The sequence below is a fragment of the Burkholderia sp. BCC1638 genome (genome assembly GCF_902833195.1).
GTDB classification, from domain to species: domain Bacteria; phylum Pseudomonadota; class Gammaproteobacteria; order Burkholderiales; family Burkholderiaceae; genus Burkholderia; species Burkholderia diffusa.
The window spans coordinates 1-57,208 of the sequence record NZ_CADFEC010000029.1 but is presented as its reverse complement, the minus strand read 5'-3'; the positions used below and the strand labels follow the sequence as shown (position 1 = coordinate 57,208).

50 protein-coding genes and 2 pseudogenes are annotated in these 57,208 nt (G+C 66.2%); 34 read left to right on the top strand and 18 right to left on the bottom strand.

What is annotated here, in order from left to right; translation table 11 throughout:
- Positions 1-113 precede the first annotated feature (113 nt).
- The 7 genes from HWX22_RS25800 to HWX22_RS25770 form a co-directional block, all read right to left on the bottom strand.
- On the bottom strand, positions 114-704 hold the full coding sequence (locus tag HWX22_RS25800; RefSeq protein WP_175911999.1) for a nitrogen fixation protein NifQ: 591 nt from the start codon (positions 702-704) through the stop codon (positions 114-116).
- 16 nt (positions 705-720) lie between these two features.
- On the bottom strand, positions 721-1,146 hold the full coding sequence (locus HWX22_RS25795; protein WP_175911998.1) for a TOBE domain-containing protein: 426 nt from the start codon (positions 1,144-1,146) through the stop codon (positions 721-723).
- A gap of 179 nt (positions 1,147-1,325) precedes the next feature.
- Positions 1,326-2,825, bottom strand: coding sequence for an efflux transporter outer membrane subunit (locus tag HWX22_RS25790; protein WP_175911996.1), 1,500 nt, complete (start codon positions 2,823-2,825; stop codon positions 1,326-1,328).
- Positions 2,822-3,775 (bottom strand): HlyD family secretion protein, encoded by a 954-nt coding sequence (locus tag HWX22_RS25785; RefSeq protein ID WP_175911994.1) that lies wholly within the window; start codon positions 3,773-3,775, stop codon positions 2,822-2,824. The genes HWX22_RS25790 and HWX22_RS25785 overlap by 4 nt, the downstream gene beginning before the upstream one ends.
- Before the next feature lie 2 nt (positions 3,776-3,777).
- Entirely contained in the window at positions 3,778-3,990 is a 213-nt protein-coding gene (locus tag HWX22_RS25780; protein WP_044849171.1) for a DUF1656 domain-containing protein, read from the bottom strand.
- Between the two features lie 34 nt (positions 3,991-4,024).
- A complete protein-coding gene (locus HWX22_RS25775) occupies positions 4,025-6,175 on the bottom strand; it encodes an FUSC family protein (protein WP_175911993.1) in 2,151 nt (716 codons plus the stop codon).
- Positions 6,172-6,651: a MarR family transcriptional regulator gene (locus tag HWX22_RS25770; RefSeq protein WP_175911992.1), complete on the bottom strand. Its 480-nt coding sequence runs from the start codon at positions 6,649-6,651 to the stop codon at positions 6,172-6,174. Before HWX22_RS25770 ends, HWX22_RS25775 begins: the two co-directional genes overlap by 4 nt.
- A 401-nt stretch (positions 6,652-7,052) precedes the next feature.
- Between HWX22_RS25770 and HWX22_RS25765 the strand changes: the two genes are divergently transcribed.
- The 8 genes from HWX22_RS25765 (at position 7,053) to HWX22_RS25730 (ending at position 16,313) form a co-directional block, all read left to right on the top strand.
- Positions 7,053-8,465, top strand: coding sequence for a PLP-dependent aminotransferase family protein (locus tag HWX22_RS25765; RefSeq protein ID WP_059530787.1), 1,413 nt, complete (start codon positions 7,053-7,055; stop codon positions 8,463-8,465).
- Between the two features lie 108 nt (positions 8,466-8,573).
- On the top strand, positions 8,574-9,545 hold the full coding sequence (eutB, locus tag HWX22_RS25760) for a hydroxyectoine utilization dehydratase EutB (RefSeq protein WP_175911991.1): 972 nt from the start codon (positions 8,574-8,576) through the stop codon (positions 9,543-9,545).
- A gap of 1 nt (position 9,546) precedes the next feature.
- Positions 9,547-10,551 carry a cyclodeaminase gene (locus HWX22_RS25755; protein ID WP_175911989.1) on the top strand — a complete coding sequence of 335 codons (1,005 nt, stop codon included), beginning with the start codon at positions 9,547-9,549 and terminating at the stop codon, positions 10,549-10,551.
- A gap of 10 nt (positions 10,552-10,561) precedes the next feature.
- The gene (gene doeA, locus HWX22_RS25750; protein WP_175911987.1) at positions 10,562-11,770 is read left to right on the top strand and encodes an ectoine hydrolase DoeA; all 1,209 of its coding nucleotides are present in this window, start codon (positions 10,562-10,564) and stop codon (positions 11,768-11,770) included.
- Positions 11,771-11,774: 4 nt separating this feature from the next.
- Complete coding sequence (gene doeB / locus HWX22_RS25745) at positions 11,775-12,812, top strand: N(2)-acetyl-L-2,4-diaminobutanoate deacetylase DoeB (RefSeq protein WP_175911985.1); 1,038 nt, start codon at positions 11,775-11,777, stop codon at positions 12,810-12,812.
- 13 nt (positions 12,813-12,825) lie between these two features.
- Complete coding sequence (locus HWX22_RS25740; protein WP_175911983.1) at positions 12,826-13,296, top strand: Lrp/AsnC family transcriptional regulator; 471 nt, start codon at positions 12,826-12,828, stop codon at positions 13,294-13,296.
- Between the two features lie 123 nt (positions 13,297-13,419).
- Entirely contained in the window at positions 13,420-14,898 is a 1,479-nt protein-coding gene (locus HWX22_RS25735; protein ID WP_175911981.1) for an NAD-dependent succinate-semialdehyde dehydrogenase, read from the top strand.
- Between the two features lie 20 nt (positions 14,899-14,918).
- The gene (locus HWX22_RS25730; RefSeq protein ID WP_175911979.1) at positions 14,919-16,313 is read left to right on the top strand and encodes an aspartate aminotransferase family protein; all 1,395 of its coding nucleotides are present in this window, start codon (positions 14,919-14,921) and stop codon (positions 16,311-16,313) included.
- 203 nt (positions 16,314-16,516) lie between these two features.
- Here the strand turns inward: HWX22_RS25730 and HWX22_RS25725 are convergent, their stop codons facing one another.
- The 3 genes from HWX22_RS25725 to HWX22_RS25715 all read right to left on the bottom strand — a co-directional run bounded on the left by HWX22_RS25725 (position 16,517) and on the right by HWX22_RS25715 (position 20,973).
- A complete protein-coding gene (locus HWX22_RS25725; RefSeq protein WP_175911977.1) occupies positions 16,517-17,449 on the bottom strand; it encodes an MBL fold metallo-hydrolase in 933 nt (310 codons plus the stop codon).
- A gap of 296 nt (positions 17,450-17,745) precedes the next feature.
- The gene (locus tag HWX22_RS25720; RefSeq protein WP_059530762.1) at positions 17,746-19,134 is read right to left on the bottom strand and encodes an MFS transporter; all 1,389 of its coding nucleotides are present in this window, start codon (positions 19,132-19,134) and stop codon (positions 17,746-17,748) included.
- Positions 19,135-19,263: 129 nt separating this feature from the next.
- Positions 19,264-20,973 carry a dihydroxyacetone kinase family protein gene (locus HWX22_RS25715; RefSeq protein WP_175911974.1) on the bottom strand — a complete coding sequence of 570 codons (1,710 nt, stop codon included), beginning with the start codon at positions 20,971-20,973 and terminating at the stop codon, positions 19,264-19,266.
- Between the two features lie 341 nt (positions 20,974-21,314).
- On the opposite strand from HWX22_RS25715, the gene HWX22_RS25710 reads away from it, so the two are divergent.
- Positions 21,315-22,511 (top strand): collagen-like triple helix repeat-containing protein, encoded by a 1,197-nt coding sequence (locus tag HWX22_RS25710; RefSeq protein WP_175911972.1) that lies wholly within the window; start codon positions 21,315-21,317, stop codon positions 22,509-22,511.
- A 163-nt stretch (positions 22,512-22,674) separates the two neighbouring features.
- Here the strand turns inward: HWX22_RS25710 and HWX22_RS25705 are convergent, their stop codons facing one another.
- A complete protein-coding gene (locus HWX22_RS25705) occupies positions 22,675-23,751 on the bottom strand; it encodes a sigma 54-interacting transcriptional regulator (protein WP_175911970.1) in 1,077 nt (358 codons plus the stop codon).
- Positions 23,752-23,839: 88 nt separating this feature from the next.
- Between HWX22_RS25705 and HWX22_RS25700 the strand changes: the two genes are divergently transcribed.
- Both HWX22_RS25700 and sfnG read left to right on the top strand, forming a co-directional pair.
- Positions 23,840-24,217 (top strand): hypothetical protein, encoded by a 378-nt coding sequence (locus HWX22_RS25700; protein WP_175911968.1) that lies wholly within the window; start codon positions 23,840-23,842, stop codon positions 24,215-24,217.
- Positions 24,218-24,286: 69 nt separating this feature from the next.
- A complete protein-coding gene (gene sfnG / locus HWX22_RS25695; RefSeq protein WP_175911966.1) occupies positions 24,287-25,390 on the top strand; it encodes a dimethylsulfone monooxygenase SfnG in 1,104 nt (367 codons plus the stop codon).
- Between the two features lie 141 nt (positions 25,391-25,531).
- On the opposite strand, the gene HWX22_RS25690 is transcribed toward sfnG, so the two are convergent.
- Positions 25,532-26,179, bottom strand: coding sequence for a LysE family translocator (locus tag HWX22_RS25690; protein ID WP_175911965.1), 648 nt, complete (start codon positions 26,177-26,179; stop codon positions 25,532-25,534).
- A gap of 106 nt (positions 26,180-26,285) precedes the next feature.
- Between HWX22_RS25690 and HWX22_RS25685 the strand changes: the two genes are divergently transcribed.
- Positions 26,286-27,137, top strand: a complete 852-nt coding sequence (locus HWX22_RS25685; protein ID WP_175911963.1) for a LysR substrate-binding domain-containing protein — start codon at positions 26,286-26,288, stop codon at positions 27,135-27,137.
- Positions 27,138-27,161: 24 nt separating this feature from the next.
- Here HWX22_RS25685 and HWX22_RS25680 read toward each other — a convergent pair whose 3' ends face one another.
- Complete coding sequence (locus tag HWX22_RS25680) at positions 27,162-28,055, bottom strand: LysR substrate-binding domain-containing protein (protein ID WP_059530738.1); 894 nt, start codon at positions 28,053-28,055, stop codon at positions 27,162-27,164.
- Positions 28,056-28,207: 152 nt separating this feature from the next.
- Between HWX22_RS25680 and HWX22_RS25675 the strand changes: the two genes are divergently transcribed.
- Entirely contained in the window at positions 28,208-31,267 is a 3,060-nt protein-coding gene (locus HWX22_RS25675) for an FAD-binding and (Fe-S)-binding domain-containing protein (RefSeq protein ID WP_175916650.1), read from the top strand.
- 82 nt (positions 31,268-31,349) lie between these two features.
- Here HWX22_RS25675 and HWX22_RS25670 read toward each other — a convergent pair whose 3' ends face one another.
- The 3 genes from HWX22_RS25670 to HWX22_RS25660 all read right to left on the bottom strand — a co-directional run bounded on the left by HWX22_RS25670 (position 31,350) and on the right by HWX22_RS25660 (position 34,360).
- Positions 31,350-31,652: a hypothetical protein gene (locus tag HWX22_RS25670; RefSeq protein WP_059820767.1), complete on the bottom strand. Its 303-nt coding sequence runs from the start codon at positions 31,650-31,652 to the stop codon at positions 31,350-31,352.
- Positions 31,653-31,740: 88 nt separating this feature from the next.
- A complete protein-coding gene (locus HWX22_RS25665; RefSeq protein ID WP_175911960.1) occupies positions 31,741-32,895 on the bottom strand; it encodes a branched-chain amino acid ABC transporter substrate-binding protein in 1,155 nt (384 codons plus the stop codon).
- 562 nt (positions 32,896-33,457) lie between these two features.
- Complete coding sequence (locus HWX22_RS25660) at positions 33,458-34,360, bottom strand: EamA family transporter (protein ID WP_175916649.1); 903 nt, start codon at positions 34,358-34,360, stop codon at positions 33,458-33,460.
- A 57-nt stretch (positions 34,361-34,417) separates the two neighbouring features.
- On the opposite strand from HWX22_RS25660, the gene HWX22_RS25655 reads away from it, so the two are divergent.
- The 4 genes from HWX22_RS25655 (at position 34,418) to HWX22_RS25640 (ending at position 37,331) form a co-directional block, all read left to right on the top strand.
- Positions 34,418-35,374, top strand: coding sequence for a LysR substrate-binding domain-containing protein (locus HWX22_RS25655; RefSeq protein WP_175911958.1), 957 nt, complete (start codon positions 34,418-34,420; stop codon positions 35,372-35,374).
- Between the two features lie 167 nt (positions 35,375-35,541).
- A complete protein-coding gene (locus HWX22_RS25650) occupies positions 35,542-36,201 on the top strand; it encodes a hypothetical protein (protein WP_059530720.1) in 660 nt (219 codons plus the stop codon).
- Positions 36,202-36,235: 34 nt separating this feature from the next.
- Positions 36,236-36,703: a sodium:proline symporter gene (locus tag HWX22_RS25645; protein ID WP_175911957.1), complete on the top strand. Its 468-nt coding sequence runs from the start codon at positions 36,236-36,238 to the stop codon at positions 36,701-36,703.
- Between the two features lie 154 nt (positions 36,704-36,857).
- The gene (locus HWX22_RS25640; protein WP_175916652.1) at positions 36,858-37,331 is read left to right on the top strand and encodes a hypothetical protein; all 474 of its coding nucleotides are present in this window, start codon (positions 36,858-36,860) and stop codon (positions 37,329-37,331) included.
- A gap of 168 nt (positions 37,332-37,499) precedes the next feature.
- Here the strand turns inward: HWX22_RS25640 and HWX22_RS25635 are convergent.
- A pseudogene (locus HWX22_RS25635) lies at positions 37,500-37,741 on the bottom strand (porin); the annotation flags it as partial.
- Between the two features lie 729 nt (positions 37,742-38,470).
- Here HWX22_RS25635 and HWX22_RS25630 point away from each other — a divergent pair.
- Positions 38,471-38,995: a hypothetical protein gene (locus tag HWX22_RS25630; RefSeq protein ID WP_175911956.1), complete on the top strand. Its 525-nt coding sequence runs from the start codon at positions 38,471-38,473 to the stop codon at positions 38,993-38,995.
- A 248-nt stretch (positions 38,996-39,243) separates the two neighbouring features.
- Here HWX22_RS25630 and HWX22_RS25625 read toward each other — a convergent pair whose 3' ends face one another.
- The gene (locus tag HWX22_RS25625) at positions 39,244-40,005 is read right to left on the bottom strand and encodes an A24 family peptidase (RefSeq protein WP_059820772.1); all 762 of its coding nucleotides are present in this window, start codon (positions 40,003-40,005) and stop codon (positions 39,244-39,246) included.
- A 591-nt stretch (positions 40,006-40,596) separates the two neighbouring features.
- Between HWX22_RS25625 and HWX22_RS25620 the strand changes: the two genes are divergently transcribed.
- The 16 genes and pseudogenes from HWX22_RS25620 to HWX22_RS25550 form a co-directional block, all read left to right on the top strand.
- Positions 40,597-40,905: a pilus assembly protein gene (locus tag HWX22_RS25620; RefSeq protein ID WP_236873290.1), complete on the top strand. Its 309-nt coding sequence runs from the start codon at positions 40,597-40,599 to the stop codon at positions 40,903-40,905.
- Positions 40,906-40,927: 22 nt separating this feature from the next.
- A complete protein-coding gene (locus HWX22_RS25615; protein ID WP_175911955.1) occupies positions 40,928-42,523 on the top strand; it encodes a Tad domain-containing protein in 1,596 nt (531 codons plus the stop codon).
- Between the two features lie 23 nt (positions 42,524-42,546).
- Positions 42,547-43,398 (top strand): hypothetical protein, encoded by an 852-nt coding sequence (locus HWX22_RS25610; RefSeq protein ID WP_175911954.1) that lies wholly within the window; start codon positions 42,547-42,549, stop codon positions 43,396-43,398.
- 83 nt (positions 43,399-43,481) lie between these two features.
- Positions 43,482-44,099 carry a hypothetical protein gene (locus HWX22_RS25605; protein WP_236872432.1) on the top strand — a complete coding sequence of 206 codons (618 nt, stop codon included), beginning with the start codon at positions 43,482-43,484 and terminating at the stop codon, positions 44,097-44,099.
- Between the two features lies 1 nt (position 44,100).
- Positions 44,101-44,283: a hypothetical protein gene (locus HWX22_RS25600; RefSeq protein ID WP_059820777.1), complete on the top strand. Its 183-nt coding sequence runs from the start codon at positions 44,101-44,103 to the stop codon at positions 44,281-44,283.
- Between the two features lie 18 nt (positions 44,284-44,301).
- The gene (cpaB, locus tag HWX22_RS25595; RefSeq protein ID WP_175911953.1) at positions 44,302-45,363 is read left to right on the top strand and encodes a Flp pilus assembly protein CpaB; all 1,062 of its coding nucleotides are present in this window, start codon (positions 44,302-44,304) and stop codon (positions 45,361-45,363) included.
- 27 nt (positions 45,364-45,390) lie between these two features.
- Positions 45,391-47,079: a pilus assembly protein N-terminal domain-containing protein gene (locus tag HWX22_RS25590; RefSeq protein WP_175912005.1), complete on the top strand. Its 1,689-nt coding sequence runs from the start codon at positions 45,391-45,393 to the stop codon at positions 47,077-47,079.
- Positions 47,080-47,104: 25 nt separating this feature from the next.
- Positions 47,105-48,910, top strand: coding sequence for an ATPase, T2SS/T4P/T4SS family (locus HWX22_RS25585; protein ID WP_175911952.1), 1,806 nt, complete (start codon positions 47,105-47,107; stop codon positions 48,908-48,910).
- Positions 48,907-49,755 (top strand): type II secretion system F family protein, encoded by an 849-nt coding sequence (locus HWX22_RS25580; RefSeq protein WP_175911949.1) that lies wholly within the window; start codon positions 48,907-48,909, stop codon positions 49,753-49,755. The genes HWX22_RS25585 and HWX22_RS25580 overlap by 4 nt, the downstream gene beginning before the upstream one ends.
- A gap of 36 nt (positions 49,756-49,791) precedes the next feature.
- Positions 49,792-50,673, top strand: coding sequence for a type II secretion system F family protein (locus tag HWX22_RS25575; RefSeq protein WP_175911947.1), 882 nt, complete (start codon positions 49,792-49,794; stop codon positions 50,671-50,673).
- Positions 50,670-51,014 (top strand): DUF192 domain-containing protein, encoded by a 345-nt coding sequence (locus HWX22_RS25570; protein ID WP_175911945.1) that lies wholly within the window; start codon positions 50,670-50,672, stop codon positions 51,012-51,014. Before HWX22_RS25575 ends, HWX22_RS25570 begins: the two co-directional genes overlap by 4 nt.
- A pseudogene (locus HWX22_RS32385) lies at positions 50,974-51,168 on the top strand (TadE family protein); the annotation flags it as partial. The gene HWX22_RS25570 and the pseudogene HWX22_RS32385, both read left to right, overlap by 41 nt.
- 45 nt (positions 51,169-51,213) lie before the next feature.
- The gene (locus HWX22_RS25565; protein ID WP_347879268.1) at positions 51,214-51,786 is read left to right on the top strand and encodes a pilus assembly protein; all 573 of its coding nucleotides are present in this window, start codon (positions 51,214-51,216) and stop codon (positions 51,784-51,786) included.
- 86 nt (positions 51,787-51,872) lie between these two features.
- On the top strand, positions 51,873-52,475 hold the full coding sequence (locus HWX22_RS25560) for a lytic transglycosylase domain-containing protein (protein WP_175911942.1): 603 nt from the start codon (positions 51,873-51,875) through the stop codon (positions 52,473-52,475).
- 191 nt (positions 52,476-52,666) lie between these two features.
- On the top strand, positions 52,667-53,902 hold the full coding sequence (locus tag HWX22_RS25555) for a tetratricopeptide repeat protein (RefSeq protein ID WP_244135288.1): 1,236 nt from the start codon (positions 52,667-52,669) through the stop codon (positions 53,900-53,902).
- 428 nt (positions 53,903-54,330) lie between these two features.
- The coding region (locus HWX22_RS25550; RefSeq protein ID WP_175916648.1) for an Ig-like domain-containing protein at positions 54,331-57,208 on the top strand (2,878 nt) is incomplete at its 3' end.

Sequence of the window (57,208 nt, the reverse complement as noted above, 5' to 3'; positions counted from 1 at the left end):
TTCTCCAGTGAGCGTTGCGGTCGAACGAACGCGCGGGAAAACGCGCGGACGGGATGTCGCGCATCATCGGTCAAACGATGCGCACCGACAAGCTGCGCATGCCGCCGTCGCGATTATCGCCCCGGGGGGAAGCAGAATCCGAAATCCTCGCAGCCCGGGCATCCGGGCGCGGGCCCGGGCGGCCGGCCGAGCGATGCGGCCACTTCCTGCGCGAGGAATTTCTTCCAGCGCAGCTGCGCGACATTGCGTGCGGCAAGCGCGGGGAAATAGCGATCGAGCATCGCGGTTACCGCGTCGCGTCCGTCAAGGCCAAGATCGCGCCACAGGTGATCGGGGCGCAGGCACGCATGCGCGATGATTGCAGCGACGCAGTCGGCGTCGTCGTGCGCGACGGCGGGATATGCATCCCGCATCAGCAGCGCGTGCAGCGTCTCGACGAATTGCGCGTGCGCGGCCGGCAGCGGTGCGACGGTGGCCGTCGGCGCGAGCGCCGACGCATCGGCGGAACTTAGGCGCGGAAACTGGCGGGCAAGCAGGCCGTTCAACCGGGCGGGAGACAGGCCGAGCAGCGCGAGCTCGTTGCGGCATGCGCGTGCCGCAATGAGTTCACCGAACAGACGTGCATCCGGAGAATCGGTATCGGCCGCGCCGGACAGCAGCGCTTGCAATATGCGTCGATGCGCATGCTCGAGCGCGGACGTCATTGCAATCACCGGAGGATCACTCGACCCCGACGATCACGCTCGACGCCTTGAAGATCGCGGACGCGGCCTTGCCGCTTGCGAGGCCGAGACGATCGACGCTGTCGTTGGTGACGATCGCGACGATCTCGGCGCCGCCTGCCGCCTTGATCACGACTTCCGAATTGACCGCGCCCTTCGCGATCGATGACACGGTGCCCGCGACGCAGTTGCGCGCCGACACCTTGCTGCCGTCGACGTCGACCATCACGATCACCGACGATGCCTTGACGAGCGCGAAGGCCTTCGCGCCGGCCGCGAGGCCGAGCGATGCGACGCTGCCGTGCGTGATCACGGCGACGATGTCGAGGCCGTCCTGGGTACGCAGCGTGATTTCGTCGTTGACGGCACCGGGCTTGACGGCGCTGATCTGGCCGGCGAATTGATTACGGGCGCTGGTGCGCATGATGACTCTCCAGGAAAGGGGCCGCCCGGCGGGCGGCGAGCGAACGGCGGAAACTGCGGACGAGTTTACCGGCATTGCAGGTGAAGCGCGACGTCGGCATCGACATACCGGACATGCGAAACGGCGCACGATGCTGCGCGACAGCAGGTGTCTCGTGCACGCCGTGCCGCCCCGCGCGCTTACTTCGCAGCGGCCGACGCAGCAGCCGGCGCGCCCGCCGCCGACGTCTGCCGCACCGCCGCGGCCGTTATATCGCCTTCCCAACCGCCGCCGAGCGCAAGGAACAACTTCACCTGGTCGGCGGCGACCTGACCTTCGGCCGCGGCGACCTGCGCGCGCACGCTCGTCAGCGTGCGCGTCGCATCGAGATCCGAAATGAACGACTCGCGGCCGGCCGTATACAGCCGGTGCGTTTCGTCGGCGGAACTGCGCGCCGATTCGTAGGCCGTGCGAAGCGCATCGGTGCGCTGCACGTCGGCCGCGTAGGTCGCGAGGCTCGACTGCGTTTCACGCAGCGCATTCAGTACGACACCGTCGAAGTGAGCGAGCGCGCCGCCGGTCGCCGCCTCGGCTTCGCGCACGCGCGCGCGCTGGCCGTTGACCGGGAACGACCAGCTGATCAGCGGTCCGAACGACCAGCGATTCGTGGTGGACGAGAACAGATCGGCGGCGACGCCGACCGAACCGGCGGACGCGCCGATGCTGATCGACGGATACAGCGCGGCGGTCGCGACGCCGATCCGTGCGGTCGAGGCGGCGAGCTGACGCTCGGCTTCGCGAACGTCGGGACGGCGACGCAGCAGCGCTGCGCCGTCGCCGATCGGAATCGGCTGGCGCAGCTTCGGCAGGCGCTCGCATTCGGCGACCGCCTTCGGCAGGTCCGCGGGCGAACGCGCGAGCAGCGCGGCGAGCTGGTATTGCGCGATCTTGCGGCGGCCTTCGAAGCGCGGGATGTCGGCCGCGAGCGTGCGTACCTGCGTGACGCCGCGCGTGACGTCGGTCTGGTTGCCGCGTCCCGCGTCGCGCAGGCGTTGCGACAGCTTCACGCGCTGCTGCTGCAGCGCGAGCGACTGCTTCGCGATCGCGAGATCGTCACCGGCGGAGCACGATTCGACGTATGCACGCACGACGTCCGCGACGACGGTGATGCGCGCGAGGTCGGCGGCCGCTTGCACGGCTTCGCTGTCCGCGCGCGCGGCCTCGACGCCGCGCCGCAGCTTGCCGAACAGATCGAGCTCGTATGACACGCTGATGCCGACCGCGCCTTCGTTCACGACCGGCAACTTGTTTTCGAGCAGATATTGCTCGGCCGATTCCTGCGCGCGCTGCACGGCTGCTTCCGCGCTCCCGGAGAAGCCGCCCTGTTCGTTCGCGACTTCCAGCGCCGCGCGCGAACGTGCGAGGTTGGCCGCGGCGACGCGCAGGTCGGTGTTCGATTTCAGCGCACTGCGCACGAGTTCGTCGAGCACGGGATCGTCGTACAGCTGCCACCAGTTGCCGGGCACTGCGTCGCGCGACACGAGCGCGCCGTTCGCGTCGTCGAGCGCATGATTTGCGAGCGGTGCATTCACGTATGCCTGCTGCGGCAGCTTGTAGTCGGGGCCGACGGATTTGCACGCGCCGAGTGCGAGCGCGAGCGGCGCGAGTGCCGCCGCGAGGCGCAGGCCGTGCCGCTTCATTGCGATGCTCCCGTCGCGCTGACGGCCGCGGGTGCGGATGCCGCGGACGCGCCTGCGGCCGACTTCGCATTGTCATCGCGGCGCGTGTCGGTTCGCACCGCGACGGTCGCGGTGCGGCCGGCGATCATCCGGAAGTCGTCGGGCACCTCGTCGAGCACGACGCGCACCGGCACGCGCTGCGCGAGCCGCACCCAGCTGAATGCGGGGTTCACGTTCGGCAGCAGGTTCGCGCCCTGCGTGCGGTCGCGATCCTCGATTGCGGCGACGATGCTCTGTACGTGGCCGCGCAGCGGATGCGGCTCGCCCATCACGACGATGTCGACCGGCTGGCCGATACCGATGCCGCGCAGCTTGGTTTCCTCGAAGTAGCCGTCGACGCGGAACGAATTGCGATCGACGACTGACAGCACCGCGCGGCCGGCCGGCACGTATTCGCCGACGCGCGGCGCGCGATCGTTCAGGTAGCCGTCGACGGGGCTCACGATCGTCGTGCGCTGCAAATTGAGCTTTGCGGTGTCGAGCGACACCTGTGCATCGGCGGCGGCAGCTTCGCCCTGTTCGACGCGCGTGCGGCTTTCCTCGACCTGCTCGCTGGCGACCAGGTTGCCGAGCTGCAGGTTGCGCGCATATTCGCGCTTCGCCTGAGCGAGCGTCGCGCGGCGCTGCGCGAGCGTCGCTTCGGCCAGCCGCTCCGCGAGCGTGTAGCGGGCCTGGTCGATCACGAACAGCACCTGGCCGCGCTTCACCTCCTGGTTGTCGGCGACCTGCACCGCGGTGATGAGCCCCGACACGTCGGGCGCGACCTGAATCACGTCGGCGCGCACATGGCCGTCGCGTGTCCACGGCGAGAACATGTAGTAGTTGATGATCCGCCACAGTACGAGGGCGGCCACGACGACGACGATCAGGGTGAGCAGGATCTGCCCTGCCGAGAGCCAGGTTTTTTTCACGGTTAGCTAGCCACGAGATGGTGAGACACGATGACGACTGCGGCAAGCACGAACACGTATATGCCGAGGTCGAAGATCGAACGGTGCCAGACGAGGCGGTAAAAGCCGACGCGTTCGAGCAGCGCGCGCACGACGATGTTGATCAGATAGGCGATCAGCATCAGCACGAGCGGAGCCGGCACGAATACGCCGAAGATGTCGATTTCGCCGATCATGGTCGCGGTCGGAAAGACAGGTTGGAAAGCGGGATCATGCGGGCGCTCCGTCCGGTGCGGCACGCGGCGGCTGCGCGGACGCGGCCGGGTACAGCGACAGGCGCAGGCCGACGAGCGCGTGCAGCGTGTCGCGCAACCGGCGGTGTGTCGCGGGCGTGGTCGGCGCTGCGGGAGCGGCGTGCGTCGTGCCGTCGCCCGCCGATGCGGCGGCCGTGCCGGGCAGGTTGCGGCCGGCCACGCGCTGCAGCGCGTCGTCGATCGATGCGAGCAGCGCCGGCGGTGCAGGCTGTCGCGCATTCGCGGCCGCGCAGCGCGCGTAGTGATCGGTGACGCCGGCCAGCACGCGGTCGATCGCGTCGGGCACGTCGCCCGTCAGCTTGCGGCGCGAGCGGCGCAGGTCGAGCGCGTTCAGCGCGATGCGCAGGTCGCGGAAGCTCTCGATCGACGGATGGCGGTGATCGTCCGACGCGCCGAGGCGCGGCAGCAGTTGCGTGACGCGATCGAGCATGCGCGATGCGTGGTTGCGCTGGTCGTCGAGCGGCTGCGTGGATGCGGAGCGTGCGACGTCCTCCCAGCCCGAACGCAGCAGGCGCCGCACCGCGAGTTCCGCGCCGAACGGACGCGTCGCGCGCGTCCAGACGTACGCGAACAGCAGCCCGGCGACGCCCGCGAGGTTGCTGTTCAGGAACACGAAGAAATCGGCGTCGTACGCGCTCTGGATGCTGATGAAGGTGGCGGTGTTCACCGCGACGAGCATCGTCACCATGTTGAACTGCGGGCGCGGCAGCAGCGTGCCGATCAGGATGAACGGCCCTGCGAACATCAGTACGAGCATCGGGAAGTCGTGCACGTGCGGCAGCACGACGAACAGGTACAGCCCGGCGAACACGACGCTCGCGGCCGTCGACAGGAAGAACTTGAACACCAGCGGTGCCGGTTCGTCGAGCGCGGCGAAGAAGCTGCACGACACGGCCACGAGCGTGACGGCCGCGGCGCCGTCGTGCCAGCCTGACGAGATCCACAGCGAGCATGCGACCACGATTGCGAGCACGACGGTGAGCGTGGAGAACAGCATCATCCCGCGATCGAAGAAGCGTTCGGTGCCGCCGAGCCGCCAGTGTCGGAAACGCGGCTGCCAGACGCCCGACTCGTTCGCGATCAGCGCGCGCAGCGAGCGGCAGTCCTGCCAGATGTCGATGACCTGATGCAGCCGCCACAGCGCGTTCGACAGCAGTGCGCCGTCCCAGCTCGCGAGCGCGTTGTCGGACGGCTGCATCGACGCGATGCGCTCGCGCAGATTGTCCGCGACCGGATCGTGGGCCACGTCGCCGTCGGTGCCGGTCTTCACGGCCGGCAGCGGCGCGTCGAACCACTTTGCCGCGTCGGCGAGCAGCGCGTCGAGTGCCGGTGGCCGCACGTGCAGGTCGCGCATCAGCGCGATCAGCGGATCGGCGAGCGACGACATCAGCGGCAGGAACAGCTGCATGCGGCCCGCGAGCGCCTGCGCACGAGCGAGCACGCGCGGGTGCGCATGGTCGTAGCTCAACTGGCTCAGCAGGAATTCGAGGCCGGTGATGGTCGCGGCGAGGCGTTGCCGGCACGCCGACAGCGCCTTGCCCGCGATGTGCCCCGACAGCGTCTCGCGACCGTAGAACGCCGCGTCCTTGAACCATGCGTCGGTGCGCTCGATCAGCGTCGGCGCGAGGCGGTTCGGGAACACGGCGCTGCCGACCACGCTTGCGCACACGATGCCGAGCACGATTTCCTCGGTCCGCGCGATCGCGACGTCGAAGATCGTCGACGGATCGGTCACCGTCGGCAGCGCGACCAGCGGCATCGTGTAGCCGGCGAGCATGAACACGTAGCTGCGCGCGGTGCGGTCGGAGATCGCGAGGTAGAGCAGCGTGCCGCACCACGTCGCGACGATGATGCTGAACAGGAACGGCGTCTCGACGAACGGCGGCACGAACAGGATCGCGGCGGCCGCGCCGAGCGCGGTGCCGAGCGCGCGATACAGCGCTTTCGAGCGCGTCGCGCCGACGAACGGGTTCGACACGATATAGACGCTCGCCATTGCCCAGTAAGGGCGCGGCAGCTGGAAATACAGGCCGAGGTACAACGCCAGCATCGACGCGGCGAACGTCTTGCCCGAGAACAGCCAGTCGCGAAGGCTCGGATAGGTCATGGCGCGGAATCGGCGGGGTGAGACGGACGCGACGCCGGATGCTGCACGTCAGCCGCGTTGAACGCGTTCAACACGCGCAGCGTCGCTTCGAGATCGGCACGGGTGACGCCCTTGAGCACCTGGGCGCGCAGCACGCGCAGGTCTTCCTCCATCTTCGCGGTGACCGCGCGGCCGGCAGCCGTCAGCGAGATCGTCTTCGCGCGGCGGTCGTGCGGATCCTCGTCGCGGCGAGCGAGGCCGGCCGCGCACAGCTGGTCGAGCAGGCGCACGAGCGACGGCCCCTCGATGCCGACGTGTTCGGCGAGCGTGCCCTGGCGCACGCCTTCGCCGAGGCGGCCGGCAATCAGCAACGGCGTCGCGCAGGCTTCGGACACGTTGTACGCGGTCAGCACGGTGTCGCTCGTGCGGCGCCATTTGCGCGCGGTGAGCACCAGCAGGCTGCTGACGGCGAGGCGGAGGTCGTGCAGATTGGTCATGGGCGAGATGATAGGGGCAAAAACATTCGATAGCAAACTATCGTTTTTGTCACTCACATGTCATGCCGCACGCCCGGGCGCCGACCTGCAACGAGCAATTTAGGCGGTCGGTCCGGCGCCGGTCAAGCTGTCAAATTGCAAGCGAGCGGCGGATCCTTACGTGTCGCGTGCAATCCGGATCGAACGCGGCGATCGCACGTGGCGGGTCGGCGGTCAGGCGTGGGTTGTAGGGGCGTTGTAAGAAAGATGCGATTCGGATGATCGCGTACCGGCCGTGCCGACCGACCGGGATCGCGCGATGCGCGTCGTACCGTCCTGGCTCCGCACGCGATTGCACTAGGACAATAATCTCCGGGTGTCTTTCTGAGCGACCATGCGGAAGCAACGACGGAGACATCGAGATGGGACGGACCGAGGTATCGGCGCGCTGGCACGACGCGATCGGCGCGGTGCACGGCATCGAGTCGAAATACAAGCGGCTCGTGAAGGCGATCGCCGCCGACATCGAAAGCGGTGCCCTCGCACCGGGCGCGCGGCTCGCGCCGCAGCGCGACGTGGCGTCGAGCCTCGGCGTCAGCGTGCAGACCGTCACCAATGCCTACAAGGAACTCGAAAGACAGGGCCTGATCCGCTGCGAAGTCGGGCGCGGCAGCTTCGTGGCCGCGCGCGTGACCGAATCGATGTCGAACTACATCCTCGATACGGCCGAGCGCGAACTGGTCGACTTCTCGATCGCGCGCATCGTGCACACGCCGGAGCACGACGCCGCGTGGCGGGCCGTCTGCGCGGCGCTGGCCGATGCCGACGACCAGCCGTGGATCCGCTCGTTCCGGCCGATCGCGGGCCTCGATGCGCATCGCGAGGCCGGTGCCGCATGGCTCGCGTCGCTGAATCTGCCGATTCATCCCGAATCGTTGCTGATCACGAACGGTGCCGCGCACGGCATCTTTCTCGCGCTCGCGTCGATCGTCGGGCCGGGCGACACCGTGCTGTGCGAGAGCCTGACCGACCACGGCGTGATCGGCTCCGCGAACGTGCTCGGGTTTACGCTGAAGGGGCTCGAGATGGATGAACACGGGATCCGTCCCGAACATTTCGAGGAAATGTGCGACGGCGAGCGAATCAGTGCGCTCGTCTGCACGCCGACCCTCAATAACCCGACGGTATCGATGATGTCCGATTCGCGCCGCAAGTCGATCGCGCGCATCGCGTCGCGCTACGGCGTGTATGTGATCGAGGACGACGTATACGGCCCGCTGCCCGCGAAGACGGCCACGCCGATCGCGAGCCTGATTCCGGACCTCGGCTTCTACTGCACGAGCATGACGAAATCGGTGCTGACCGGGCTACGAACCGGCTATCTCGCGATGCCGAGGCGGCTCGCGCTGCGCGTCGAGAGCGTGCTGCGCGTGAGCAGCTGGATGGCGACGTCACCGATCGCGGAGATCGCGACGCGCTGGATCGCGGACGGCACCGCGCGACGGCTCGTCGAACTGCAGCGGCAACGGCTCGCGGTGCGCCAGGACATGGTGAAGGCCACGCTCGGCCCGTATGTGCTGGGTGCGCATCCGAATGCGCTGTCCGCGTGGCTGCGCGTGCCCGACTACTGGCAGGCCGACCGGCTCGTACGCGAATTGCGGACCCGCAAGATCGCCGTGACGTCGCCCGATCCGTTCCTCGTCGGCGGTACCGAGCGGCCGAACGCGGTGCGCGTGTGCATCGGTGCGGAGACGACGGATGCCGCATGCAATGCCGCGCTCGCGACGATCGCGGGCGTGTTCGAGCAGTATCCGCACGTGCACGACTTTCACTGAAGCGAAGCGGGCGTCGTGCCAGCGACGCACAATGTATCAGGACATTCGAAAGCGCAATTTGGAACATTAGACTGGATCGCACTACATCAATGATGAGGCGTGCGATCCATGTCCCTTCTGTCGCTGTCCGACGTCTACCGCGCGCGCCGACGCATCGCCGGGCATGCGTGCGTCACGCCGCTCGTCGCGTCCGCCGCGTTGTCCGCGCGGGTCGGCGCTTCTGTCCACCTCAAACTCGAAACGCTGCAGCCGACCGGCAGCTTCAAGCTGCGTGGCGCGACCAACGCGCTCGCCGAACTCGCGGCACGGCGCGTGACGCGCGTCGTCACCGCGTCGACCGGCAATCACGGCCGTGCGGTCGCGCATGCGGCGCGCACGTTCGGCATCGAGGCCGCCGTCTGCATGTCGTCGCTCGTGCCGGCGAACAAGGTCGACGCGGTCGCCGCGCTCGGCGCGCGGGTCGTGATCGCCGGCGACAGCCAGGACGATGCGCAGGCCGCGGCGCGGCGCCTCGTGCGCGACGAAGGCTACGCGTACGTGCCGCCGTTCGACGATCCGCGCATTATCGCCGGACAGGCGACGATCGGCGTCGAGATTCTCGAAGCGCTGCCCGATACGTGCACGCTCGTCGTGCCGCTGTCCGGCGGCGGATTGTTCAGCGGCGTCGCGTTTGCCGCGAAGGCGATCCGGCCCGCGATCGAGGTGATCGGCGTGTCGATGGCGCGCGGCGCCGCGATGCACGCGAGTCTCGCGGCCGGACGACCGGTCGACATCGATGAACAGCCGACGCTCGCCGATTCGCTCGGCGGCGGCATCGGCCTGGACAACCGCTATACGTTCGACATGACGCGCGCGCTGGCCGACGACGTCGTGCTGCTCGACGAGCCGGCGATCGCGCGCGGCATCGCACATGCGTACCGCGAAGAGCGCCTGGTCGTGGAAGGCGCGGGTGCGGTCGGCATTGCCGCATTGCTGGACGAACGGATCGCGCACAGAGATCGCGGCGGCCCGATCGTCGTGATCGTCAGCGGCGCGAACATCGACATGGCCGTGCATCGCCGGCTCGTTTCGGAGAACTGACATGGCCCATCCCGTCACGCTGCTCGGACAGGCGCAACTGCGCGCACTGGTCCCGCTCGATCTCGCCGCGATCGACCAGGTCGAGGCCGCGTTCGCGTCGCTCGCGACCGATGCGGTCGCGATGCCGCCGATCCTCAATCTCGCGCTGCCGGCGCGGCACGGTGAGGTCGACGTGAAGACCGCGTATCTGCCGCGCTTCGACAGCTTCGCGATCAAGGTCAGTCCCGGCTTCTTCGACAACCCGTCGCTCGGGCTGCCGAGCCTGAACGGGCTGATGCTCGTGCTGTCCGCGCGCACCGGCCTGACCGAGGCCGTGCTGCTCGACAACGGCTACCTGACCGCAGTGCGCACCGCGGCGGCCGGCGCGGTGGCCGCGCGCCGGCTCGCGCGCGCCGATGCACGCCGCGCGGCGATCATCGGCGCGGGCGAACAGGCGCGGCTGCAGCTCGACGCGCTGATGCTCGTGCGCGATATCGTGCACGTGACGGTCTGGGCGCGCGACGCCGAGCGTGCCACGCGCTTCGCGGCCGACGTGCGAGCCGCGCACGGGATCGACGCGGTTGTCGCGCGCTCGGTGCATGCGGCGCTCGCCGACGCGGACATCGCGGTGACGACCACCCCGAGCCGCGAGCCGCTCGTGCACGCCGAGGATCTGCATCCGGGGTTGCACGTGACGGCAATGGGTTCGGACGCCGACTACAAGACCGAACTCGCGCCGTCGGTGTTTGGCGCGGCGCGCTACTTCTGCGACCGGTTGCAGCAGACCCGTGCGGCCGGCGAACTTGCGCACGCGATCGCCGCCGGTGTGGTCGCGCCCGACGCGGTGTTTCCGGAACTCGGCGAAGTGATCGCCGGGCAGCGCGAGGGCCGCACCCATCGCGACGACATTACGATCTGCGACCTGACCGGCACCGGCGCGCAGGACACCGCCATTGCCGTGCTCGCGCTGCAGCGCGCCCGCGCGGCCGAGGTGGGCACGATTTTTCACAACGACCTCACGACTTGAGAGGAGACAGATGTCCGCAGTCATCGAAACCCACGAAGCCGCGCCGCGCCTCGCGTTCGAGCGCAGCGAGTATGCCGCGCGCATTGCGAAAACGCGCGCGGCGATGCAGCGGGCCGGCATCGACCTGCTGATCGTCACCGACCCGACCAACATGGCCTGGCTCACCGGCTATGACGGCTGGTCGTTCTACGTGCACCAGTGCGTGCTGCTGCCGATGGACGGCGAGCCCGTCTGGTACGGCCGCGGCCAGGACGCGAATGGCGCGAAGCGCACCGTGTTCATGGCGCACGACAACATCGTCGGCTATCCGGATCATTACGTGCAGTCGACGGCCCGCCACCCGATGGACTTCCTGTCGACCGAGGTGATCGCCGCGCGCGGCTGGAGCATGTTGCGCATCGGCGTCGAACTCGACAACTACTACTTCAGCGCGGCGGCGTACGCGTCGATGCAGAAGCACTTGCCGGCCGCGCGCTGGGTCGATGCGACGGCGCTCGTGAACTGGCAGCGCGCGGTGAAGTCGCCGCGCGAGATCGAGTACATGCGTGTCGCCGCGCGGATCGTCGAGCGCATGCATGCGCATATCGTCGACACGATCGAGCCCGGCATGAAGAAGAGCGATCTCGTCGCGCAGATCTATGCGACCGGGATCGGCGGCGCGGACGGCTTCGGCGGTGACTATCCCGCGATCGTGCCGCTGCTGCCGACCGGCGCCGACGCGGCCGCGCCGCATCTCACCTGGGACGACACGACATTCGCGCGCGGCGCGGGCACGTTCTTCGAGATCGCGGGCTGCTACCGCCGCTATCACTGCCCGCTGTCGCGCACCGTCTATCTCGGCAAGCCGCCCGCGCACTTCGTCGAAGGCGAGCGCGCGGTGGTGGAGGGGATCGAGGCGGGGCTTGCCGCCGCGAAGCCCGGCAACGTATGCGAAGACATCGCGAACGCGTTCTTCGCGGTCCTGCGCCGTGCCGGCATCGAGAAGGACAGCCGCTGCGGCTACCCGATCGGCGCGAGCTATCCGCCGGACTGGGGCGAGCGCACGATGAGCCTGCGCCCGGGCGATCGCACGGTGCTCGAACCCGGCATGACGTTCCATTTCATGCCGGGACTGTGGCTCGACGACTGGGGGCTGGAGATCACCGAAAGCATCCTGATCACAGAGACCGGCGTGGAGACGTTCTGCAACGTGCCGCGCAAGCTGTTCGTGAAGGAGTAGAGCGATGCGTGCTTCTCCGATCACGCCGACCGTCGATTTCGACGCGGACGGCGAACAGCATGGCTTTCTGAAGCTGCCTTACTCGCGCGACGATTCTGCGTGGGGCGCAATCATGATTCCGGTGACCGTCGTGAAGCGCGGCGACGGGCCGACGGTGTTGCTGACCGGCGGCAATCACGGCGACGAATACGAAGGGCCGGTCGCGCTGTCGAAGCTTGCCGGCTCGCTGAAGGCGGCCGACGTGACCGGCCGCGTGATCGTCGTGCCGTTCATGAACTACCCGGCGTTTCGCGCCGGCTGCCGCACGTCGCCGATCGATGCGGGCAACCTCAACCGCAGTTTTCCGGGGCGTCCGGACGGCACCGTCACCGAGAAGATCGCCGACTACTTCCAGCGGCATCTGCTGCCGCTCGCGACGCACGTGCTCGATATCCATGCAGGCGGCCGCACGCTCGATTTCGTGCCGTTCGCGGCGATCCACGTGCTGGATGATCGCGACCAGGAAGCACGCTGCGAACGCGCGATGCGCGCGTTCGGCGCGCCGTACTCGATGCGCATGCTGGAGCTCGACAGCGTCGGGCTCTTCGACACCGCGGCCGAGGCGGCCGGCAAGGTGTTCGTGTCGACCGAGCTCGGCGGCGGCGGATCGTCGACGGCCGCGAGCGTCGCGATCGCCGAACGCGGCGTGCGCGGCTTTCTCGCGCATGCGGGCGTGCTCGCGAGCGGCGACGGCGAGCGCGGCCGCACGCGCGGCGCGCCACGCACGACCACGCTGCTCGACATGCCGGACGGCTCGTGTTTCACGACCAGCGAGCATCGCGGGCTGCTCGAGATGTGCCGCGATCTCGGCAGCGAGGTCGACGCGGGCGACGTGCTCGCGCGCGTGCACGACATCGACCGCACGGGCATCGCGCCGGTCGAATACGTCGCGCGGCGGCGCGGCCTGCTCGCGGCGCGGCACTTCCCGGGCATCGTGCAGGCCGGCGACACGATCGCGGTGGTCGCCGACATCGTCGGACGCAACATTCCGGTGGCCGCATGAGGATGCGCACGACGTGATCAAGCTCGACCGATACGACCTGGCGATCCTGCGCATTCTCGAGCGCGACGGGCGCATCACGAAGTCGAAGCTCGCGGAGGCCGTGAACCTGTCGATCTCGCCCGCGTGGGAGTGCGTGCGCAAGCTCGAGGAAAGCGGCGTGATCCGCGGCTATCGCGCGGACGTCGACTGGATCGGCACGTTCTCGGGCAGCCGCATCGTCGTCGAGGTGACGCTGTCGCGTCATACCGCGCCCGACATGCGGCGCTTCGAGGATCGGGTGAGCGCGGCGCCCGAAGTCGCGCAGTGCTATGCGACGGGCGGCGGCGTCGACTACGTGCTGCACGTGGTCGCGCGCGACATCGACCACTACCAGCGCTTCATCGATGGACTGCTGATGGACGACCTCGGCATCGAGCGCTACTTCACGTACATCGTGACGAAGGTCGTGAAGTGCGAATCGGGCGGCGCGCCGGACTGGCACTGAAACTTCGTGCGAACGCGGGCCAATACGGAAAAAACCGCAAGGCGTGGGTGCCGAAACCGAAATTTCCGCACCCGGCGGCACGACAGAATGAAGCTCGTGCCCACCCAAACGAGGAGACGCAGCATGCTGCCCGGACACCCCGTTCTGTTCAAGTCGACGTGCTACGTCGACGGTCGCTGGATCCACAGCGACAGTGCCGCGACGGTCGCCGTCGTGAACCCTGCCGATCAGGCCGTGATCGGCCATGTGCCGATGCTGGAGCGCGCACAGATCGTCGCGGCCGTCGACGCCGCGCAGCGTGCGTTCGACACGTGGCGCTGGACGCCGCAAGCCGTGCGCAGCGCGGCGCTGCTGCACTGGCATGCGCTGATCCTGCGGCATCTCGACGATCTCGCCGCGTTGCTGTCGCTCGAACAGGGCAAGCCGCTCGCCGAGTCGCGCGGCGAGATCCGTTATGCGGCGAGCTTCGTCGAGTGGTTCGCGAACGAGGCGAAGCGTGTTGCGGGCCGCACGATCCCGACGCACATCGACGGCGCGCATCTCGGCACGCTGATGGAGCCCGTCGGCGTCGCGGCGCTGATCACGCCGTGGAATTTCCCCGCCGCGATGATCACGCGCAAGGCCGCCGCCGCGATCGCGGCCGGCTGTGCGGTGGTGGTGAAGCCCGCGCACGAGACGCCGTTTTCGGCGCTCGCGCTCGCGCAGCTCGCCGACGAGGCCGGCTTCCCGGCCGGCGTGTTCAACGTCGTGCTCGGCGAGCCGCAGATGGCGATGGAAACGCTCGTCGGCGATGCGCGCGTGCGCGCGGTGAGCTTCACCGGATCGACGCGCGTCGGGCGGCTCGTCACCGAGACCGCCGCCAAGGCCGGCATTCGCAAGGTCGCGCTCGAACTGGGCGGCAACGCGCCGTTCATCGTGACCGAGGACGCGGACCTCGAGCAGGCGGTGCGGATCGCCGTCGGCGCGAAGTTCCAGACCTCCGGCCAGGACTGTTGCGCGGCGAACCGGATTTTCGTCGCGCGCCCGCTCTATGAAGCATTCGTCAACCGCTACGCGAACGCGGTGCGCGAACTGAAAACCGGCCCGGCGTTCGAGCCGGACGTCGACGTCGGTCCGCTGATGCACCAGGCCGCGTTCGATGCGACGGCGGCACGCGTCGACGACGCACGTGCACGCGGCGCGCGCATCGTCACGGGCGGGCGGTCGCACGCGCTCGGCGGCTGGTTCTACGAACCGACCGTGATCGCGGATGCCGCACCCGGCATGCGCGTGTACGACGAGGAGAATTTCGCGCCGATCTCGGCGGTGTGTGCGTTCGACACGCTCGACGAAGTGGTCGACAAGGCCAACGACACCGAATATGGCCTCGCTGCCTACGTGTGCGCGACGCGCATCGATACGATCTTCCAGCTCGTGCGGCGGCTCGACTTCGCGATGGTGTCGGTCAACGGCGTGAAATTCACCGGCGCGCCGATCCCGTTCGGCGGGATGAAGGCGTCGGGCCTCGGGCGCGAAGGCGGCGCCGAAGGGTTCGAACCGTTCACCGAAACCAAGTATTTCTGCCTCGGCAATCTCGGCCTGCCCGTCGCGGCGACGGCCTGATCCATTCAAAGGAGCCCATCATGAAACAATCGATCGACGCATTGCTGCGCGAGGACCGTGCCCACTTCATGCACCCGTCGACGCACGCATACGACCATGAGACCGGCGCGCTGCCCGGCAAGATCGTGCGCGGTGCGCACGGCATTCACATCGAGGATCACCAGGGCAAGCGCTATATCGACGCGTTCGCCGGCCTCTACTGCGTGAACATCGGCTACGGCCGCACCGAAGTCGCCGACGCAATGTACGCGCAGGCGAAGCAGCTCGCGTACTACCACACGTATGTCGGCCACTCGTCGGATGCGATCATCGAGCTGTCGTCGCGCATCATCGACTGGGCGCCGGCCGGGATGAAGAAGGTTTATTACGGGATGTCGGGTTCCGACGCGAACGAGACGCAGGTTAAGATCGTCTGGTACTACAACAACGTGCTCGGCCGCCCGAACAAGAAGAAGATCATCTCGCGCGAGCGCGGCTATCACGGCTCCGGCATCGTGACGGGCAGCCTCACGGGCCTGCCGAGTTTCCACCAGCATTTCGACCTGCCGATCGACCGCGTGAAGCATACGGTGTGTCCGCACTGGTATCGCAAGGCGCCGGCCGGCATGAGCGAAGCGCAGTTCGTCGCGTACTGCGTCGACGAACTCGAAAAGTTGATCGCGCGCGAAGGCGCCGACACGATCGCCGCGTTCATCGCGGAGCCGGTGATGGGCACGGGCGGCATCATCGAGCCGACGGCCGGCTACTGGCCCGCGATCCAGGCCGTGCTGCGCAAGCACGACATCCTGCTGATCTCCGACGAAGTCGTCTGCGGGTTCGGGCGTCTGGGGTCGAAGATGGGCGCGCAGCACTTCGGGATCGCGCCCGATCTGATCACGGTCGCGAAGGGGCTGACGAGTGCGTATGCGCCGCTGTCGGGCGTGATCGTCGGCGAGAAGGTGTGGGACGTGATCGCGCGCGGCTCGCAGGTGCACGGGCCGATGGGGCACGGGTGGACGTATTCGGGCCACCCCGTGTGCGCGGCCGCCGCACTCGCGAACCTCGCGATCCTCGAACGCGAGAACCTGGTCGGCAACGCTACCGAAGTGGGCGCGTATTTCGGCGCGAAGCTGCGTGACGCGTTCGGCGCGCATCCGCTCGTCGGCGAGGTCCGCAGCGTCGGGATGCTGGCGGCGCTCGAATTCATGGCCGACAAGGATGCACGCACGCCGTTCGATCCGGCGCTGAAGATCGGCGCGCAGGTATCGGCCGCGGCGTTGCAGCGTGGCGTCATTGCGCGCGCGATGCCGCACGGCGACATTCTCGGCTTCGCACCGCCGCTCGTGATGACGCGCGCCGAAGCCGACGAGATCGTCGGTATCGTGAAGGAAGCGGTGGACGAGGTCGCGGAGCGCAATGTTTCGAGCGTCGCCTGAGTCTCCTGCGGGTCCGATGCGCGCGCAAGCGCGCGAAGTCACGCCGTCGCACGGAAGTGCGGCGGCGTTTTTGCTTCACGGGGGATCAGTCGCGAAAGCGGTGCTTCTTGCCATGACGCATCACCATCGCTGCAAGAACGGCTGCGATCGCTCGAATATCGTCAATACGGTCCGCACGGCGCCCGCTGCGTGCCCCGAATCACTCAGTAGTCCCACACGACAGGGACGAAACGGAAGCCGTCGCCGTCTCTCGCGATGTGGCCGATCGACGGAAACGCGACATGCGCCGCGGCCAGCATCGCGCCGGTTTCGGCGGCGTCGTTGAACAGTGCGATCCGGACGTCAGTAGCCGCTTGCGGATCGTGCTCGAAGCCGTTTTGCCAGTCAGGATGGTCGAAGTTCACTTCGAAAATCGCGTCGCCCGCGAACGTCAGTCGTTCGCCGTCCGATGCGATATCGACTACGCAGTGTCCCGGCGTATGGCCGCCGGTCACGCGCGCCGATACGCCGGTCGCAACTTCCACGGTGTGGTCGAACGGTACGATGTGCTCGCGATACAGCTCTACGAATCGCGCCGCGGCCTTGCGTAGCGCGGGCGGGACGGTTTCCGGCATCACCGTCTTGCTGAAGTCCGGATTCTTCCAGAACGCCAATTCCGCGGCCGACACGTGAATGCGCACGTCGGGGCTCAGCCGGGCCTTGACGCCGTCGACGTTCAGGCCGCCGACGTGATCCATATGCATGTGGGTGATCACGATGTCGGTGATCGCGGCGAGATCGATGCCGGCGGACTCGAGACGCATCACCGACCGTCCCGCGCGCGTGAAGTATTCGAAGCCGTCGCCCACGCCCGAGTCGATCAGGATCAGGCGATCGGCGCTGCGCACCAGCGCGATATTCAGCGCCCAGTCGAACATGTCGCGTTGCAGGAACCGTCCGTCGAACCATTCGTTGCGGTCCGCTTCGCTCACATTGGTGGACATCGTGGAAGTCGGCAGCGGCAGAACGCCGTCGCTGATCAGCACGACGTCGACGTCGCCGATGCGCACCGCGTAGCGGGATGGAACGAGCTCACCAGCCGCTTCCTTGCCAAGAGGGGTCGTTACCGGCCGCACGTTGTGGATTGATCCGTTCATGTTCAATCGTCCTCTTCATCGAGTGGGGTCTTCCACGCTGCGCAGCGCGGTTCGCGCGCGATCGTGCATGACGCGCTTTTCGTGTCGCGCGCATGCCGATCGAGCATGTCGGCGATTGTAGGTAGGCCCGGCGAACGCCTGAAGCACCGCGCCTGCGAACATCGTGTTGTCCTCGCGACAACAATCCGCCGGCAGGTTCATGGCGCTGAAATGCACATCGCCCGCCGTCCGTCGTCGGACCGCGGGCGATGCAAGGGATGCCGTTTATGGGAGCGACGTGCGCACCGCATCCGGTATCAACCCGGCTGTCGCCCGGGCACCGTCTCGCCGCGCAGCGAGCATCCGCGCGTCTCGATCACGCCCGACAGCGCCACCAGCCCGATCGCACAGGCCGCCATCATGTAATACGCGGGAATCAGCGCATTGCCGGTCTTGCCGATCAGCCAGTCGTTGACGATCGGCGCGGTGCCGCCGAACAGCGACGTCGACACGTTGTACGCGATCGCCATGCCCGCATACCGCACGTGGGTCGGGAACATCGCCGGGAACATCGCGGAGATGGTCGCGAGCTGCGGCACGTAAAGCAGGCCCAGCACCGCGAAGCCGACGAATGCACCGAGCACGCCGTGCGTCATCAAGGTGAACATCGGCACGGCCGCGACGAACAGCCCGACCAGCGAGATCCACCACATCGCTTTGCGGCCGACGCGATCCGACAGCCAGCCGGCGAACGGCAGCAGCACCATCATCGCGAGCATGCCGATCAGCGGAATCAGCAACGACATGTTCTCGCTGACGCCGAGCTCCTTGTGCATGTAGGTCGGCATGTACGCGAGCAGCACGTAGTTGACGACGTTCAGTGCGACGACGAGCCCGCCGAGCAGCAGCAGTGGCCGCGCAAAACGGACCAGCAGCTGACCGATCGGCAGCGCGGTCGCGGCGGTGTTCTGCTCGCGCCGATGCGCCTGCTCCTCGAGTTCGCGGAACACAGGCGTTTCCTCGAGGCGCGAACGCAGATAGAAGCCGATCAGCCCGAGCGGCGCTGCGACGAGGAACGGCAGGCGCCAGCCCCACGCATGCATCGCGGTGTCGCCGAGCAGCAGCGCGAAGCCGAGCATCAGCAGCGCGCCGAGCGAGAACCCGGCGAGCGTCGCGAATTCGAGGAAGCTGCCGCACAGGCCGCGTCGCGAATCCGGTGCGTATTCGGCGATGAAGGTCGCCGCGCCGCCGTATTCGCCGCCGGTTGAAAAGCCCTGCACCATGCGCAGCACGATCAGCGCGGCCGGCGCGAGCCAGCCGGCACTCGCGTAGGTCGGCAGCACGCCGACGAGCAGGGTCGCGCCCGACATCGTGAGAACGGTCAGCGCGAGCACGCGCTTGCGGCCGAGGCGGTCGCCGAGCGGGCCCCAGAACAGGCCGCCGAGCGGGCGGATCAGGAACGAGATCGCGAAGGTGCCGAGTGCGAACAGCGTCGCGCTGGCCGTGTTGCCGGGAAACAGCGCGGCGGAGATGTAGGCGAGTCCGTACGCGTAAATGCCGTAATCGAACCATTCGGTCGCATTGCCGAGGGCGGCGGCCGCGATCGCGACCCGAGGCAGGCAGTGCGGCTCGTCGCCGCGGGAAGCCGTCTCGTCCGGAACGGACGTGGCAGCGGAAACGGAAGTCCACGATGGCACATATCGCATGAGGGGTCCTCGCTATCAGCATGCGCCCGGATGGGCGCCGACGAGGATCAAAGTAATCCCGCCAATTGGCGATGCCCGATGTCATAGGACGATGTGGGGATCGGGGTTTTCCCGTGCCGTGGTCGCTGTTTACCGCACGTGCGGCAGCAACGCGCGCAGCCAGGACGCGACCGCCACCGCGCCACCATCCGGCGTGCCGATCGCGCGTTCGCCGAGATAGCTCGCACGCCCCGCGCGCGGCGTCATGCCGGCCGTTCGTTGCGCGCCGTGTTCCGCCGCCTCGACGGCTTGCGCCCATGCGCCAGCGGGGTCGCGATCATGATCGAGCGCGCGATCGAACGCATCGGCGGCCGGCACCAGCGCATCGAGCATCGTCCGGTCGCCGGCACGTGCGCCGCCCAGTTCGGAGATCGCATCCACCGCGCTGCGCAATGCCGCAGCCCAGTCGCGCGCCGACGGTGCGGCGATATCCGAGGCATCGGCGAGGCGCCGCGACGCGCGCAGCAGCGCGGTCGCATAAAACGGTCCCGAGCTGCCCGCGATCGCTCGACGCAATGCGGTGCTCAGCGCCGCGAGCGTGCCGGCCGGCGTGCCGTACGCGGCTTCCGGCAACGCGAGGATCGCCTGCGCGGCGCGATACATGCTCGCGCCGAGATCGCCGTCGCCGGCGGCCGTGTCGAGCTCCGTCAGCGTCGCTTCGTTGTCGATCAACGCTTGCGCGACCGCGTGCAGCGCCGGCTGCAGCCGCGCTGCCCACGCGTGGCCGGCCGCATCGGGCGGCGGCAGCGGCTGGTCGGGCGCGGCTGCCGCGGCCACCCGGATCTGCGCGTTGACCGCGCCGCCGCCGGGCCATGCGCGCGCCTGCGTCGGCGCGTCGAGCAGGGCGGCGCGTTCGTCGTTCATCCGCAGCAGCGAGATCGAGCAACCGGGCATGTTCAGCGCCGACAGGAACGTGCCGGCCCATGCCCGCGCGACGGTGATGCCGCGCCGGCTCAGGTTGTCGTACGCGGCGCGCAGCACGATCGCGAGTTCCATGTCCGGCGTCGCGCCGAGACCGTTGACGAACAGTGCGACGCGTTCGCCGCGATCGAGCACGAGGTCGGCGACGATGCTCGACAGCAGCGTCTCGACCAGCGCGTCGGCCGGCAGCGGCGCGGTGCGTTCGACGCCCTTCTCGCCGTGGATGCCGAGGCCGAGCTCGATCTCGTGATCGGCGAGGCTGAACCCCGACTTGTCGGCGCCGGGGATCGTGCAGCCGTCGAGCGCGACGCCCATCGTGCCGAGTTCGGCGGCTGCGTCGCGCGCGATTGCCGCGACGCGGGCGAGCGGCAACCCGCGCGCGGCGGCCGCGCCGGCCAGCTTGTGGATCAGTACGGTGCCCGCGATCCCGCGTCGTTGCCCGCGTTCGACGCGGCCGCGCAGCGACACGTCGTCGGCGACGATCACGGTCTCCACGGGAATGCCCTCGGCGCGCGCAAGTTCGGCGGCCAGCCCGAAATTGAGGCGGTCGCCGGTGTAGTTCTTCACGATGAGCAGCGCGCCGTTCGGGCCGGCGCACGCGCGGATCGCGGCGAGCACGGCGTCGGTCGGCGGCGACGTGAATACCTCGCCGCAGACGGCCGCGCTCAGCATCCCTTCGCCGACATAGCCGCCGTGCGCGGGCTCGTGGCCGCTGCCGCCGCCGGACAGGATCGCGACGGGGCGCTGCGACGGCTCGGGCAACGGCTGGCGCACGAGCACCTGCTCGTCGCCGAGGATCGCGACATGCGGCGACTGCCGCGCGATGCCTTCGAGCATTTCGCGCACGACATCGGACGGTTGGTTCACGAGCTTTTTCATGGCAACGGGTTCCTGACGGTGGGACGAAGCCCGGCGGCACGCATGCCGTGCCGCCGGGCTTCGAACTTTAGATAGTAGACGGCGCACCCCGAAGGTGGCGCGCCGCGTGGCCGGCGTTACGTAACATCGAAGCATTCGTAGCACGAATGTAACGAAAACAGAGCCGCTCATGGGGGCCGAAACGTATCGAGCATGATTGCGGGCAGCACTCGCACGGGCGCGCTGAGGCTGGCGTTGCGGCGGGCAGGCCCGTTCGCCTGGCGCCAATGGCATGGAAAATGCTGTTTCTCTCCCGGTCCTCAACCGAACATTTCCATCGCCCGGACCGCGAGGAGACCACCATGTATCGAACCCGCATTGTCACGTCCGCGGCGTTGCTCGCCGCCGCCGGCATGCTGGCCGCCTGTGGCGGCAACGACGTCGCCGCACCGTCGAGCGCGAACGCGAGCACCAGCGGCGCAACCGTCGGCGGCAATACGCCGGGCAGCGACACCTCGGACGGTGGCTGGGGCACCAGCGGCGCCCCCGGCACCCGTGGCGTCGTGAGCACCGCCGGCGCGCTCGCGATCGGCGTCGGCTCGACCGTCAGCGCGATATCGTTGCCGGTACTCGGGAATACCGTGACGCGTAGCGCAGGCGACACGATCTCGAGCGTCAGCACGATTTCGCGCGCCGCGACCGATGCGCTCAGCAACGGGCTCGGCAAGATCGGTTCGACGTCGAACCCGGTCGGCACGACGGTCGCCGGCCTTGGCGACGTCGTCGGCGCGACGGCGAATCCGGTCGCGGGCCTCGCGCAGACCGTCCGCGCGCTCGGCTCGGGGCCGCTGGCGCCGCTCGCGCCGGTGACGACACCCGTCGGCGCGGTGCTCGACACCGTGGCCGGCGGACTCGGCACGGCAGGCAATACGGTCGGCGCGACGCTGGCGACGGGCGCCGTGCAACAGGTCACGCAGCCGCTCAGCTCGGCCGTCACGCCGCTCGTCATCACGGCTGGCCAGGCGACGCAGCAGATTGGCGCGACCACGGGCCTCGGGCAGCCGGTGGCCGGTCTGCTCGGACAAGTCGGCAGCCCGCTGGCGACGACGGGCTCGCGAATGGGGTCCGTTTCGTCGCAGCCGGCCGTCGGCGCGGTGGGGGCGCTCGTCGGCGCGCTCGGCAATACCGTCACGAACGCGGGTGGTCTCGTGAACTACAACGGCCCGAATGGCGTCGCGCCGATTCCCGGCCTGATCGTGAGTCTCGCGGGCGCTTCCATTACCACCGTGCAGAACGGTCCGTCGAACGGTTCGAGCGCGTCCGGCCCGCTCGGCGGCGTGCTGTCGGGGCTCGGCTCGACGCCGCTCGGGTCGCTGACCGGTGCGCTCGGCGGCACGACCGGTGCCGGTGCGGCAAGCCCGCTGGCGCCGGTGACGAATCTCGTGTCGACGGTCACCGGCACGCTCGGTGGCGCGGCGGGCGGAGCCGGTTCCTCGGCGAATCCGCTCGCGCCCGTTACGTCGTTGCTCGGCGGCGTGACGGGCGGCGTCGGGAAATAGCGGCGTACCGCACGGCGAGCGGCTGGACCACGCGCTGCTCGCCGTGAGGAAGGCGAGCAGCGCATCGGCTTTACCGGTCCATGCCGTCGATGAATTGCCACAAGCCGAAGCATCGGGCGCCCGCATCGCCGACGCGCGGCACCGCGTGCAGCCGCGCTCGCGATTACTTGACCGCCGCGATCGCCTTCGCGCGAATCAGCCGCGCACGCAGCACGTTCCGGCTGATGCCGAGCAGTCGAGCAGCCTGCACCTGATTGTGGTGACTGAAGTCGAACGCGACCCGCATCACGGTGTCCTCGATGCGTTCGAACAGGTTCTCGTGCGGCTCGTCGAACAGCGCGCACAGTGCCAGTTCGAGCGCTTCCTGACCGGGCACGCGGCCCGCCGCTTCCCGCGCGCCGGCAGCCACGGCCCGCACGCATGACGTCGACAGGTTCAGGTCGGTTTCCTGCAGCGCATCGTGGCGGCTCACCAGCAGCGCGTGATGGATCACGTTCTCCAGTTCGCGGATATTGCCGGGCCACGAATGCGCTTCGAGGCGGCGCGCCGCGCGCGGGTCGATGCTGCGCGGCCCGTGGCCGACGCGGCTGCGGTATTCGTCGAGGAAGTGGCGTGCGAGCGGTAGGATGTCGCCCGGCCGTTCGCGCAACGTCGGCACGTCGAGCCGCACGACGTTGAGCCGGTAGAACAGGTCGGCGCGAAACCGTCCGTCTGCCACCGCCTGCTGCAGGTCGACGTTGGTCGCGGCCACCACGCGCACGTCGATCGGAATGCCCGTGCGCGAGCCGAGCCGCACGACCTCGCGCTCCTGCAGCACGCGCAGCAGCTTGACCTGCATCGACAGCGGCAGGTCGCCGATTTCGTCGAGAAACAGCGTGCCGCCGTTCGCGGCTTCGAACCAGCCGTGCTTCGCGCCGACCGCGCCCGTGAATGCACCTTTCTCGTGACCGAACAGTTCGCTGTCGACGAGCGTGTCGGAGAGCGCGCCGCAGTTCACGGCGACGAACGGGCCGCCGCCGCGATGGCTGACGTCGTGCACGTGGCGCGCGATCAACTCCTTGCCGGTGCCGGTCTCGCCGACGATCAGCACGTTCGCGTCGCTCGGCGCGACGAGCCGCACGCGTTCGAGCAGCGCGAGCGAACGCGGATCGACGAACACGGGCGCGCCGCGCGATTCGTCCGGCTGCGCGGTGACGACACGAAGGTTGACCGGACGCGGCGTGGCAAACAGGGAGGTCATGGCGATGAAGGCGTGAGTCGATCGAACGGTTCGAACCAGCGTCGACTGGCGCCGCGGTCCGGTTGCTGCCTGGTCAGCAGAGTGTTCAGTGTTTTGCGTCGCACGGGAAACATCGATTTCTGATAACGAAAGCCGGATTGCTGCGCAGGATGCAACGGCGCGGAAGCGCGCCGTCGCGACAGCGGATTCGACGTCATCGCGTTCGATGCAATGGCGTCCGGTCGCGGCGATCCGCCGAATGGCGGGCGCGAAACTGCTGATCGAGCAGCAGCGCATCAGCAACGCTGTTTCCGTCGGTTCATCGCGCTGCGGAATATCGATGCGATGCGACTGGCGAAACGCTTTCCATGGCCGATTATTTGGCCGCGAAAGCCATACCCGATGGGCGATCGATTTAAACTTCGTGATGCAGATGATATGCGCGATCGTGCATCCGTCGACAATGGCACGCTCCTTGCGAACCTGACCTGCATCCGCGCGCTTGTCGCCGCCGCGTAGCCCGTCTTTCGTTTTTTTCATTCGATCAGGACCTCTCATGAGCATTCACGAACCAGCAGCCGACGGCGTCAAATTCGCGTACTGGGTGCCGAACGTCAGCGGCGGCCTTGTCGTCAGCACGATCGAGCAGCGTACCGACTGGAGCCTCGAGTACAACCAGAAGCTCGCGCGCACGGCCGAGGCGGCCGGCTTCGACTACGCGCTGAGCCAGATCCGCTTCACGGCCGGCTATGGCGCCGAATACCAGCACGAGTCGGTCTCGTTCAGCCAGGCGCTGCTGCATGCGACGACGAAACTGAAGGTGCTCGCCGCGATCCTGCCGGGGCCGTGGCATCCGGCCGTGGTCGCGAAGCAACTCGCGACGATCGACCACATTTCCAACGGACGCATCGCGATCAACGTCGTCAGCGGCTGGTTCAAGGGCGAATTCACATCGATCGGCGAGCCGTGGCTCGAGCACGACGAACGCTATCGGCGCTCGAAGGAATTCATCCAGGCGCTGAAGGGCATCTGGACGCAGGACAATTTCACGTTCAAGGGCGACTTTTACCGCTTCAACGATTACACGCTGAGCCCGAAGCCTGTTCAGAAACCGCACCCGGAGATATTCCAGGGCGGCAGTTCGCGCGCGGCGCGCGACAACGCGGCGAGCGTGTCGGACTGGTACTTCACGAACGGCAATACGCCGGAGAACCTGAAGGCGCAGATCGACGACATCCGCGCGAAGGCCGCCGCGAACGACCATCGCGTGCGGATCGGCGTCAACGCGTTCGTGCTCGCGCGCGACACCGAGGAAGAGGCGCGGGCCGTGCTCGACGACATCGTCCGGCACGCACACGTCGAGGCCGTGCATGCGTTCGGCGATGCGGTGAAGGAGGCCGGCAAGGCATCACCGGAAGGCGAGGGCAACTGGGCGAAATCCACGTTCGAGGATCTCGTGCAGTACAACGACGGTTTCCGCACGAACCTGATCGGCACGCCGCAACAGATCGCCGAGCGGATCGTCGCGCTGAAGGCGATCGGCGTCGATCTCGTGCTCGCCGGGTTCCTGCATTTCATCGAGGAAGTCGAGTATTTCGGCAAGCGCGTGCTGCCGCTCGTGCGCGAGCTCGAAGCGCAGCGGCAGGCGGTTGCCGCGTGATGCGCGCGGGTGTGCAGGACGTGGCGATCGCATGAACGTCACGGCCGGCGCCGCGTGCCGCCGGCCAACAACGATCGCTGCGTCACGACGAGCGGCGCGGGCCGGGCGTGAATTCATCCGATCCGCGTCCTGGCGCCCGCGTCACGCCGCACCCGCCATTCTCGACGCCTCGACGAGCATCTGCACGCCGAGGCCACCAAGCACCGCGCCCATCGCCCAGCGCTGCGCGAGCAGCAGCGCCGGACGCCCATGCAGGTACTTCGCGATGCCGCTCGAGCAGATCGCGACCAGTCCGTTCGCCGACGCGAACGCCGCGATCAGCAACGAACCGAGAAAGAGCGACTGGCCGAACAGGCTGCCTTGCCGGTAATCGATGAACTGCGGCAGCAGCGACACGAACAGCATCGCGAGCTTCGGATTCAGCACGCTGGTCGTCGCGCCCATCGCGAGCAGCCGCAGCGGCTGCTCGTTCGGCAGTGTCTTCACCTCGAACGGCGACCGGCCACCCGGCCGGACTGCCTGCCACGCGAGGTAGAGCAGATACGCGGCGCCCACCACGCCGAGCACGGTGCCCGCGTACGGCACGCTCAGGAACAGCGTCGTGATCCCGAACGCGGCGCCGAACATGTAGAACAGATAGCCCACCATCACGCCCGCCAGCGATATCAGCCCGGCGGTGCGCCCCTGCGCGATCGAGCGCGACATCACGTAGACCATGTTCGGCCCCGGCGTGATCGCGAGCATGCCGCCGATGACCAGGAATCCGTAGAGCGAGCCGGAGGTGTGCATGGTTGCTGCTTCCCGCGATGAATGTCGATGGCATTCATTTTCCAGCGATGGAGGTGGCCAGTAAAACGGGATAAACTGAATCGATTGATCAGATTTTCTGAATACCATGAAAAAGCTCGATCTCGATGTGCTGGCAATGGTGGTGGCGGTGACGGAATCCGGTTCGTTCGCGCAAGGCGCGCAAGCGGTGCACCGGTCGCCGTCGGCGGTGAGCATGCAGATCAAGGCGCTGGAGGATGCGCTCGGCAAGCCGCTGTTCATTCGCGACACGCGCAACGTCACGGCCACCGACGACGGCCGCATGCTCGCCGAATACGGCCGCCGGATGCTGGCGATGCGCGACGAGGCGTGGGCGTCGGTCGTGCGCCCGGAGATCCGTGGGCGCGTGACGATCGGTGTGCCGGACGACTACATCTCGTCGCTGCTGCCGCAGGTGCTCGGCAAGTTTGCCGCGATGCATCCGCGCGTGGAAGTACGCGTGATCGGCCAGCCGAGCAGCGCGCTCGTGCCGATGCTGAGGGACAACACCGTCGACCTTGCCTGCCTCACGCGCATCAAGGGCGTGACCGGCGAACTGGTGCGGCGCGAGCCGATCGTGTGGACGGGCTCGGCGAAACGGAACGTGTGGGAGGAGCGGCCGCTGCCGGTCGCGTTCTTCACGCACGGCGGCAGCATGGCGCGCGATCACGCGATCAAGGCGCTGAACCGGCAGAAGATTCCGTTCCGGATGTCATACGAGAGCCCGAGCTTCCTCGGCTTGCTCAGCATGGTCGAGGCCGGCCTCGCGGTCGCGCCGCTCGCGCGCTGCAGTATTCCCGCGCATCTGGTTCAACTGTCGCCGAACGAAGGGTTGCCGCCGCTCGACGCGCTCGACGTCGTGCTGGCGCGCAGCGCGCAGTCGGCGCGCCCGCCGTGCGATTACCTCGCCGAACAGATTCTCAATGAATGGCGCGCGTGATCGCGCTGTCCGTCCGCCCGCGCGTCAGCACGATTTCAGCAGCCATTCCCGAAACGCCACCAGCGACGGCAACGTGTCGTTTTCCGGCGGATACACGAGGTAATAGCTGCGCTGGCTGGTGATCGCGTCGCCGATCGACACCAGTTCGTTCCGGCTCAGCTCGTCCTCCACCAGCACCTTCGGCACGAGGCCGATCCCCATCCCGGCCCGCACGGCCTGGATCAGGTGCGACGTCAGCTCGAAACTGGGGCCGATCCGCATCTCGCGATGATCGAGCCCGAAATGCGAGAACCATTCGGCCCACGCGTGCTGATTGCTCGTCACGCCCAGCAGCGTCTGCCCCACCGCCCACGCAGGCGCCCGCGGGCCGGCCTTGCGGCGCCCGGCCGCCGCATCGGGGCTCGCGATCGCGATCAGGAACTCGTTGTACAGCCGGTGCGCGTGCAGGCCGGGCCAGTCGCCCGCGCCGACGGTGATGGCCGCGTCGAGGTCGTCGGTGTGGAAGTCGATGCCGCCGATCCGCGAATGCAGGTGTACGGTCACGCCCGGATGCGCGGCGTAGAAATCGTGCAGGTGCGGCAGCAGCCATTTGGAGCCGAAAGTCGGCAAGGTCGCGAGCCGCAGCGTGCCGGCGCCGGCCTGATGCGACATCGCCTGCAGCGTCGCACCGCGGATGCGCCCGAGTGCGCCGCTCAGCTCGACGAAGTAGCGCCGTCCGACTTCCGTCAGCTTCACCGAGCGGCCCTCACGCCGGAACAGTGGCACGCCGAGCTGATCCTCGAGCGTCTGGACCTGCCGGCTGATCGCGCTCTGGCTCAGCGACAGCTCGTCGGCCGCGCGCGTGTAGCTTTCGTGGCGCGCGGCGGCTTCGAACACCAGCAGCAACGACATGGACGGAGTCAGGCGGCGATAATTCATGAGTTTTATGCAAGTTTTGCCGGGTGAGAATTCGTTTGTTTCTCGCGATGATTCGCAAGATACTGGATTTCAGTGTTGCGGGGAATCTTGCTCAAAACTCATGTTTCCGAGCGAAGCCACGCGCCGCTCCATCCACACTGCGCTTTCATCCCATGTCGATCGCTTCGTTGCCCCGTCCCGTCAGCCCGTCCGAGGGGCGTTATCGCGACTTTCTCGCCGCCCTCCAGGCGGCCGGATTCGCCGGTGAAATCCGCTCGGACCATGCGAACCGGACCGTGCAGGCGACCGACAACTCGATCTACCAGCGCCTGCCTCAGGCGGTGATCTGTCCCGCGCATGCGGACGACGTGCGGCTGCTCGCGCGCCTGCTCGCCGAGCCCGCGCACCGCGACGTCGCCGTGGCGGCGCGCGGTGGCGGCACGGGCACCAACGGGCAGTCGCTGACCGACGGCGTGGTCGTGGATCTGTCGCGCAACATGAACCGGATCCTGGAAATCAACGCCGGCGAGCGCTGGGTGCGCGTGCAGGCGGGCGTCGTCAAGGACCAGCTCAACGCCGCGCTGAAGCCGCATGGCCTCTTTTTCGCGCCCGAGCTGTCGACGTCGAACCGCGCGACGGTCGGCGGAATGATCAACACCGATGCGAGCGGGCAGGGCAGTTGCACGTACGGCAAGACGCGCGACCACGTGCTGGCGCTCGACTTCGTGCTGATGGGCGGCGAGCAGCTGCACAGCGACGCGCTCGCCGATGACGAACTGGAACGCCGCTGCGTGCAGCAGGACCGCATCGGCAAGGTGTATCGCACCGCGCGCCGTATCAGCGACGAAAAGGCGGCGCTGATCGACGCGAAGTTTCCGAAGCTCAATCGCTGCCTGACCGGCTACGATCTCGCGCATCTGCGCGAACCGGACGGCCGCTTCAACCTGAACAGCGTGCTGTGCGGCGCCGAAGGCTCGCTCGGTTTCGTCGTCGAGGCGAAGCTGAACGTGTTGCCGATCCCGAAGTATTCGGTGCTCGTCAACGTGCGCTACGCCGGTTTCATGGACGCGTTGCGCGATGCGCGTGCGCTGCTCGAACTCAAGCCGCTGTCGATCGAGACGGTCGACTCGAAGGTGCTGATGCTCGCGATGAAGGATTTCGTGTGGAGCAGCGTGGCCGAGTATTTTCCGCAGGACGATGCGCGTCCGACGCTCGGCATCAACCTGATCGAATTCAGCGGCGACGATGCCGACGACGTCGATGCGCGCGTGCGCGCGTTCGTCGAGCATTTGCGCACCGACACGAGCGTCGAGCGGCTGGGTCACACGCTCGCGACCGGCGACGATGCGGTGAAGCGCGTGTACGCGATGCGCAAGCGCGCGGTCGGCCTGCTCGGCAACGTGCAGGGCGAGGCGCGCCCGCAGCCGTTCGTCGAGGACACTGCGGTGCCGCCCGAGAATCTCGCCGCGTACATCGCCGAATTCCGCGCGCTGCTCGACGGCCACGGGCTGCAATACGGGATGTTCGGCCACGTCGACGCGGGCGTGCTGCACGTGCGCCCGGCGCTCGACATGAAGGACCCGAAGCAGGCCGCGCTGGTGCGACCGGTGTCGGACGCGGTTGCTGAACTCACGCAGCGGCATGGTGGCCTGTTATGGGGCGAACACGGCAAGGGCGTGCGCTCCGAATATGCACCGGCGTTCTTCGGTGAGCTGTATCCGTCGCTGCAGCAACTGAAGGCCGCGTTCGATCCGCACAACCAGTTCAACCCGGGCAAGATTGCGACGCCGCCGGACAACACGCTGCGGCTGCTGAAGATCGACGAAGTGCCGACGCGCGGCGACCACGACCGGCAGATCGACGAGCGCGTGTGGCAGAGCTACGGCACGGCGATGCACTGCAACGGCAACGGCGCGTGCTACAACTTCGACCCGGACGACGCGATGTGCCCGTCGTGGAAGGCGACGCGCGAGCGCGTGCAGTCGCCGAAGGGGCGCGCGTCGCTGATGCGCGAATGGTTGCGTCTGCAAGGACAGGCCGGCGTCGACGTCGTCGCGGCGGCGCGCGCGCGACAGCCGTTCCTGCCCGGCCTCGTTGCGCGCTGGCGCAACAGCCGCGCCGCGCGCGACGGCGAAGCCGACTTCTCGCACGAGGTGTACGACGCGATGGCCGGCTGCCTCGCGTGCAAGTCGTGTGCGGGGCAGTGCCCGGTCAAGGTCAACGTGCCCGAGCTCCGCTCGCGTTTTCTCGAGCTGTATCACCAGCGTTACCAGCGGCCGCTGCGCGACTATTTGATCGGCTCGCTCGAATTCACGATGCCGTGGATGGCGCGCGTGCCCGCGCTGTACAACGGCCTGATGCGTGCCGGCTGGGTGCGCACGCTGCTCGAGCGGCACGTCGGCATGGTCGACAGCCCGCTCCTGAGCCGCTTCGACCTCGCGGCCGTGATCCGGCAGTGGAACGTGCGGCCGGCCGATCCGCGGGCGCTCGCCGCGCTGGACGATGCGCAGCGCACGCGCAGCGTCGTGATCGTTCAGGATACCTTCACGCGCTATTTCGACACCGAGCAACTGGCGACGCTGATCGAGCTGGCCGCGCGCGTCGGCTTCCAGGTGTGGCTCGCACCGCTCGCGCCGAACGGCAAGGCGCTGCACGTCCAGGGCTTCCTCCGCGCGTTCGAGCAGGCGGCGATTCGCAACGCGACGCAACTGGCCGCGCTCGCGCGATCGGGTGTCGCGCTCGTCGGCCTCGATCCGGCGATGACGCTCACGTATCGGCAGGAATACCTGAAGGTGACGGGGCTCGCCGACGTGCCGAAGGTCGCGCTGCCGCAGGAGTGGCTGCTGCACGCGCTGCCGGAAGCCGCGGCGGGCGCGGGTTCGGGCGACGTATCGGCGGCGTATCGGCTGCTGCCGCATTGCACCGAGAAGACCAACGCGCCGGACAGCGGCAAGCAGTGGGCGCAGGTGTTCGCGCGTCGCGGGCTGCGTCTGGTGGTTCAGGCGGCCGGGTGCTGCGGGATGTCGGGGACGTACGGGCACGAGGCGCGCAACCTGCAGACGTCGCAGGCGATCTATGCGCAATCGTGGGCCGCGCATGTCGATGCGCCGGAAGAGGCGGGCGAAGCGCTGGCGACCGGGTATTCGTGCCGCAGCCAGGTGAAGCGCATGTCCGCCCGGCAGCTGCGTCATCCGCTGCAGGCGCTGCTCGATCACGTGCCTGCGGCGGGGTGACGGGCGGTGGTGAGTGTGATGCGGCAGCGCACGCGTCGGATCGAGCGGCACGTGCGATGCCGCGACTGACGCCCGCCCTGGCTCAGGCGCCGGCTTTCGCGGTCTTCCGGGCGCGCGGCTTGCGCGCTGCCGGAAACGCGCCGACGCCGCGCGGCCGTTTCGGCTCGATGCCCGTTTTACCGATGACGTGCCGGAAATCGATCTCGTGCGCGGCGAGCGCGCCGATCAGGGTCGCGATGACCGCGAGGTGGGAAGGGACGGTGCCCTTGCTCGAATAGTTCGTGATGGAACTTTCGTTCATACGGATCAGACGGGCGAATTCCCGAGCCGTCAACTGCGCTTTCTTCAACTCCTGTTGAAATTCCGCATACGCCATTGCACACATGTCGCTTCATCTCCGCAAAACTTGAATCGGCTCCGCGCGGCGCCGGCGTCGACGGATGGCGTTCCCGTCGTGCCGGCGTCGCGGGGCGTTACATCTTCACCTGGTCGAGGAAGGTCTTCTTGCCGCTCTTGTAGCCGTAGATCGAGATGATCCCGTGCGTCAGGTCGCCCTTCGCGTCGAACGTCGTCGTGCCGATCACGCCTTCATATTTCGTCGACGGCATCGCCGCAAGGATCTTCGCCGGGTCGGTCGAGTTCGCGCGCTTCATCGCGTCGACCGCGATATAGACCGCGTCGTACGCGAACGGCGCGTCGAACTTGATGCCCTGGTTGAAGCGCTTCTGGTACTTGGCGAGGAACGCCGCGCCGCCGGGCATCTTCTCGAGCGCCGCGCCGGCCTGCGAGCACAGCACGTTGTCGGCCGCCGGGCCGGCCAGCTCGGCCAGCGAGTCGGTGCACACGCCGTCGCCGGACAGGATCTTCGCGCGCAGGCCGAGCTGCTTCGCCTGCTTCGCGAGCGGGCCGCCGGTGGCGTCCATGCCGCCGTACATGATCGCGTCGGGGTTCTCGCCCTTGACCTTCGTCAGAATCGCGCGGAAGTCGACGGCCTTGTCGTTGGTCGCATCGTGCGACAGCACCTTCAGGCCGAGCGCCTTCGCCTTCTTTTCGAATTCGTTCGCGAGGCCCTGGCCGTACGCGGTCGAATCGTCGATCACCGCCACGCTCTTCACGCCTTTCGACTGCGCGTAGCTCGCGAGTGCCGGACCTTGCTGCGCGTCGGTCGCGACCACGCGGTAGGTCGTCTTGAAGCCCTGCTGCGTGTAGGTGGGGTTCGTGGCCGACGGCGAGATCTGCACGATTCCGGCGTCGCTGTAGATCTTCGACGCCGGAATCGACGTGCCCGAGTTCAGGTGGCCGATGACGGTGACGACCTTGTCGTCGACGAGCTTCTGCGCGACCTGCGTGGCCTGGCGCGGGTCGGCCGCGTCATCCTGCGCGTCGAGCTGCAGCGTGATCTTCTTGCCGCCGATCGTCAGGCCCTTCGCATTGATCTCCTCGACCGCGAGGCGAGCACCGTTCTCGTTGTCCTTGCCGAGGTGCGAAATGCCGCCCGTCGTCGGTTCGACGCTGCCGATCTTCACGACCTGGTCGGCCATCGCGCCCGATGCGGCCGCGAATGCGGCGGCGGCAAGTGCGACGGTCATCAGGGGTTTGCAGCGCATGCCGACAATGCTTCGTTCCATCTGCCATCTCCGTTGATTGATATTTCTATTGCCGCCCGGTCGGCCGCGCGCCCTCGTGAGGCGATCGGCGAGCCGGACAAGTCTCCGTGACCCATGACGGGTTCGGCTTGCATGTCGCCGGGCCGTCGAGGCCGGCGATTTCGTCTGACGACATGTAATTGGTATGAATATATCCGAACCCGTTTGTGCCCGCTTGCGCGAATTGCCCAGCCTTGCGCAAATGTGATGCGCTTGCGCCGCTTTTCGCGCAGATGTGGCTGTTTTGTACCGTCGAATGCTCCGATTATTCGACCGGACCGCCACCGATGACCATGGACAGTGCAATGCAATCAATCGAGAACTGTTCGGTCGGTTTGTCTGCACACTTTCATCGTCACGAACGCCGCAGCAAATCGGCCATCCGATTGGTGCAACTAACGGTCAAGTCCGCCAGCGTCGATGAATTGGCGCGCGGTGTCGAACTGCATGTGTGCCCAGTTTTGCAGCCGACGGGGCCCGGCTTCGCGGAACCGCGCCCCCGTCGTTCCTCGAGCAAGTCTTGCCGTCCGACGAAACCGCTCGCCTATGTCCGTCCGCGCAAGGCCACGAGTATCACGCCGGCAATTGCCAGCAGACCACCGCACACCGTCTCGATGCCGGGGCGCTCGCCCGTCAGCGCCATCGACAATGCCGTCGCGACCGCCGGCGTCAGATAGAGGAAATTGGCGGCGCGTGCCGCGCCGAAGTGGCCGAGCGCGAAGGTCCACGTCGCGTAGCCCAGCGCGGCGGGAAAGACGCCGAGCACCAGGACGGCGAGCACCGTGTCGCGCGAAGCCCCGCCGCCGAGCGACATGAGCGCGCCGGGCAACCATGGCGTGAGCAGCACCGCACCCGCCAGCAGCGTATAGGCGGCGCAGGGCAGCGCGCCGTACACGGGAATCAGCCGCCGCTGCAACACGAAATAGCTGGCCGAACACAGTGCCGCGCCGAGAATCAGCGTGCTCCCGGAGCCGAGGACGAGACCGCCCGGCTGTCCGTGCGCGATCACGGCGATGCCGGCCAGGCTGACCAGCGAGCCGAGCCATCCCCAGCGATTGAAGCGTTCGCGCAGAAACACCGCGGCCAGCACCGCCGTGAAGATCGGCAGCGTGTTCACGATGAAGCTCGCGGCGCCCGCCGACACGGTCTGCTCGCCGGTATTGAGCAGCGCGTTGTAGAGCGCGATGCCGAGCAAGCCGCAGACGAGAAAGCGCACCGCGTCGCCCGTGGCCGGCAGTCGAGGCCGCCGCCACGTGAGCCATGCGATCACGAGCACGGCCGCGGTCGCGAAGCGTGCGGCCGCGAGCTGCAGCGGGGCCAGCCCGTGCAGGCCGATCCGGATGAACGGGAAGGCGGAGGCCCACGAGACGATCGTGAACGCCACCGCGCCGGCCGCGACGAGCGGCAGTCGCGCGCCGCGCGACGAGGGGGAAGAAAGCGTGTTCATGCGGCAATGGTGCGGCGTGGTCAGATGTTAAGCTAGCGCACAGATCAACATGCGGGTATGAATATGGCTCACAGCTCGGTGCGCATGCGGCAGCGTGTGGCGGACGCGCTGCCGGCCCTCGCGTCGGCACCCGGCCCGCGTCCGCCGCTGGCCAGTCTGGAGACCGTCTGCACGGTGGCGCGCCAGGGTTCGTTTCTGGCGGCGGCCGATGCCTCCGGCGTCACGCATGGCGCGATCAGCCGGCGCGTGGCGGCCGTCGAGAACTGGCTGGGCATGGCATTGTTCGAACGTCATGCGCGCGGCGTGCGGCTGACGCCGGATGGCCAGCGCTTCATCGGCCGGATCGAACAGGCGTTCGCGATCATCGACGGCGCGGCCGATCAGTGGCGCTCGCCACGCACGCCGCGACTGGTCAGGATGAGTGTGGTGCCGGCGTTCGCGCAGCTCTGGCTGCTCGAGCGTCAGCATGCGCTCGAGAGCGAGGCGCCTGCGTTGCGCATCGAGCTCGGCATCGAGGTTCGCAACGTGGATATCGCCGCCGGCGAAGCGGATCTGTCGATCCGTTACGGGCGCGGCAACTGGCGTCGGCTCGAGACGCGCGAGTTCATGCCGGAGACGCTTTATCCGGTCGCGCATCCGCGGCTCGCCGCGCAACTGGCCGCGCTGCGCCGTCGAAACGGCGACGCCGCGCTGCTCGAGATGCCGCTGTTGCACGACTCCGACGTGACGGGCTGGCGTACCTGGTTCGACGCGCTCGGCATTCCGTTCAAGCCGCGCGCGCAGGATCGCCGCTTCGAGGACTACAACCTGGTGCTCGCGGCGGCCGAAGCCGGGCTCGGCGTGGCCCTGGCGCGGATGCCGCTCGCCGATGCGTATCTCAAGCGCAGCGCGCTCGTGCGCGTGAGCCGGCATGAGGTCGAGTCGCTGCTGAGGTATCACTTCGTGCATGCGAAGGGCGAGAATCGTCCGGAAGTGCTTGCGTTGATGGAGCGGATGCGGGCGGCGCTGGCGTAGGCGACGGCAGCGTCGGGACCGGCGACACAACGTGCGTCGACGCCGCTGGTGCTCGACCGCGGCCATGGGATCGTCGACAATGCGACCGCGGAAAACCGCGAGATCCGAAGATGAACGAGAATCGACAGTTTTTGCAGACGTGCGGATGCAGAGGGAGAGAGTGAGTAATGAATAGACCAGACAAGTCGTCGAAAGCGCGTGCGGCGCTCGACCAGCTGTTTTCGGGCATGGCGCCCGCAGACGCGCAGCAGCGCGCGTCGCGTCCGGGCAATCCGTTCGAAGCGGCAGGCGACCCCGCGGGCGCCGACGGCCGCGTCGAAGTCACGTTGTCGACGAGAATCCAGTTGCGCGGCTATCCGGGCGCGGATGCGTTCATGAAGCGCATGGCCGAAGCCTGGGGCCTCGCGTGGGGCCCGTACGACGCCGTGCGGGCGACGGCGACGCTGCCGGCCGGCTGGCGCTCGCGCCGGCTGCCGGAAGTCACGCAGATCGTCGATGAACGCGACGTGCTGCGCGCGGAAAGCAGCCTACAGGGCGGCGAGATGTCGTATCTGAAAGTGCATCCGCGCTATTACATCGATGCGCGCAAGGGGTTCGGCTGGCGCAAGTCGTCGAAGGCGTCCGACGATCCGGATCTCGACGGCCCCGACTGGAACTGCTACGTGATGGATCGGGAAAAGTCCGTCGAAGTGCACGAGATGACGACGTCGTCGTCGAAGGCCGATCTGGACAACGCGCGTGCGACGTTGCTGAAATGGCTCGACGAGCACTACCCGAAGCATCGCGATCCGTTCGCGTACTGGACGGATTGCGAACGCCCGTTGTAAGGCGCGCACGGCGCGCCGTCGCCGCGGAGGGCAATTGAAACAGACCGGTGCGGTCCCGATTCTCTGGGCAGCGTTCGGCGCGGCGTTCGGCTCGACCGTCGTCGAGCTGCTGCTCTGGCCGATCGCCGGAGAAGACGCCTTTCACAACCTGCTTCGCGACGCGCGCCTGACGGCCGCCCTCGTGATGGGGCGATCCGTGCTCGGTGCGTCAGCGGGCTTCGATCCGACGATCATGGGCGTGGCGACGCTGGTGCATGCCGCGCTGTCGCTTGCCTATGCGGCCGTGCTGGCGAGAATGGTCCGCAGCCTGTCGCCGGGCGTCGCGCTGCTTGCTGGCGGCGCATTCGGATGCGTTCTCTACGGCATCAACCTGCATGTGTTGACCGCGGTGTTCCCGTGGTTCGCCGCAGTGCGCGGCGCGATCACGCTGGTCGCCCATGTGGCGTTCGGTGTCGTTGCGGCGGGCGTGTACTGCATCGTCCGGCGCTCGCCGCGCGCATGATCGCCGACGGTCCCTCCGTCGCGCATTCGCATCCCGACCCCTGGAATAATCCGGCACGCTACATCGTCTAATGGTCGGGTGACCCGATACGAAGCCGCGGGTCGTTCGTGATGCCAAGGATCGGGTGGTCGGGGCAATCATGCGGGAGCCGATCATGTGCAACTTGTTTCGGGTCGGGATGGGCGTCGTTTGTCTCGGCTGCTCCATGTGCGTGCTTGCGCAAACGTACGACGACACGCCGGATGAGGGCGCCCGTTGCCGTGCGGTCGTCGTGCAAGCGGAAATCGACGGCACGGAACAGCAGATCGTCGGGCGCGCGTGCCGGCAAAGCGACGGCACCTGGCAGATGATGCAAAGCCAGGACGGTACCATCGTGTGGTATCCGGACACCGCTTATCCGTACGCCGACCCATGGTACTGGGGGCCGGCGGTATTCGTCGGCACGGGTGTCAGTTTCGTCTTCATCGACCGTTTCCATCATCGCCATCACTTCGACCACTTCGGTCACGTCGGTCATTTCGACGGGGGCATGCGTGGCCGCGTCGGCGTTCCGATGGGCAGCGGCTTTCATCGTGGCCCGGCCTTTGTCGGCGGGGAGCACGGGTTCGGTGGAATGCGCCGGCATTGAGTCGACGCACATCAAGGTGTGCCGGCGCCGGGTCAATGCGACGGGACGGTACCGTCAGAACTTGTGGCGGATGCCGGCGATCCCAGCGTTCCTGCGTATCGGTGCCCGAGTTCACGCCATACGAGCCGACCGATGTCGCGGCCTCACGATCGCACCGCTCGCGACCGTCGAGCCGTCATTGGCGAAGAAATAGCCGGTGCCGAACGACAGCGTGTCGTTCGCGTAGCTCAGCCCGAAGCTGTAGGTGCGGCCGCTGCCGGTCGCGCCCGCGACGCCGCCGAAGCCGTACAGCGCGGCGAACTGGAAGCCGGAGATCAGCGGGCTCGTGTATTTCGCCGAATGGCTGACGCGCAGACTGTTGTCGTCGTTATCGAGGTCCCCCCGGCGTCGAAGTAGTTGTTCTCGGTGAGGTTTGCTAAACACATCTACGCGCCTTGCGAAGTGACCACATCTTCATGTGAATCGCACCGAGTGTTACAGGCGCCCTCGCGTCCAAACCAGCGTGCCTGCTGCGTAGTGCTGCTGACTTCCATCATTCAGCATCGAAGTGCCTCGCTCGAACCGGCAGAGCGCTTACGTTCATCAGCCGAACGCCGGCGGCTCGCCGTGCAATCTAGCTTGCATCGTTATTTCGAAGAAACCCGACGTTGAGGCTTCCGTGGTCACCGAGGTCGCGCTGGAGCGATGCATTATGCCTCCAAGATATGGTCGAGAACCGATTCAAAACAGCTCGGATGTCCGAACATATGAACGCGACCCTGCCGCGTAGTCGCATAATTCTCGACAGCGTCAGGATCACATCCTTTGAACGAAGGCTGGCACCGATCTCGATCGCCAAGGCATTCGCGGGTGATGTCTCAAGTGCATGCGTCGCGATATGCGCGGAATGCGAGTTGTCAGTCGGTACGGGGCGAGGCATGCCGTTAGCTGTCGTTCGAGCCCCTCTTTCTCTGCCGGATGTCAGTTGACGGAGCGCTTATGAATCTTAATACTGAGATAAGAGCGTTGTTCGCCGCGCTGTTGGGCAGTTTGGAATGGATGCGGGTGAACGAGAATGAATTCAGCCTATCCTCAAATCGGGGTGAAAGATGAGATTCGGCCGATGTGTTGCAGTAGTTGGCCTGTGTTCAGCGCTGACAATGATCGCCCATGCGGGTCCGGAGACATCGCACACGGTCGTCAAGCAGGTCAAACTGGTAACCCATATCGGTGACAGCCTGTTCGTAACGAAACTTGACCGCACTGCGTATGGCGTGGTGGAGTTGACCGCGATTGGCAGTTCGGGTCCGGCGTTGACGGCGACCGTGCCGATCCATATCCGCACGACGGATCCCGACGTGCGCGTCACGCTGCAGCAGCCACTGCGGTTATCGAATGGCCGCGGCGATCTGGCCAATGCGAAAGTCGAGTTAATGGGCAAGTCGGGCGACGTTGAAATTGTTGCCAATGCCGGTCGCGTGCTAACGCTGGAAAAACCCGCATGCGACGGTTTCGGTGGTTTCGACGAAGTCCGTCAAGTGAAGATCAGCGCGAAAGTACTTGCCATCAGCGAGGCGTCGCCAGCCAATGCCAGTTATCGCGGAGACATGGTATTGATATTCGAGCCGACTGCTTCCGCGGGGCGTGAGTTGGTGCCGGGAACAATCGTGACGGCTGGAGAGTGAGACAGTCCCCGATGGGTATCGTCGACCGCGGGTGTCAATGAAGCGCTTTGTATACGCGTCCGCCCGCATTTGTCCTCGGATGCCTTTCGGAATCTGCCGGCGGTCTGAACGGCTTAGCGACGGTGCCGCATTGCACGATAACCCCCGCTGGGAAATGGTGTTCGCGATAGAGTGACGTCACTCGTCATTCCGTTGTCCTACGCGATCGCTCCTAACAACGTGACAGTGCATGTCCTTCATTCCGCACGTCATGCCGGCAAGCAGCGTGAATAGAGCACCGCCATGCCCGCAAGGGCTATAAACGGGCCGAATGCAATCGGCGTGTCGGCGCGATTGCGCCCGGTGGCGATCAGTATGATGCCGGCGACTGCGCCGGCAACCGACGATATGACGACGATCCATGGGAGTGACGCCCATCCTAGCCACGCACCGAGCGCGGCCAGCAGCTTGAAATCGCCATATCCCATTCCTTCGACACCACGCAGCAGCCTGAACAGCCAGTAGAGCGTCCACAACACCAGATACCCGCAGACTGCGCCGATCACTGCGCTAGATACCGTCGTGAACACGCCCGCGAGATTCACTATCAAGCCAGCCCACAACAGCGGCAAGGTGATCATGTCGGGCAGCAGCCGATACCGTATGTCGATGATGCTCGCCACAACGAGCGACACGCTGAATCCGCACGCGGCCACCGCCGCGAACGTCGGACCAAAAGCGAAGCACGCGAGAACCGCCGAAAACGTACACGCGGCGGTGACCCACGGTAGCAGTGTCGCGAGACGTTCGCCGCAGCGAAAACAACTGGGTGCGAGACGCAGCAGTCGGATCGATATGACGCGCTCCAGCGGTGTCAGCATACGGTCGCAGTGGTCGCAACTTGTGCCGTGCGCGGGTCTAGTGGGCACTGGTACACCGTCGCGTTCGAGGGCACCTGGCAGATATGCAACCGCGAACGTCGCCAGCAGGCCCGACACACCGCCAAGCAAAATGAAAAGCAGCCACGTCATGGGGAACTCATTTGGACGGGCGCCAATGCCTGGGATGTGTCTGGCCCGAGGATGGCGCAGGGATATTGCCGCGATCGCGAATTGACAGCGGTTCGAAAAAAGAATCTTCAGCCGAATGGCTGCGGATCGTCTTGAACAAGACAAACCGGTGGAGAAACCGGCGAATGAAAAATTCAGAAATTGATGGATTCCATGGCGACGAAAACAGGACTGTCGATTGGATGAATGAAATTATAACTCCTAGGCTGATGCGGTCTCGCGAGCGGTAATAAATTTTTATCGAGACAAAAAATCTGACTAATCAACTGTCATTCAAGGGATCGCGGCGATAGCATTCTGCTGTTCGTGGCAGATGCGTCGGCGAGGTATGCCGGGTGGCCGCGGTGGGGCCGAGTCCGAACTGCGCTGGTCGATCAATGCCGTCGGCGTGGATTGATGTTGCTCATCACGCGAGTCGGGGGAGTGTGGCGCCAGTTACTGGTCGAATTCCGGGCGCTGGAATCGCAGTATCGGTGCTTTCGTGATTCCGCGCGTGGCGAGTTTTTTATATGTCGGTGGTCGTCGTTTATTTTTTGATTGGAAAATACTGTTATGCCTTTGATGAAACAATTTAATGCGGAAAATCGTCGTCGAATTCGTAAACAGCTGGGTCAGGGGATGACCGAGTACATCATTATCGTTGCGCTGATCGCCGTGTCGGCGATTGCCGTGTATGCATTCTTCGGCAAGACGGTGCGCGATCAGACCGCGGGTCTCGCAACCGAGCTGTCCGGCAAGAGCGGCCAGTCCAACATCAGCTCGGCGCAGGCTGACGCGGGAACGGCGACGACCGAGGCGGGCAAGACGAAGGGCCTCGGCAGCTACACCAACGACTCGATCAACAGTTCGGGTGGCAAGTAACACACGCCGTCTCTCATAAGCAATGGTGTTCCGTACCTGTTCAGGCGGAGTGGTGCCTGCCCGCGAGAGCGGGCAGGCACTCGTTCCCGCATTGCTGTTTCTGGTCGTGGGCGGCGTTGCGCTCAACCTTGCGTTCAATTCGCTCCAGCTGACCAGTGCCAAGATCAAGTTGCAGAACACGGCGGATGCGGGGGCGTATGCGGTCGCGTTGATGCAGGCGCGCGACTACAACTTTTCCGCGTACACCAATCGCGCCATGGTTGCTAATCAAGCTGCAGTCGCGCAGATGGTCAGTCTGAAATCGTTCGTCGACATGCTGGACGAACATGTTGCTCCCGGCTCGCGTTCGGATCGTTTGGCGGATCAATACAGTGGTGGCGCGGATGACTGGTTCGTGAAAAAGAGCCGGGCGAGGGACATGATTCATCCGGTGCGTCAGCGCCTGGATTCCGATCTTCCGGGTATGGCGCGCAGTCTCGACACGATCATCGCGGCGTTGAGCAGCGCGCAGCGTGCGTATCACGAAGCAGTGCTTGCCGGTGCACCCAACCTCGCCGATGAGATCGCACGTGTTAACGAACCGAATACGCGTGTCATGGACGGATCGTTCGACGATCGGCTATCTCGAACGGAATTCGCCGCGTGGCGGACGCATTCGACAACGTTCAACCCGCGTGCGGGCTACGACGATCGGTTCGCCGACGTAGTGGCTGACGCCCGCACGCTTGGCGACTTCGTGCGCAGTCGGCCGGTGGAAGAGTTTGGGAGTGGGTTCGTACCGGGGTGCTGGGGAAGCGTCGGTCGTCGTTCGAGGATGGATGGCGGCACGCAATTGCGGCCCGATCGCAGTGGGTGGCAGGCCATCGATGGCGCGATGACGCGCGTCTGGACCGCGCACGACTGCATCGAGATTTACACGAAATGGGTCTGGGTCGAGGACGAGCCGCCCGAGAGCGAGGTGGGTGAAGAGGGCGAAGCGGGCGAGGCAACCGAAGCGGGTGAACAGGGTGATGGCGAACTACCTGTCCCCAAGGGGCACTGGGAACGTCGGGAAGAGACGATCGTCAGGGCGGGCATCGATGACACGAGTACGGAAGGCCGGGCGGGCGCGGGGAACGGCAATGCGATGAGCTATCAGAGCTGGTATGGCTATGGCGGGTACCTGAATTTCGGCTATCCAAGCGGTTCGCCAGGATGGGTGTCGTCGGCAATGCGATCGCAGTACGCAGCGGGGCCGGGCATGACGATGAGCATGAATGGCGGTTTGCAACCCTATCGGGATCTGGCTGGACAAGGCGTGGCGAGCGCTGCGCCACGCATCACGATCCGCGTGGCACGCGCGCAGGGCTCGACGATCAGCGATTCGCGCCTGCTCGGCGGCGGGCGACTCGCGCTCTCGCACGATCCGCGCCCGCTGATGGCCGTCGCCTCCGGGGAGGCGTATTTCGTGAGGCCGGACGAGAAGGGGCTGCGGTCTGTCTACGGATTGCTGCGTTACCCCTCCAACTGGTCGCGCACTGACCGGCGAACCGAGTACCCGAGCTTGTTCAGTCCGTACTGGGAAGCGCGGCTGGCTGCGGTTCCGGAGGAAGCGCGGGCGAGTGGAGGGGGGCGATGAACCGTCGGTACAGGAGGCCTTCCGTGCGCCGTCAACGCGGGCAGGCGATGGTCGAAATGGTCGCCGGGCTCGGGTTGGTGTTCGTCGCCGGGTTCCTCGCGATGGCGATGCTCGGCAAGCTTAACGACGTGCGTAACAAGGTGCTGGTTGGCTCGCGCTACGTTGCATGGGAGCGCACGGTATGGACGAATCCGGACGACGCGGGCACGGGCTCCGACAGCTGGTGGTATCAGAAATTCGGCGCGGGTGCGCAAACCGTGACCAAAACGGACGACGTGCTGTTGAACGAGTTCCTTGCGCGTGTCGTTGCGCCGCGTCGCACGTCCTTGTCAAGCAGCGACGGCAGTGTTGCGCTGTCGGCGGCGTTGCCGGCCGCGTGGCGCGACCCGGGTGGCGCGGCGTTCGTCGAATCGGCGCGCGACATCGCGGTATCCACGCGCGCGACCGATCGACTGACTGCGGGAACGACGAAGCTCGCAAACAAGACGATCGGCGTCTATCAGTCGCCGCGCGTGCGCCAGGAGGTGGCATTGCAGATGGCGTCGCGCACGGCTCAGGACGGGCGAGTATCGGTGCATGTCGGATTGCGCGGCGAGAGCGCAAAGCGGCTGTGGCCGTCGCTCGCGCAGCTGACGTTCCAGGACACGACCACGCTCGTGACCAATACCTGGACACCGGATGGCAGGCTCGGCCTGGTGTCGGCGATCGGGCCCGAGGTGGCGGCGCCGGCGGCAAAGCTCGACGCGATGCTGCAGACGCGTGATCGGCAGACGCTCGTCAAGGCCATGGACGGTGTAGGCACCGTGCTGGGGCCAGCGTACCTCAAGCCGGGCCGAATCGAGGCAGACGTGGTGCCTGCGGGGGTGCTGAAGTGAGTGCGGCGTCATGGTGGCGGTGCTGGGTGCTGGTGGGCACCGTCTGGGCGGGAACGCACGCGAGCGCGCAGACCTGCGACCGAATGCCGGTGCCTGCGGCTCGCGCGCAGTCGATCGGCGGCGACATGCTGTTGAACGGCATGCCGGCCGCGGTCTGGGCGCTGACGTTCGACATGACGGTCGAGCAGGTCGAGCGCGCGTTCCGCGCCTATTGGGAGCGCGCGGAATTGCCCGCGATCGGGATGTCGGGCCCGCGCGGCCGGACGATGAGCGGGCTCGACGGCGTTTGCCAATACGTGCTCGAACTGCCGGCCGGCCAGCACGGCGACACGACCCGCGGCGTCCTGAGCGTGATGCAGCTCGACTCTGCCGGGGCGCGGAATGCAATTCCGGTGTCGGTTGCTGCACTGCCGGCCGGCCGTGTTCTGTCCGACCTCGAAAGCCGCGATCCCGGGCGAGCGGGACGCACGTGGGTGATCGCGTTGCCGGGTCGCGCCGACGAGCATGCCGCGCGCTATCGCGACGCGCTGGTGCGTGCCGGATGGCGGACGATGTCGAGTACGACGGTTGCGCAGTCGAACGTGCGGCGTGCGCCCGATGTCGGGCTCGCGATGCAAAAGGGTAGGTACAAGCTGGACGCCGTGTTTTCCGGACAGGCTGGACAAGCCACGGCGGTGATCAATGTGATGGAGAGTGGTTGATATGCAACGTTTGACTGGCCGCATGCGGCGTCAACGCGGCCAAGCCTACGTGGAGTACTTCGTGGTCGCTGGATTGATTATTGCAGGACTCGTCGTGGGTGGCGATACGTCGGTCATGAATACGCTTCTGGTCGCGATGAAGTCGTTCTTCGGCGCATACAGCTATGCGTTGTCGTTGCCCTAAGCGCGTCAGGATAGTCCAGTGATATTCAGTCGAATCAACTATCGTTCGCTGTTCGCGAACACTTGGCTGCTGGTCAGCATTGCCATGATCACAGCGGGCGGCATCACCTGGATGACGTACCGCTACATCACGGCCAGCGAGGCCCGCATAAAGGCCGAGGCCGAGACACGTCATCAGGGGCGCGGCGTCTCCGTGGTCGTGCCGCGTGCCGACGTACCGGCCGGTACGCCGCTGACGAGCGACGTGTTCGTTGCTCGCGACATTCCGGCGGATCTCGTCTATGACGATATGCTGCGCGCGGCCGATTTCAACCAGTTCCGGCTCGCGACGCTCGTCAAGCCAGTCAGGCGCGGGCGGGCGTTGCGCGCGCAGGATATTGATGCGCTGCGGGCGCGCGACTTCTCGGACATCCTGCCGTCCGGCACGCGCGCGCTCACCTTGCAGATCGACACGGTCAATTCGACCGATGCGATGCTGCGTCCCGGCAACCACGTGGATCTCTACTGGATTGGCCAGAACCCGGATTCGACGATGAGCGGCGGCAACGACGCGGCTGGCGGCGCCCAGTCCATCCTGCTATTGATGCCGGATGTGCTCGTGCTCGCGACCGGCAACGATGTGCGACCGCGCGACGCAGGCGAGGCAGCGCGAGACATGGCCGACGGCGCGCAGCGCGAAAGCTACGCGACGGTCACGTTACAGGTGCCGGTCGCGGAGGCCGCCCGCATCGTGCTCGCGCAGAAGGTCGGCATGTTGCGCCTGATCCTCCGTAACAGCGAGGATCGTGCCGCGCCGCCGCCGAAGCGGCTTGATGAACCGGGGTTGTTCGCGGCCGCGCCGGACGGTGCCGTCGCCGAAAGCGACGTCGTCGAAATCATCACCGGCGGCAGAGGTAGCGCGACGTTGTCGCGGATCGCTGCGTCGCCGGCCGATGCCGGTATCCCCGGCAGCGCGCCAGTGCCGGCTCCGGTGTCGAAACCGGCCGCACGGCCCCGGGCGGCGAGCGGAGCCTATCAGCAGGCAAACGCGCTTGCAGACCGCCTGCAAGCCGAAATGAGTGCGTCCAGCGCGCCGCGGTAACGTTCGAGAACGCAATACGGGTTGTTCATGAAAGTCATAGATTGTGCGGCGGAGCGCCGCAGCAGGGTGTTGTCGTGCGCATTGGCCGGCGTGCTTGCTGCCCAGGGCATGCCACAAGCGTTCGCCGCGCCACGTATCAACCACGAGGAGCACGTCGCGCCGGCGCGTGCCGCGGTACTCGATTTGTATCGCGGCGAGATCCGGATGATCGACGTACCGGGCCAGATCAAGCGCATCGCGATCGGTGACGGCACTCTGGTGACGGCGAATGTCGTCGATGGTCGGTTGATGTTGCTGGCGGAGAAGCCCGGCATCACGTCGCTCGTCGTCTGGACGACGAACGGCGTCGCAGTGAATACGACGGTGCGCATCGCGAAGGGCAACGTGCACGAAACCGCCGCGCAGCTGCGCCTGGTCCTGGTCGGTGTCCCCGGCGTGCAGGTCGTGGAATCCGGCCCGAACATCGTGCTGACCGGCACGGTGCACCGCGACATGCTCGGCCGCATCAAGGCAGCGACCGTCGACGTGCCGAATCTGCTCGATGCGACGATCGTCGATGAAGGCGATGCGCTGAAGAAGACGATCCACTTCAAGGTGCAGATCATGGAACTCACGCGGAATGCGCAGGAGAATCTCGGCATTCAGTGGGACCAGAAAATTGCCGGGCCGCAGGCGGGTGCGCAAGGGTTCATCGGAAGCCAGGCCGCCACGGCGGCGGGCATGGTTTTCGCGGGAATATCGACGCAGATCACCTCGATGATCAACCTGATGGTCAACAACGGCGATGCCTACGTGCTGGCGTCCCCCGAGCTCAATACGAAGAGCGGCGGCACGGCGAGCTTCCTCGCGGGCGGGCAGGTGCCGATTCCGCGCGCCGGCGCGCTGGGTACGACCGACGTCGAGTACAAGGACTACGGGATCAAACTGAATATCAAACCGGTCGTCGACGCGAACAACGTGATCTCCGCGCAGATCGACACCGAGATCAGCCAGATCGATCCATCCGTGTCTTATGGCGGCTACCCGGGCTTTCTGACGCGTAGCGCGCGATCCGATATCTCGTTGCGAGCGGGGGAGACCATGGCGATTTCCGGCCTGATCAATGCGGACGCGATTGGTAATGCGAGCCGCGTGCCCTTTCTCGGGCGGCTACCGATCATCGGGCGCCTGTTCAGGTCCGACGAGTTTCGTTCGAAGCGCAGTGATCTCGTGATCCTGGTCACGCCGCTCATCTCGGATCCGACGCTCGCACCGAATACGGACATGCTCGCGCGCGCCAACCTTATCAACCGCGGATTCCACGACAAGCACGGCGATCCGAGTCCGCTTGCCGACGATTCGCGCGGCTCGAACGGCACGCTGAATCCGATCGGGCCGACCCGGCCGCAGCAGTTCGGCCCCGTTCGAGTGCAGCCGGCACCGTTACATGCTGCGCCGGGCGGCGACGAGGCGGGCGCATCGGGACCAGCCGGGCGCGGCGACGGTAGCGCCGACGCCAGGCCGGCTTCGGCCGATACGGCGGACGAACGAGCGACGACGGGCGAGCGGAACTTAAAGAACGCGCGGGGCGACTTTGACACGAAGGACGAGGCCGCGCGTCCTGCGCGGCCGTTGCACACAATTCTCGCAACGCCGGTGACGTGGCGTCCGGCAGTGCCGGCTTCCGCTGTCGATGCAGAGGCGCCCGGCCGCGCGGCGGCTGCCGGTGCGCCGTGACGACCGCTCGAAAGGAGAGAACGTTATGCTGAGTTTGCAAGTACAGGCCCGTCACGGCGCGCCGCGGATCGTGCAGGTCGAGGATGTCTGCACGATCGGCAAGTCACCGGATTGCGACATCGTGGTCAAGGGGATGCTGATCGGCCGAATCCAGGCCCGCATCGCGCTACACGGCAACGCGTGGTATCTCGAGGATCAGGGCGGGATCGTCACCACGCTCGTCAACGGCTCACCGGTCGAGAATTTCGGTCCACTGACGGATTCCGACGAAATCGAGGTAGGAACGACGAGGATTCGCGTGGTGACGGAGACGCAGCCCCGTGCGGCTGGCGGTGCGCCGGACGCTGCGGCGCGGCCCACGGCGGCGGCGAGCGAGGAAGCCGCGCCACAGGCCACGCCATCCGCGCAAGCGAAACCGGGGGCCCATGCCGCCCCCGTGTTCGACGCTGAGTCGCCGTCGTCCACACGTGCCGAGCGGCGGGACCGGCGCCCGGCGCGTCGCGCGTCAGTCGCGCCGGATCAACGGACGTCGTCGATCAACAGTCGTGCCGGCATCGAACTGCGAAAGCAGGTGCATATGCGCCTGATCGCCGAGTTCGATCTGCGCCGTCTCAACGTCGCGAGAATGGACGAGGATGAATTGCGGCGCACGGTGGGCAGCGCGCTCGACGAGATCCTGAACGGAGATCCGAGCTTCCGGTCGCCCGACGTGTCGCTCGATGCGTTGCGAAAGAGCGTATTCGACGAAGTGATCGGGCTGGGGCCGCTCGAGGAGTTGATCGCCGATCCGGACGTTAGTGAAATCATGGTGAATTGCCACGACGAGATCTTCATTGAGCGGCGTGGCAAGTTGACGCGGTCGCCGGTGATCTTCACTGACGATCGTGCGGTGCTCGGTGCGATCGAACGCATCGTCGCGCCGATCGGACGCCGCATCGACGAAAGCTCGCCGATGGTCGACGCGCGTCTGTCGGACGGATCCCGTGTCAACGCAGTGATTCCGCCGCTCGCGCTGAAAGGGCCGAGCATGACGATCCGAAAATTCTCGCAGCGCAAGTTGACGGGCGAGGACCTGATCGATTTCGGCTCCATGTCGGCGGATATGCTCGAGTTCCTGCAAACGGCCGTCGAGCAGCGCGCGAACATCATCATCTCGGGCGGGACAGGGTCGGGCAAGACCACGCTGCTCAACGTGCTGTCGAGTTACATTCCGGATGATGAGCGGATCGTGACGGTCGAAGACGCAGCAGAGCTTCAGTTGTCCCAACCGAACCTCGTGTCGCTGGAGGCGCGTCCGCCGAACATGGAAGGCAAGGGCGCGGTCCATATCAGGGATCTCGTGAAGAACTGCCTGCGGATGCGTCCCGACCGGATCGTGGTGGGCGAGTGTCGTGGCGGCGAAGCGCTCGACATGCTGCAAGCGATGAACACCGGCCACGACGGTTCGCTCACGACCGCGCACGCGAACTCACCGCGCGACTGCATCGCGCGACTTGAAGTGATGACGCTGATGGCCGGTCTGGACTTGCCGGTACAGGCTATCCGAGAGCAGATTTGCTCGGCCGTCGACATCATCGTCCAGCAGACGCGCTTCTCGTGTGGCTCGCGGCGCGTCACGTACGTAACGGAGGTGAGCGGAATGGAGTCGGGCGTGATCCAGCTGCAGGACGTGTTCGTATTCAAGCAGGACGGGTTCGGCGAGGACGGCAAGGTGCAGGGCACGTTCCGCCCGACGGCTTACGTCCCCGACTTCTACCAGGAGCTGATCCGCCGGCGCATTCCGGTCGATACGACGATATTCACCGGCGGCGCGGAGCTCACGCACCCATGAACATCGTCGTGCTGCTCGCGGCCGTGTTCGCCGGGCTTGCGATTTTCCTGGTCGTGGCGATCAAGCTCGGACGGCGTGCCGTCACCACGCGCTCGAAGCGCGTGGTCAACGAGCTCGAGGCATCGCTTGCGGAGGCATTCGTGTTCGCGAACCGCCAGCGCGTCGCCTTTCTGTCGCTGCTGGCCATCGTCCTGCTGCCGTTGCTTGCCTATCAGCTGTTCGACAGCGTGTTCTTCGCGGGCCTCGGACTCGTCGTGGCGCTGATGGCGCCGGGCCGCGTGTTCGCGGTCATGCGCAAGCGGCGCACCGCACAACTCGAACGCCAACTGCCGGACGTATTGCTGATGATGGCCGGCGCATTGCGCGCGGGAGCAAGCTTCGCGGTCGCGCTCGAAAGTGTCGTGTCCGAATCGCCGGCGCCAATTTCCCAGGAGCTTGAACTGCTCGTACGAGAGCTGCGTCTCGGCATCGATCTCGACATCGCCATGCAAAACATCGAGAAACGCATTCCGGTGCCCGATTTCCTGATGGTCACGGCGGCCGTCACCATTTCGCGTGAAGTGGGAGGGAACCTCGCGGAGGCCCTCGAATCGGTCGCACGGACGCTGGGTGCGAAGTTGCAGATGGAAGGAAAGATCCGTGCGCTGACGTCGCAGGGCCGGATGCAGGGCGTGGTGATGACGTTGCTGCCGGTCGGGCTTATGTTCGTGCTCGACTTCATGGAGCCGGAGGCGATGGCTCCTCTGTTCCACGAACGGATCGGGTGGATGACGCTCGGCGTGATCGGGGTGATGGAGTTCCTCGGTTACAAGGCGATTGCCAAGATTACCAATATCGACGTATGAGCCGGGCGTGCCGCGTCGTCATCCGGGAGTGAAGTGATGATTCTGTTCATGTCGGCGCTTGTCGGCTTCGGTGCGATGTTCGTGCTGTTCCTGCTGACGCGATTTGCCTTGCAAGTGCAACAGGCAGTGCCGAAAGAGGACCGTGCGTATCTCGACCCGTTGCCCAAGGGGCTGAGGGTCATCTGGCCGCTCGTCAACGTTGTCGAGCACTGGATGGGTGACCGTCTCGGTACCGCCTATGTCGAGCGGGTCGATCTGCAATTGCGGCTCACGCACCTGATTTTCCTGATGTCGGCGCGCCAGTTCGTGGCGCTGAGCGTCGTGTCGGCCACCGTGGCGACGTCGTTCGCGCTGTCTGCGATGGCGGTGCTCGGGGTGTTCTCGTTCCTTGCGCCGCCCATTGTCGTGCTCCTGGGTTACTACTATCCGCGCATCTGGATGCGCGACGTACGACGCGCACGGATCGCCGCGATCCAGAAGCAGCTGCCGGTTTACCTGGACTTCCTGACGCTCGCGGTCGAAGCGGGCCTCAACATCAACGGCGCGATTCAGAAGGCGGTGGAAAAGGGGCCGGACGGGCCGCTGCGGCGCGAGTTCGAACATGTGATGCGCGACCTCAAGTCGGGTTTGAATCGCGCCGATGCGCTGCGGCGCTTCGACGAACGGCAGGGGATCAAGGAGATCACCAATCTGGTCGGTGCCGTGATTCAGGCCGAGCGGATGGGCGCGGGTCTCGCGAGCACGCTGCGTTTCCAGTCGGAGCAACGGCGCGCGGAGCGCTTCCAGCGTGCCGAGAAGCAGGCGATGGAAGCGCCTGTCAAGCTCGTGTTTCCGTTGATGGTGTTCATTTTTCCCGTGACGTTCGTCGTGCTCGGGTTCCCGATCGCGATGAAGTTCATGCAAGGAGGATTTCTGTGAGGCAACGCGTACTAGTCGTGGGGGGGCGCGTAACCGGCGTGCGCGTGGCCGTTACGGAATCGGCGCGCGAGCGTATGAAGGGCCTGCTGGGGCGCGATGCGCTCGGCCCCGACGAAGCATTGCTGCTTGCGCGATGCGGGGCCGTGCACACCTTCGGGATGCGCTTTGCGATCGACGTGCTGTTCGTGAGCCGGACGAACCGGGTCGTCGCCGTCCATCGCGGGGTGTGCGCGGGCCGCATCCTGATGCACTGGCGCGGCGCGAAGACGCTCGAGATGGCGTCCGGTGCCGCCGCGCGTCATGGGATCGGCGTCGGCATGGACCTTGAGTGGGATGCGTGACGCGATGGCGATTCGTCTCAAACGTGCGCGTCAGCGCGGTCAGTCTCTCGTCGAGTTCGTGATCGTTGCACCCGTATTGTTGTTCTTCTGCTTCGGCCTGCTGCAATACGCATTGATGTATCAAGCCAAGGCGACGCTCGATTCGGCGGCGTTGGAAGCAGCGCGCGACGGCGCGGTCAATCATGCCGAACTCGCGCCGATGCAGCGCGCGCTCGCGCGCGGCCTTGCGCCCCTTTACGCACACGAAGCGAGCGCTAAAGGTGCTGAAAATGCGCTCGCGCGCGCCAGGCAGGATGTGCTGGCGCATGCGCGGATCGCGATCGTCAATCCGACGCGTGCGCAACTAGACGATTTCGGACAGGCCCGCTACGACCCGCGGACGCGCACGACGGTCGTTGAAATTCCGAACGATCTGCTGCGCTATCGCCGGACGGAAATCGGCCGCGCGTCGGGCACGGACATCCAGGACGCCAACCTGTTGAAGATTCGCGTGCACTACTGCTATGACATGGTCGTGCCGTTTGTGAATCGCGCCGTGTATTACGCGGTCAACGCAATCGGAGCGGTGTCGCGCGATGGCCTGTCACCGACCGAGCCCGTCGATTCGAACCAGGATCCGTACGGTGCGCCCGCCACGCCGGACTTCATGTGCAGGCGCAAGCTGGAAGACGGGCGCACAACAGGGCGCTGGCCGATCGCGTTGGAGTCGGAAGTCGTCGTGCGGATGCAGTCGGCCTATCGCGGTGCGGTCGGACAGGTCATGGATCGATGAGCGCGCCGCATGCATGGCGGCCGCGCCCGCATAGGCAGGGTGCGCGGCCGGTCGGTGCACTGTGTTGGGGCAGCGTGGCGGTTGCGATGATCGCCGTGGCCCCGCCAGCGGCTGCCGCCGGTGATGTGATGGCGCACGGCGTAGCGATGATCGTCGGCGGTGCGCAAACGGCGGCGGCGCCTGATACCGCCGCGCGACGCGGCGTGGTGCTCACGTTCGCGGTCGCCGGCGCGCAGCCGCGGACGATGGTGACTGCTTACGCACACCGGCGCATGCAGGCGCTGGCGCCGCTCGTGGCGGAGATCGCGCACGCGTTTCGGCTGGACGCGGCATTGTTGATGGCGGTCATCCATGCCGAATCGGCGGGCGATCGCCGCGCGATTTCACCCAAAGGCGCGACCGGCCTGATGCAGTTGATGCCGGCCACGGGCGCAGAATACGGCGCGACCGATCTGTTCGATGCACGACAGAACATTGTGGCCGGCGCCCGCTTTCTGGGCGACCTGCTGCAACGTTACGGCTCGCGCGATCTCGCGCTGGCCGCCTTCAATGCGGGCGCGGGGGCGGTCGATCGCTACGGCGGCCGCATCCCGCCCTACGACGAAACGAGACGCTACGTCGTGAGGGTCAATGGCCTGTATGCACGCTATGCGCACGCAGACGAGGCATGGACGCAGGCGGTGCAGTGAAAATCTGACTAATCAAATTGGTTCGTGCGTTGCGAACGGAGATACTGCCGCAAGCACGCATTTCCAGCCGCGTATGCGTCGTAACGGAAACCATGACCAGTCATTCGATTCGTGCAATGAGCAGAAGACCCCCTATTACTTATGGACGCGGCCCGCGTGCTGCAAACGTCCCCGGCGCGGCCGAAAGGCGCATGCATGCGCTGGCCAACGAATTTCGTGTGGCGATGGCCGCATGCCATTACGGCGCGGCGCGCCGTCTCGCCGAGCGCGCGCTCGCGATTGCGCCGGGCAACCCGACCGTGCTGGGCGATTACGCACTTTGCCTGATGCGCGAAGGGCGCCATGATGCGGCCTACCGTGTCTATCGAGGCATCGACGCGCTGCCGCCGGCGCGACAGAACCTCGTCTCTCCGACCTGGATAGACGGATTGGCCGAGGTATGCGGCTGGCTGCACAAGCCCGATGAGCTGCGTCATTACGGATATCGGTCGCTCGCGGCCGCGGATGCCCGTTTTTCTGGCAATCGTCGCTGGACGGTGCCCGTTGCGCCGCCGCCGTCCTTCGATGCGAGCGAACCTGCTCGCAACGTGATTGCCTACAGTTTGTACGGCGCCGATCCGCGCTACGGCGAGACGGCCGTGATGAACGTACGAACGGCGGCCGAGTTGTTCCCGGGCTGGATCTGTCGCGTGTACCTCGATGACACGGTGCCTGATCACGTACGAACGCGTCTACGCGATGGAGGGGCGCAGGTGGTGACCGTCGACGCCGTGACCCGCCGTGCAATACCGGGCACGATGTGGCGTTTTCTCGTGCTCGACGATCCGTCCGTGACTCGCTTCATGGTGCGCGATGCCGACGCGCTGCTGTCCGAGCGTGAGACATCAGCGATTGCCGCATGGATCGGCAGCGACCGCTGGTTTCATCACATGCGCGACTACTTCACGCACACGGAGCTGTTGCTCGCCGGCATGTGGGCAGGCTGCGGTGGCGTGTTCCCGCCCGTGGCGCAGCTGATGGCCGACTATGTACGGCAACATCCGGATGAGCGTCGCTTCACCGACCAGCACTTTCTGCGTGAAGTCCTTTGGCCGACGATTCGCGACAGCGTGCTGAACCACGACGAACTGTTTGGTTTTCACGACGCCCGGCCGTTTCCTCCGCATCCTCCCGTGCGTTGGCGCACGGCCGAATTTCATGTGGGCAGCAATGCAAGCTACCGGCGAATCGGAGGCCCGAGCGCGCGTGGCGACGGTGAAACGCAGCCCGTCATCATGACCTGCGGGGCAGACGGGCCGCTTCGCTACGACGCGATCGTACGCGACGGGCATTGGTCGCTCGATTTGCCGTTCTTCCTGATCGATGCATTCGAGAAGGGTGAGTTGCGCATCGACGTGATGCACGCGGGCGCGTCCGAGCCCGTGTAGGAAACTCAGGTCAGGCCGTTGGGACGGCCGTGATTCGACAGCCGGCCGTCATTGCATGACGAGTCGGTTTTTTCATGCCCTTATTTCGAGATATTCGCGGGAGGATCGGGATTGGGGAGGTGCTTTCCGGACAGTAACAGGGAGATTTAATTTGCCGTGCTTCATCTTTGTTGAATTGAATAATTAAGAGTTTTCTTAGGATTTTGCGGAATAAATTGTGAATAACATTTAGATTGATTGAGATTCAAGGCGACCTATAAAAAATATGTGATTTTCTGACGAGTCAACTTGATGGTAGTCGGGTTCATGGCAAGAATTGGCTGTTGTTTTAGACGTGGATGGTTGTGTCTTTGCTGGGGAAGCGGAGCGAATGCCGTGTGCGTCTTTTTTTTCAAGTCATTGGCAAACAATAAACCAAGGAAGCGCTTGTGAGTACTCGTGTCATCAAACTCGCTGTCGTCAGCGGCAAGGCGATCAATAAAACCGTCGAACTGAATCCTGGTGTGGCGGGGGCGCCAAAGGTCCTCGAGGCGGTTCCCAACGGAAAATACGTGCTGATCGACGAATCGACCGGGCTGGCACCCCGGCATGTCACGGTCAAACGCGTCGGTAAGGATCTGCATATTGGCCTGGATGGTGCGAGTGCGGACGAGCCGCAGGTCATCATCGAGGATTACTATGGATCGAGCAGCCAACTGGTCGGCGAAGCAGAGGGCGGCCAGTACTACGACTACGTCGTTTCCTCGAGCGCGGACGGGGAAGCGGAACTGGGCGCGCTCGCCGCGAACGTGGATGCGCCGGTCGGACTGAGCCAGTCCGGTCTGGTGCCGGGTTTCGCCGAAACGATGGCGGCTGCGCAGGGGGCGGGATCGCTTGGTCTCGGCACGCTGGGCGCGCTGGGCACCGCGTTTGCCGTCCCCGTGGCGGCCCTTGCGGGCGGAATCGCGGCCAGCGCAGGCGGGCGCTCGAGCGGAGATCAGTCGGAATTGAAGCAGGAGGACCAGCCTGCTCCGCCCGCTGCACCATCGCTTGCCGGCGTCTACGACGACAATGGCGCCGAGTTGAAGTCGATTCCGGACGGGGGTTACACGGATGACGAGACCCCGGTATTCAAAGGCACTGGGCAGACGGCCGGCGATACGATCGAAATCCGGCTCGGTACCGAAATCGTTGGCCGGACCACCGTCGGTGCGGACGGCACATGGTCGCTTTCGCTCAGCGAACCGCTCTCCAACGGAAACTATACGTTCTCGATCGTCGAGATCGATGCATCCGGTCGTGCCAGCGATTCGACCGATTATTCGCTGACGGTCGACACGTCGCCGCCAAGCCGTCCGCTGATCGACCGCGTGATCGACGACGCCGATCCGCACGTCGGCATCGTCAATCGCCAGGACGTGACGAACGACGATCGACCGACGATCGAAGGGCGCGGCAAGATCGGATCGATTATCTATATTTACGACAACGGCGGCGCGACGCCGATCGGCAGCGTTGCAATCGGTGACAGCGGGACCTGGTCGTTCCAGGTGCCCGAATCGCTCTCGGACGGCAATCACAGTATCACTGCGAAGGCGGTGGACCGCTTGGGCCGCGAGAGTGCCCCTTCGCGTGCATACCAGATTGTCGTCGATACGACGCCACCCGAGCAGCCGACAATCGGCGAGGTCGTCGATCATGTCGGATCGATTCAGGGGCCGTTGGACAATCACAGCTCGACCGACGATCCGAAGCCCGCGCTGTCGGGCAATGCTGAAGCGGGTTCGATCGTGACGATCTACGACGGCGGCAAGGCGATCGGCTCGACCGTTGCCGACCAGGGGGGGCATTGGTCATTCACGCCGAGCCAGCCGCTCGCGGACGGTGAGCACGTACTGACGGTGCGCGCAGAGGACAAGGCGGGCAATACGAGCCAAGCGAGCGACCCGTTTACGATCGACGTCGACACCACGCCGCCGGCCAAGCCGGCTATCACGGATGTGATCGACAACGCCGGTGACGTGACCGGGCCGTTGAAGCCGCACGATACGACCGACGACGCGCGGCCGGAAATCAAGGGGAGCGCTGAAGCACACAGTGTCGTGCTGATCTACGACACGGTCTTCGGCAAACAGGTGTTGCTCGGCAGTGTGCGCGCAGATGCGGACGGCCATTGGTCGTTCCGGCCGCCGTCGCCGCTGCCGGAGGGCGACCACGAACTGAGCGCGATCGCGCGCGACGCTGCGGGTAATGAGAGCGAGCTCGGCGACGGCTTCGACTTTACGCTGCAGATCGGGGGCGTACCGGTTACGCCGTCGATCACGGGCGTGTTCGACGCGGTCGAACCGCACATCGGCAACGTCGAGAAGTACGGCGTGACGAACGACGCGCAACCGACCGTAACGGGTACCGCGCCTGCTGGCAGCATCGTGCGCATCTTCGTCGACGGCAAGATCGTCGCGAGCGTGACAGCTGATGGATTCGGCCGCTGGAACTACCGGCCTGAGACGCCGCTTACGGAGGGCTCGCACAGCTTCTCGGCCTCCGCGCAAACGGCGGATGGCAAGGTGAGCCCGTCGACGGGCGACTATTCGATCGTGGTGGACACGATTGCGCCGGAAGCGTCGAAGGACGAGACGCTGCTGGATGACGTTGGTAACGTGACGGGCCAGATCGCGAATGGCACGACGACGGACGACGCGACGCCGGTATACAGCGGCAAGGCTGAGGCCGGCGCGGTGGTGACGATTTACGACGGCGAGAAGGCGATCGGCTCGACGGTGGCGGGACAGGACGGACGGTGGACGTTCCGGCCGTCGGAGCCGCTGTCGGACGGTGCGCATCGACTGTCGACGACGGTGACGGACAAGGCGGGGAACACGAGCGAGCGAGGGGATGCGCACGAGTTCACGGTGGACACGAGCAAGATGTCGATCGCGCTGGACCAGGTGATCGACCACGTTGGCACGGTGCAGGGTCCGCTGCAGCCTGGACAGACGACGGACGACCGCCAGCCGGAAGTGACGGGCAAGGCGAAGCCTGGCTCGCTGGTGAAGGTGTACGTGGACGGAGAGGTGGTTGGCTCGGTGCAGGCGGGCGGCGACGGACAGTGGTCGCTGAAGCTGCCGGCCCCGTTGTCGGAGGGGGCGCACGAGATCGCGGCGTCGTCGACGACGAACGGGATGGAGAGCGCGCGGACGGAGCCGTTCGAGCTGACGGTGGACGTGACGGCGCCGGATCGGCCGACGATCGAGTCGGCGCATGACGACGTGGGTGCAGTGCAGGGCACGATCGTGAACCACGGGACGACGGACGATACGACGCCGA

What these genes read in the sequence shown, in the direction of transcription:
- HWX22_RS25800 (WP_175911999.1), bottom strand. Translation starts at nt 704, where the DNA reads ATGACGTCCGCGCTCGAGCATGCGCATCGACGCATATTGCAAGCGCTG.
- HWX22_RS25795 (WP_175911998.1), bottom strand. Translation starts at nt 1,146, where the DNA reads ATGCGCACCAGCGCCCGTAATCAATTCGCCGGCCAGATCAGCGCCGTC.
- HWX22_RS25790 (WP_175911996.1), bottom strand. Translation starts at nt 2,825, where the DNA reads ATGAAGCGGCACGGCCTGCGCCTCGCGGCGGCACTCGCGCCGCTCGCG.
- HWX22_RS25780 (WP_044849171.1), bottom strand. Translation starts at nt 3,990, where the DNA reads ATGATCGGCGAAATCGACATCTTCGGCGTATTCGTGCCGGCTCCGCTC.
- HWX22_RS25775 (WP_175911993.1), bottom strand. Translation starts at nt 6,175, where the DNA reads ATGACCTATCCGAGCCTTCGCGACTGGCTGTTCTCGGGCAAGACGTTC.
- HWX22_RS25770 (WP_175911992.1), bottom strand. Translation starts at nt 6,651, where the DNA reads ATGACCAATCTGCACGACCTCCGCCTCGCCGTCAGCAGCCTGCTGGTG.
- HWX22_RS25765 (WP_059530787.1), top strand. Translation starts at nt 7,053, where the DNA reads ATGGGACGGACCGAGGTATCGGCGCGCTGGCACGACGCGATCGGCGCG.
- eutB (WP_175911991.1), top strand. Translation starts at nt 8,574, where the DNA reads ATGTCCCTTCTGTCGCTGTCCGACGTCTACCGCGCGCGCCGACGCATC.
- HWX22_RS25755 (WP_175911989.1), top strand. Translation starts at nt 9,547, where the DNA reads ATGGCCCATCCCGTCACGCTGCTCGGACAGGCGCAACTGCGCGCACTG.
- doeA (WP_175911987.1), top strand. Translation starts at nt 10,562, where the DNA reads ATGTCCGCAGTCATCGAAACCCACGAAGCCGCGCCGCGCCTCGCGTTC.
- doeB (WP_175911985.1), top strand. Translation starts at nt 11,775, where the DNA reads ATGCGTGCTTCTCCGATCACGCCGACCGTCGATTTCGACGCGGACGGC.
- HWX22_RS25735 (WP_175911981.1), top strand. Translation starts at nt 13,420, where the DNA reads ATGCTGCCCGGACACCCCGTTCTGTTCAAGTCGACGTGCTACGTCGAC.
- HWX22_RS25730 (WP_175911979.1), top strand. Translation starts at nt 14,919, where the DNA reads ATGAAACAATCGATCGACGCATTGCTGCGCGAGGACCGTGCCCACTTC.
- HWX22_RS25725 (WP_175911977.1), bottom strand. Translation starts at nt 17,449, where the DNA reads ATGAACGGATCAATCCACAACGTGCGGCCGGTAACGACCCCTCTTGGC.
- HWX22_RS25720 (WP_059530762.1), bottom strand. Translation starts at nt 19,134, where the DNA reads ATGCGATATGTGCCATCGTGGACTTCCGTTTCCGCTGCCACGTCCGTT.
- HWX22_RS25715 (WP_175911974.1), bottom strand. Translation starts at nt 20,973, where the DNA reads ATGAAAAAGCTCGTGAACCAACCGTCCGATGTCGTGCGCGAAATGCTC.
- HWX22_RS25710 (WP_175911972.1), top strand. Translation starts at nt 21,315, where the DNA reads ATGTATCGAACCCGCATTGTCACGTCCGCGGCGTTGCTCGCCGCCGCC.
- HWX22_RS25705 (WP_175911970.1), bottom strand. Translation starts at nt 23,751, where the DNA reads ATGACCTCCCTGTTTGCCACGCCGCGTCCGGTCAACCTTCGTGTCGTC.
- sfnG (WP_175911966.1), top strand. Translation starts at nt 24,287, where the DNA reads ATGAGCATTCACGAACCAGCAGCCGACGGCGTCAAATTCGCGTACTGG.
- HWX22_RS25690 (WP_175911965.1), bottom strand. Translation starts at nt 26,179, where the DNA reads ATGCACACCTCCGGCTCGCTCTACGGATTCCTGGTCATCGGCGGCATG.
- HWX22_RS25685 (WP_175911963.1), top strand. Translation starts at nt 26,286, where the DNA reads ATGAAAAAGCTCGATCTCGATGTGCTGGCAATGGTGGTGGCGGTGACG.
- HWX22_RS25680 (WP_059530738.1), bottom strand. Translation starts at nt 28,055, where the DNA reads ATGAATTATCGCCGCCTGACTCCGTCCATGTCGTTGCTGCTGGTGTTC.
- HWX22_RS25675 (WP_175916650.1), top strand. Translation starts at nt 28,208, where the DNA reads ATGTCGATCGCTTCGTTGCCCCGTCCCGTCAGCCCGTCCGAGGGGCGT.
- HWX22_RS25670 (WP_059820767.1), bottom strand. Translation starts at nt 31,652, where the DNA reads ATGTGTGCAATGGCGTATGCGGAATTTCAACAGGAGTTGAAGAAAGCG.
- HWX22_RS25665 (WP_175911960.1), bottom strand. Translation starts at nt 32,895, where the DNA reads ATGGAACGAAGCATTGTCGGCATGCGCTGCAAACCCCTGATGACCGTC.
- HWX22_RS25660 (WP_175916649.1), bottom strand. Translation starts at nt 34,360, where the DNA reads ATGAACACGCTTTCTTCCCCCTCGTCGCGCGGCGCGCGACTGCCGCTC.
- HWX22_RS25655 (WP_175911958.1), top strand. Translation starts at nt 34,418, where the DNA reads ATGAATATGGCTCACAGCTCGGTGCGCATGCGGCAGCGTGTGGCGGAC.
- HWX22_RS25650 (WP_059530720.1), top strand. Translation starts at nt 35,542, where the DNA reads ATGAATAGACCAGACAAGTCGTCGAAAGCGCGTGCGGCGCTCGACCAG.
- HWX22_RS25640 (WP_175916652.1), top strand. Translation starts at nt 36,858, where the DNA reads ATGTGCAACTTGTTTCGGGTCGGGATGGGCGTCGTTTGTCTCGGCTGC.
- HWX22_RS25630 (WP_175911956.1), top strand. Translation starts at nt 38,471, where the DNA reads ATGATCGCCCATGCGGGTCCGGAGACATCGCACACGGTCGTCAAGCAG.
- HWX22_RS25625 (WP_059820772.1), bottom strand. Translation starts at nt 40,005, where the DNA reads ATGACGTGGCTGCTTTTCATTTTGCTTGGCGGTGTGTCGGGCCTGCTG.
- HWX22_RS25620 (WP_236873290.1), top strand. Translation starts at nt 40,597, where the DNA reads ATGCCTTTGATGAAACAATTTAATGCGGAAAATCGTCGTCGAATTCGT.
- HWX22_RS25615 (WP_175911955.1), top strand. Translation starts at nt 40,928, where the DNA reads ATGGTGTTCCGTACCTGTTCAGGCGGAGTGGTGCCTGCCCGCGAGAGC.
- HWX22_RS25605 (WP_236872432.1), top strand. Translation starts at nt 43,482, where the DNA reads ATGCCGGTGCCTGCGGCTCGCGCGCAGTCGATCGGCGGCGACATGCTG.
- HWX22_RS25600 (WP_059820777.1), top strand. Translation starts at nt 44,101, where the DNA reads ATGCAACGTTTGACTGGCCGCATGCGGCGTCAACGCGGCCAAGCCTAC.
- HWX22_RS25590 (WP_175912005.1), top strand. Translation starts at nt 45,391, where the DNA reads ATGAAAGTCATAGATTGTGCGGCGGAGCGCCGCAGCAGGGTGTTGTCG.
- HWX22_RS25585 (WP_175911952.1), top strand. Translation starts at nt 47,105, where the DNA reads ATGCTGAGTTTGCAAGTACAGGCCCGTCACGGCGCGCCGCGGATCGTG.
- HWX22_RS25580 (WP_175911949.1), top strand. Translation starts at nt 48,907, where the DNA reads ATGAACATCGTCGTGCTGCTCGCGGCCGTGTTCGCCGGGCTTGCGATT.
- HWX22_RS25575 (WP_175911947.1), top strand. Translation starts at nt 49,792, where the DNA reads ATGATTCTGTTCATGTCGGCGCTTGTCGGCTTCGGTGCGATGTTCGTG.
- HWX22_RS25565 (WP_347879268.1), top strand. Translation starts at nt 51,214, where the DNA reads ATGCAGCGCGCGCTCGCGCGCGGCCTTGCGCCCCTTTACGCACACGAA.
- HWX22_RS25560 (WP_175911942.1), top strand. Translation starts at nt 51,873, where the DNA reads ATGATCGCCGTGGCCCCGCCAGCGGCTGCCGCCGGTGATGTGATGGCG.
- HWX22_RS25555 (WP_244135288.1), top strand. Translation starts at nt 52,667, where the DNA reads ATGCATGCGCTGGCCAACGAATTTCGTGTGGCGATGGCCGCATGCCAT.